The organism is Bacillus sp. I-2, assembly GCF_001974945.1.
GTDB classification, from domain to species: domain Bacteria; phylum Bacillota; class Bacilli; order Bacillales; family Bacillaceae; genus Bacillus; species Bacillus safensis.
In genome coordinates this window covers 230,686-288,356 of the sequence record NZ_LZRW01000011.1, presented here as the reverse complement: position 1 = coordinate 288,356, position 57,671 = coordinate 230,686, and the positions used below count along the sequence as shown (strand labels likewise).

The 57,671-nt window shown below is 41.9% G+C and carries 50 protein-coding genes (1 of these 50 running past the window's edge); all 50 read right to left on the bottom strand.

The annotated features are described in order from the left end of the window. Positions 1-70: 70 nt before the first annotated feature. Entirely contained in the window at positions 71-3,187 is a 3,117-nt protein-coding gene (locus BAE31_RS04905) for an MMPL family transporter (protein ID WP_076839595.1), read from the bottom strand. Positions 3,188-3,498: 311 nt separating this feature from the next. Then, complete coding sequence (gene bcbE, locus BAE31_RS04900; protein WP_249895846.1) at positions 3,499-4,728, bottom strand: bacillibactin exporter BcbE; 1,230 nt, start codon at positions 4,726-4,728, stop codon at positions 3,499-3,501. Between the two features lie 102 nt (positions 4,729-4,830). Next, a complete protein-coding gene (locus BAE31_RS04895) occupies positions 4,831-5,556 on the bottom strand; it encodes a GntR family transcriptional regulator (RefSeq protein WP_024424122.1) in 726 nt (241 codons plus the stop codon). Positions 5,557-5,720: 164 nt separating this feature from the next. Next, on the bottom strand, positions 5,721-8,096 hold the full coding sequence (locus BAE31_RS04890; protein ID WP_076839591.1) for an FtsK/SpoIIIE family DNA translocase: 2,376 nt from the start codon (positions 8,094-8,096) through the stop codon (positions 5,721-5,723). A 110-nt stretch (positions 8,097-8,206) separates the two neighbouring features. Beyond that, the gene (locus tag BAE31_RS04885; protein ID WP_008344712.1) at positions 8,207-8,443 is read right to left on the bottom strand and encodes a YlzJ-like family protein; all 237 of its coding nucleotides are present in this window, start codon (positions 8,441-8,443) and stop codon (positions 8,207-8,209) included. Further along, positions 8,440-9,168, bottom strand: coding sequence for a ClpP family protease (locus BAE31_RS04880; protein WP_024424124.1), 729 nt, complete (start codon positions 9,166-9,168; stop codon positions 8,440-8,442). The genes BAE31_RS04885 and BAE31_RS04880 overlap by 4 nt, the downstream gene beginning before the upstream one ends. A 119-nt stretch (positions 9,169-9,287) precedes the next feature. Further along, a complete protein-coding gene (rnjB, locus tag BAE31_RS04875) occupies positions 9,288-10,955 on the bottom strand; it encodes a ribonuclease J2 (RefSeq protein ID WP_056766486.1) in 1,668 nt (555 codons plus the stop codon). A 171-nt stretch (positions 10,956-11,126) separates the two neighbouring features. Then, positions 11,127-11,993 (bottom strand): 4-hydroxy-tetrahydrodipicolinate synthase, encoded by an 867-nt coding sequence (gene dapA, locus BAE31_RS04870; protein ID WP_024427012.1) that lies wholly within the window; start codon positions 11,991-11,993, stop codon positions 11,127-11,129. Positions 11,994-12,023: 30 nt separating this feature from the next. Continuing rightward, positions 12,024-13,238, bottom strand: a complete 1,215-nt coding sequence (gene dapG / locus BAE31_RS04865) for an aspartate kinase (protein WP_056766484.1) — start codon at positions 13,236-13,238, stop codon at positions 12,024-12,026. Between the two features lie 92 nt (positions 13,239-13,330). After that, positions 13,331-14,350, bottom strand: coding sequence for an aspartate-semialdehyde dehydrogenase (gene asd / locus BAE31_RS04860; RefSeq protein ID WP_024427010.1), 1,020 nt, complete (start codon positions 14,348-14,350; stop codon positions 13,331-13,333). Positions 14,351-14,489: 139 nt separating this feature from the next. After that, positions 14,490-15,083, bottom strand: coding sequence for a dipicolinate synthase subunit B (dpaB, locus tag BAE31_RS04855; RefSeq protein WP_024427009.1), 594 nt, complete (start codon positions 15,081-15,083; stop codon positions 14,490-14,492). Further along, positions 15,080-15,982 (bottom strand): dipicolinic acid synthetase subunit A, encoded by a 903-nt coding sequence (gene dpaA, locus BAE31_RS04850; RefSeq protein ID WP_041117424.1) that lies wholly within the window; start codon positions 15,980-15,982, stop codon positions 15,080-15,082. The genes dpaB and dpaA overlap by 4 nt, the downstream gene beginning before the upstream one ends. A 122-nt stretch (positions 15,983-16,104) precedes the next feature. Then, positions 16,105-16,377, bottom strand: coding sequence for a YlmC/YmxH family sporulation protein (locus tag BAE31_RS04845; RefSeq protein ID WP_024424130.1), 273 nt, complete (start codon positions 16,375-16,377; stop codon positions 16,105-16,107). 71 nt (positions 16,378-16,448) lie between these two features. Beyond that, positions 16,449-17,372 carry an aminoglycoside phosphotransferase family protein gene (locus BAE31_RS04840; RefSeq protein ID WP_076839589.1) on the bottom strand — a complete coding sequence of 308 codons (924 nt, stop codon included), beginning with the start codon at positions 17,370-17,372 and terminating at the stop codon, positions 16,449-16,451. Positions 17,373-17,445: 73 nt separating this feature from the next. Then, complete coding sequence (locus BAE31_RS04835; protein ID WP_025092599.1) at positions 17,446-18,675, bottom strand: M16 family metallopeptidase; 1,230 nt, start codon at positions 18,673-18,675, stop codon at positions 17,446-17,448. 33 nt (positions 18,676-18,708) lie between these two features. Further along, positions 18,709-19,662, bottom strand: a complete 954-nt coding sequence (locus tag BAE31_RS04830; RefSeq protein WP_044330553.1) for a polysaccharide deacetylase family protein — start codon at positions 19,660-19,662, stop codon at positions 18,709-18,711. A 124-nt stretch (positions 19,663-19,786) separates the two neighbouring features. Continuing rightward, positions 19,787-21,904, bottom strand: a complete 2,118-nt coding sequence (gene pnp / locus BAE31_RS04825; protein ID WP_024424134.1) for a polyribonucleotide nucleotidyltransferase — start codon at positions 21,902-21,904, stop codon at positions 19,787-19,789. Positions 21,905-22,085: 181 nt separating this feature from the next. Then, the gene (rpsO, locus tag BAE31_RS04820) at positions 22,086-22,355 is read right to left on the bottom strand and encodes a 30S ribosomal protein S15 (protein WP_008354438.1); all 270 of its coding nucleotides are present in this window, start codon (positions 22,353-22,355) and stop codon (positions 22,086-22,088) included. 140 nt (positions 22,356-22,495) lie between these two features. Continuing rightward, positions 22,496-23,461 carry a bifunctional riboflavin kinase/FAD synthetase gene (gene ribF, locus BAE31_RS04815; protein ID WP_034623584.1) on the bottom strand — a complete coding sequence of 322 codons (966 nt, stop codon included), beginning with the start codon at positions 23,459-23,461 and terminating at the stop codon, positions 22,496-22,498. A 17-nt stretch (positions 23,462-23,478) separates the two neighbouring features. Next, positions 23,479-24,408, bottom strand: a complete 930-nt coding sequence (truB, locus tag BAE31_RS04810) for a tRNA pseudouridine(55) synthase TruB (RefSeq protein ID WP_041109052.1) — start codon at positions 24,406-24,408, stop codon at positions 23,479-23,481. A gap of 68 nt (positions 24,409-24,476) precedes the next feature. Beyond that, positions 24,477-24,827, bottom strand: coding sequence for a 30S ribosome-binding factor RbfA (rbfA, locus tag BAE31_RS04805; RefSeq protein WP_007499525.1), 351 nt, complete (start codon positions 24,825-24,827; stop codon positions 24,477-24,479). A gap of 17 nt (positions 24,828-24,844) precedes the next feature. Then, entirely contained in the window at positions 24,845-25,123 is a 279-nt protein-coding gene (locus tag BAE31_RS04800; protein WP_041109050.1) for a DUF503 domain-containing protein, read from the bottom strand. Then, a complete protein-coding gene (gene infB / locus BAE31_RS04795; protein WP_076839587.1) occupies positions 25,120-27,240 on the bottom strand; it encodes a translation initiation factor IF-2 in 2,121 nt (706 codons plus the stop codon). Before infB ends, BAE31_RS04800 begins: the two co-directional genes overlap by 4 nt. A gap of 19 nt (positions 27,241-27,259) precedes the next feature. Continuing rightward, a complete protein-coding gene (locus BAE31_RS04790; protein ID WP_024424138.1) occupies positions 27,260-27,562 on the bottom strand; it encodes a YlxQ family RNA-binding protein in 303 nt (100 codons plus the stop codon). Then, complete coding sequence (gene rnpM / locus BAE31_RS04785; RefSeq protein WP_024424139.1) at positions 27,555-27,839, bottom strand: RNase P modulator RnpM; 285 nt, start codon at positions 27,837-27,839, stop codon at positions 27,555-27,557. The genes BAE31_RS04790 and rnpM overlap by 8 nt, the downstream gene beginning before the upstream one ends. Positions 27,840-27,854: 15 nt before the next feature. Continuing rightward, on the bottom strand, positions 27,855-28,970 hold the full coding sequence (gene nusA, locus BAE31_RS04780) for a transcription termination factor NusA (protein ID WP_024424140.1): 1,116 nt from the start codon (positions 28,968-28,970) through the stop codon (positions 27,855-27,857). A gap of 32 nt (positions 28,971-29,002) precedes the next feature. Beyond that, positions 29,003-29,476: a ribosome maturation factor RimP gene (gene rimP / locus BAE31_RS04775; RefSeq protein ID WP_003211398.1), complete on the bottom strand. Its 474-nt coding sequence runs from the start codon at positions 29,474-29,476 to the stop codon at positions 29,003-29,005. A 251-nt stretch (positions 29,477-29,727) separates the two neighbouring features. Beyond that, positions 29,728-30,861: a glycoside hydrolase 5 family protein gene (locus BAE31_RS04765; RefSeq protein ID WP_076839585.1), complete on the bottom strand. Its 1,134-nt coding sequence runs from the start codon at positions 30,859-30,861 to the stop codon at positions 29,728-29,730. Positions 30,862-30,885: 24 nt separating this feature from the next. Continuing rightward, complete coding sequence (locus BAE31_RS04760) at positions 30,886-32,115, bottom strand: endo-1,4-beta-xylanase (RefSeq protein WP_076839583.1); 1,230 nt, start codon at positions 32,113-32,115, stop codon at positions 30,886-30,888. An 80-nt stretch (positions 32,116-32,195) separates the two neighbouring features. Further along, positions 32,196-34,301: a glycoside hydrolase family 48 protein gene (locus tag BAE31_RS04755; protein ID WP_076839581.1), complete on the bottom strand. Its 2,106-nt coding sequence runs from the start codon at positions 34,299-34,301 to the stop codon at positions 32,196-32,198. A 32-nt stretch (positions 34,302-34,333) separates the two neighbouring features. Further along, positions 34,334-36,184: a glycoside hydrolase family 9 protein gene (locus BAE31_RS04750; protein ID WP_076839579.1), complete on the bottom strand. Its 1,851-nt coding sequence runs from the start codon at positions 36,182-36,184 to the stop codon at positions 34,334-34,336. Positions 36,185-36,609: 425 nt separating this feature from the next. Beyond that, positions 36,610-40,923 (bottom strand): PolC-type DNA polymerase III, encoded by a 4,314-nt coding sequence (locus BAE31_RS04745; RefSeq protein ID WP_076839578.1) that lies wholly within the window; start codon positions 40,921-40,923, stop codon positions 36,610-36,612. A gap of 73 nt (positions 40,924-40,996) precedes the next feature. Further along, positions 40,997-42,694 carry a proline--tRNA ligase gene (locus BAE31_RS04740; RefSeq protein ID WP_076839576.1) on the bottom strand — a complete coding sequence of 566 codons (1,698 nt, stop codon included), beginning with the start codon at positions 42,692-42,694 and terminating at the stop codon, positions 40,997-40,999. Positions 42,695-42,774: 80 nt separating this feature from the next. Next, on the bottom strand, positions 42,775-44,040 hold the full coding sequence (rseP, locus tag BAE31_RS04735) for an RIP metalloprotease RseP (protein ID WP_087975441.1): 1,266 nt from the start codon (positions 44,038-44,040) through the stop codon (positions 42,775-42,777). A 6-nt stretch (positions 44,041-44,046) separates the two neighbouring features. Beyond that, on the bottom strand, positions 44,047-45,198 hold the full coding sequence (gene dxr, locus BAE31_RS04730) for a 1-deoxy-D-xylulose-5-phosphate reductoisomerase (RefSeq protein WP_041109015.1): 1,152 nt from the start codon (positions 45,196-45,198) through the stop codon (positions 44,047-44,049). Positions 45,199-45,237: 39 nt separating this feature from the next. Further along, positions 45,238-46,032, bottom strand: a complete 795-nt coding sequence (locus BAE31_RS04725) for a phosphatidate cytidylyltransferase (protein WP_024424148.1) — start codon at positions 46,030-46,032, stop codon at positions 45,238-45,240. A 12-nt stretch (positions 46,033-46,044) separates the two neighbouring features. After that, a complete protein-coding gene (locus BAE31_RS04720; protein ID WP_024424149.1) occupies positions 46,045-46,827 on the bottom strand; it encodes an isoprenyl transferase in 783 nt (260 codons plus the stop codon). Positions 46,828-46,957: 130 nt separating this feature from the next. After that, complete coding sequence (frr, locus tag BAE31_RS04715) at positions 46,958-47,515, bottom strand: ribosome recycling factor (protein ID WP_024424150.1); 558 nt, start codon at positions 47,513-47,515, stop codon at positions 46,958-46,960. Between the two features lies 1 nt (position 47,516). Next, entirely contained in the window at positions 47,517-48,239 is a 723-nt protein-coding gene (pyrH, locus tag BAE31_RS04710; protein WP_008344767.1) for a UMP kinase, read from the bottom strand. Positions 48,240-48,373: 134 nt separating this feature from the next. After that, complete coding sequence (gene tsf / locus BAE31_RS04705) at positions 48,374-49,255, bottom strand: translation elongation factor Ts (RefSeq protein ID WP_024424151.1); 882 nt, start codon at positions 49,253-49,255, stop codon at positions 48,374-48,376. Between the two features lie 91 nt (positions 49,256-49,346). Then, the gene (gene rpsB / locus BAE31_RS04700) at positions 49,347-50,081 is read right to left on the bottom strand and encodes a 30S ribosomal protein S2 (RefSeq protein ID WP_024426991.1); all 735 of its coding nucleotides are present in this window, start codon (positions 50,079-50,081) and stop codon (positions 49,347-49,349) included. A gap of 155 nt (positions 50,082-50,236) precedes the next feature. Then, entirely contained in the window at positions 50,237-50,776 is a 540-nt protein-coding gene (locus BAE31_RS04695) for a Swarming motility protein SwrB (RefSeq protein WP_076839574.1), read from the bottom strand. 21 nt (positions 50,777-50,797) lie between these two features. Next, positions 50,798-51,565, bottom strand: a complete 768-nt coding sequence (locus BAE31_RS04690; RefSeq protein ID WP_024424154.1) for a FliA/WhiG family RNA polymerase sigma factor — start codon at positions 51,563-51,565, stop codon at positions 50,798-50,800. A gap of 24 nt (positions 51,566-51,589) precedes the next feature. Then, complete coding sequence (locus BAE31_RS04685; protein WP_024424155.1) at positions 51,590-52,090, bottom strand: chemotaxis protein CheD; 501 nt, start codon at positions 52,088-52,090, stop codon at positions 51,590-51,592. Beyond that, a complete protein-coding gene (locus BAE31_RS04680; RefSeq protein ID WP_024424156.1) occupies positions 52,090-52,716 on the bottom strand; it encodes a chemotaxis protein CheC in 627 nt (208 codons plus the stop codon). Before BAE31_RS04680 ends, BAE31_RS04685 begins: the two co-directional genes overlap by 1 nt. 12 nt (positions 52,717-52,728) lie before the next feature. Then, on the bottom strand, positions 52,729-53,190 hold the full coding sequence (locus BAE31_RS04675) for a chemotaxis protein CheW (RefSeq protein ID WP_024424157.1): 462 nt from the start codon (positions 53,188-53,190) through the stop codon (positions 52,729-52,731). Between the two features lie 24 nt (positions 53,191-53,214). Continuing rightward, on the bottom strand, positions 53,215-55,242 hold the full coding sequence (locus BAE31_RS04670) for a chemotaxis protein CheA (protein ID WP_041109011.1): 2,028 nt from the start codon (positions 55,240-55,242) through the stop codon (positions 53,215-53,217). Between the two features lie 5 nt (positions 55,243-55,247). Further along, positions 55,248-56,321, bottom strand: a complete 1,074-nt coding sequence (locus BAE31_RS04665) for a protein-glutamate methylesterase/protein-glutamine glutaminase (RefSeq protein ID WP_075623043.1) — start codon at positions 56,319-56,321, stop codon at positions 55,248-55,250. Then, positions 56,318-57,223 carry a MinD/ParA family protein gene (locus BAE31_RS04660; RefSeq protein WP_075623042.1) on the bottom strand — a complete coding sequence of 302 codons (906 nt, stop codon included), beginning with the start codon at positions 57,221-57,223 and terminating at the stop codon, positions 56,318-56,320. Before BAE31_RS04660 ends, BAE31_RS04665 begins: the two co-directional genes overlap by 4 nt. Further along, a protein-coding gene (gene flhF / locus BAE31_RS04655) for a flagellar biosynthesis GTPase FlhF (protein WP_076839572.1) crosses the window boundary here: on the bottom strand, positions 57,217-57,671 show its 3' portion. Its footprint extends 664 nt past the window's final position; the window shows 455 of its 1,119 coding nt (coding positions 665-1,119); its start codon lies beyond the right edge, outside the window; its stop codon occupies positions 57,217-57,219. The genes BAE31_RS04660 and flhF overlap by 7 nt, the downstream gene beginning before the upstream one ends.

The window sequence follows — 57,671 nt, the reverse complement described above, 5'->3', positions numbered from 1 at the left end:
AGACATTATATCAATCAGAGGAAAGGATAGGAAATAAAAACGCCTCTGCTCATAGCAGAGACGCCAGTCGTTATTTCATTCTAAACGGCCACCAATTCCATTTACCAAAAATACGAACCATGACCGGAATAAAGAGGGGCAATACAACAAAAGCATATAATAAAAGTCCAATGAGTACGACTGTTGCAATTTCAACAAGCGATAATACTCCTGATGGCAGCATAGCAGCGAACGTACCTGCTAAAATGGCCACTGCAGAAATAATAACAGAACCCATATTTCTCATCGCTGATATCATCGATGCTTGCACATGCTCTCCCTTCCATTCATTAAAACGATCCATGAGGAAGATAGAATAATCGATGCCGAGCGTCACAAGAATGACAAAGCTGAAAAATGGAACAGCCCAGCTGACACCATCGTAGCCAAAAAATGTTTTAAAGATCCATTCTGTTAACCCGATTGATGTAAAATACGTTAAAATCAGTGAAAGTGTTAAGTATATCGGCATGACGATTGACCGTAATAAAATAATTAAAATAATAAAAATACCAATTAACATGAAGATAACAGTTCGAATAAAGTCACCGTCAGACGTTTCTTTTAAGTCCACATTTAAGCTTGAGATACCAGATACACCGTATTTGGCATTTTTGAGTCCACTTACAGGTAAATATTGATCAAGGGTTTCCTCAATTTTCGCGACACCTTTCATCGCTTCATTGCTGTATGGATTCACATTTAAGATGACTTCAAAAGTCGTTAATTTCCGATCTGGAGACATATACGTATGAAAGATTTGCTTAAATTCTTGGCGTTTCAGCACTTCTTCTGGAATAAACCAGCCCGTTATTTCTTCATCTGGCGCTTGCTGAAGCTGCTTTAAGTAGCCGTCAGCCTCGGTGAAGCCGCTTTTGACCTGCTCAAGCCCTTCAATACTTTCACCTAATCCATCTGTTAACAACGTAAGTTTTGATGAAAGCTGGCTAAATCCTTTTTTGATGGCTTTTTGGCCGTCTGTCAGCTGATCTGCACCATCTTCAATTTTAGGCATTTCTTTAATCAATTGTTTTTGGCCCTCATTTGTTTGGTCAAGACCGTCATAAATTTGATCAAGCCCATCCATGAGTGCTTGCACTTGTCGTTTTACTTCTTTTTGCTTGCTTGATAAGGTTTGAATCACTTGATCTGCCTGCTCGATCTTTTGCTTAAAGTGAGAGGCTTCCTCTTCATATACACTCATTTGATCCCCTGCTTGATCAAGCATTCCTTTTGTTTCTTTGAATACTTTCTTGATTTCTTTATATTCTTCCATGTCTTTTACTTCTGGAAGACGATTTTCTAGTGCTTCAAATGATAGATTTTCATAGGATGCATTTACTTTCTTAATGGTTGTCATCAGCTGCTGATTCGATTTCGCATGGCGTTCTAGTGTTTTCACCACTTGCTCTAGCTCTTGAATCATCGTTTCGCTGCTGCGATATTCTTGCTCTAATTCTTTTTTCGCTTCTTTGATTTTACTTCGAATCGTGCCGACGCCTTCTTTACTGCGCCTCACCCCATCTTCTAAAGAGATAAGGGATTCCCTGACTTCTCCGATACCGCTTTTGATTGCTTTCGTTCCATCAATTAGCTTGTCAATGCCTTGAGCGGATTCTTCAATTTTTGGTTTTTGTTTGAGAAGGGCCAGATTTGTTTCTGTCAAGCCATCAGAAATTTTCCCGATTCCTTCATGTCCTTTGCCAAGTTCTCCTCCCAGCTCTTTCGCTTGAGAGGTGACATAAAGCTGGCTCAGCCCGTCTCCAACAGGGCGCGTGACACTACGGACTGTTTTGACTTCGTCAATGTCATTTAATTTACGGGTCAGTTTTTCAATGATCACAATCTTTTCTTGATTATCTAGCTTATTGTCACTTTCGACTAGCACATTCAGCGGCAGCGCTTCACCAAAGCCAAATTGCTCTGATATCGTATTAAATGCAGACACCGACTCATACTTATTCCCAATTTCATTTAAACTGTTATAAGACAGGGTGCCGTCGTACATCAGAATAGGAGGTACCGTAATAAGAGCGACTAACCCTAAGCTGATGAGCGGCCTTTTAAATGAAAAACGCCCAGCCCATTCCCACATTTTACTTTGCGGGTGCCGAATGTTTTCTCTTTTAGATGGCCAGAATAGAGATTTTCCGAAAACAGACATAAAAAAGGGAACGATGGTGACAAGGGCAATCAGCAGAATGCCTACTCCAACGGCAACACTAACGGCTGATTGATACAATTGGAATTTAGCAAAGCCAATACTTGAGAAGCCGACTAACACGGCTAAGCCGCTGAAAAATACCGTTTTCCCTGCACATCGATATGTGACGATAATCGACTCTTTGACATCACGGCCTTGACCGATCTCCTCTTTAAAACGGCTTAACAGCAGGATGCAATAATCCGTTCCGATACCGAACATAATGGCTACCATAAAAATCTGAGTAAAATTAGATAGAGGAAATTGTGTATATTCTACGAGAAAAGCCACAATACACCGGCTGACAGCGTAAGAAATGCCTATCGTAATGAGCGGAACAACAGGTGCCAATATCGATCTGAAAACAATGATTAAAATAAAGAAAATAAAAATCATCGTGATAAGTTCAGTTTTCTTCAGACCTTGTTGAGAGCTTTGAATGACATCTGAATCCACAAATTTTTGACCCGTTATTTCATATGAGACATGATAGGGCTTTAAAACTTCCTCAATTTGTTCTTTAATCTTCACAGCTTTTGTTTCGTAGTGGTCGAATTTGAATGGAACAAGAAGTGTACTTTTATCCTTTGATAAAAGTTGTTTTTGAATGTCCGGATCTACATGAAAATACGAAGTAATTCCGTCAATGTGGAGTTCTGGGGCATGTGTCATGAGTGCAGCTAAAGCCTTTTTTAATTCCTGCTCTTTCGCAGGGAACAGATGTTGTTCGGAGAATACAAGCACACCTGTATCTTTTTTCCCGTTCTTATCTGACAGCTTATCCAATAGGTGAAGTGCCTCAGCTGTTGGTGTCCCCTCCGGAACCTTTAATTGCCCTTTTTCTCTTGTTAATTCCTCTAAATCGGGCGCAGTAATAAACAGAATCACAGCTGTTATCATCCACACCACTAATACAATCCATCTTGCTTTAATTATTTGCAACATAGCTGCTTCAAGCTCCTTCTAGTTCTTCAATCAATTTGCTGTATTTGAGCGTGTCTGAAGTGCTGACTGCGTCTCCTTCAAATGGCAGGATGACCTATTCAATTGTCCTTTCGTGTTGTAGAACCACATCTCCATCATCAGCACGCGAGCTCAATTTCTGCCTAAAGAAAGACAGAAAATGAATGTTTTTGAACACCTCCGATTTGGGATAATTTAAAAGATATTACTATACCTTAGTTTAACTATCAAAATTTTACATGTCAATTTATAAAAAAGAAAAAAGATGGCAAAATGCCGTCTTTTTTCTATATTTAAACTGTTTTCAATTGTTCGCTCTCATCCTCTTCATCTGGCTGGATGAAAAAGAGGACCAAAAATAGTGAAATGAGACTGCAAATGGTCGAGAGAATAAAAACAATGGAGTCCCCTTTATCCATAAGATAGGCAAAAATCGGAGGTCCTAAAGCAACACCGATAAAACGCATACTGCTATAAAATGACGTAATGGTACCACACTGTTCTTTTTCAATTCCTTCTGTAATCAGCGCATCAAGTGCAGGCAGCACAATCCCGATGCCAACACCGCCAATGCTTAAACAAATAAACAAGACGTAAAAACTGTGATTCCACCATAAAAAAATATAAGAAAGTGATAACAAAGCCATACCTGCGATTAAAAAGATTCTCATTTTCCCTTTTTCTTTTCCAATCGTTTTTCCAGCAATGTAGGAACTGATAGATAGAAAAAGGAGCGGGATACTCAGCAGGAGCCCTTTTTTGACACCCTTTATTTGATAAGCCGCCTCTAGGTTATCAGATAAGTAAAAGAGCACACCAAAAAGAAGAAACATAATAAAACCGCCAATAGCAAAAATGGCATAAAGCCAGCGTCCCTCATGCTTAAAAATGGTCTTTGTTGATTTTAAAAATTCTTTAAATGTAGGCGGATCCTCCTCTTTTTTCGACGACTCTACCATGAACAGTACCATGAGAAAGCTGATGATCGAAAAGAACGGAATGAACCAAAACGGCACAAACCAAAACCATGAAGCAAGAAGTGCCCCAATAATAGGGCTTAGTACCTTACCTGCTGTATTAGAGGTTTCAATGGCGCCAAGTCCTGCACTGACCTCTTCATCATCATGAAACAAATCTCCAATAAACGGCATAACGACAGGTGCGGCTCCAGCTGAACCAATCCCTTGAAGGACCCTTCCAAACAGAATCCACATATAAGGTTCTTTCATGATCGTTGAGGCGACTGCTGCCACAGCTCCTCCAAGTCCGGCGATTAAAAGACACGGCAGCAGTACCTTTTTCCGCCCAATCCGGTCTGATAAGTAACCGGCGATTGGAATACATAAGATGGCTACAACCGAATATACCGTAATAATGAGAGAGACTTGAAAGGAAGTAATCGAGAGTTTCTTTTCTATCTCTGGCAATACTGGTATTAACATCGAGTTCCCTAGTGTCATGATTAGAGGGACTGATGATAATGCAATGATATTCTTTTTACTGACTGTTTTCTCGCCCAACATCATTCACCCAATTCTATATACTGTTACGTATTAGTGTGGCAAGTTTAACGAGTATTATGTATGGGCAAACAAAAAGCAGCCGCCTATGGAAGCGACTGCTTATTAAAATCGTTTGCGTATGACATGAAAGCTGAATTTATCCGCTCGAAAATAATTGAGGGAGTATAAGACCGGCTGATCATCCTGATCATAGTGCATTTGTTTCAGTAATAATAACGCCGTTTCAGGGTCACAATCTAGAATCGGTGAGACCTGATCGTGGTAGCCAATTGGTTCAATGTCAGCAACTGCATATTTAATCCCGCTGTGCGGTTCTCTTCCAAACAGCTCAAAAAGAGACTCTTCTTCATGTGTAAAAGAAGCGGGAAGATGTTTGACCGGAATTTTATCTAAACAATAAACAACTGGCTGCCCATCTGCCGTTCGAACACGTTCCATTGAAAAAATCCCATCAGATTTATCACACTGAAAACGAATGACATCATTCTCTGTTGGCTCCCCTTCTTGCGAGGATAAAAAGATGGTGCCAGGCGTCATATTGACCTGCTCAATCATTTTCGTGACACTTGTCAGCTGTTCTATGCCTGTCGAAAAAAGTGGTCTTGAATTGACGAAAGTCCCTACCCCATGCCTTCTAATTAAATACTTCTCTTCTTCTAATATACGAAGGGCCTCACGCAGTGTCGCTCTGCTCACACCTAAAAGTTTTGAGAGCTCAAACTCAGAAGGCAGCTTTTCTTTTTCGGCATATACACCTGTTTGAATATCTTCTTTAATACGGTCAATCACTTTCAAATATAAATGGCGATTGTCTGTTTTGGTCGACATGTTTTCCCTCCGTCTAATCAATGCAAATGATAAGATGAGAAATCTCTATTCCGAGATAAGTTGAACATAACTATATCATGTTTTTGCAAATAAATAAATAGTCTGACATCCAGTTAACATAATCATACTATCGTTTACTATTTTTCAGGAAAGCTCTCTTCAATTTATGAAGAGAGCTCGTCATATTGTTCTTTTGAGAGAAGAACTTCTCTCGGTTTACTTCCTTCATATGGGCCTACCACGCCTCGCTCTTCCATTGCGTCAATGAGACGTGCCGCCCGGGTATAACCGATGCGAAATCTTCTTTGCAGCATAGAAACAGAAGCCGTCTGCATGCCGATGATCAATTCAACTGCTTCATCATACAGATCATCTTCCACAGCCGCAAGCTGATCCTGCGTTTCTTCGCTCGGAATCATTTCCTCTTGGTATTGTGCTTTTTGCTGTGTAATCACGTGATCAACAACATGTTCCACTTCTTCATCTGATAAAAAGGCGCCTTGCACACGAACCGGCTTGTTTGCACCAACAGGTAAAAACAGCATGTCCCCTCTGCCCAGCAGCTTTTCTGCGCCTCCCATATCAAGGATCGTCCTTGAATCTGTTTGAGAGGATACGCTAAAGGCAATGCGGGACGGGATGTTGGCCTTAATGACACCTGTAATGACATCGACAGAAGGTCTTTGTGTGGCGATAATCAAATGAATTCCCGCAGCACGTGCCATTTGAGAAAGTCTTGTAATGGAATCTTCCACATCAGAGGAAGCGACCATCATTAAATCTGCAAGCTCGTCTACAATGACAACAATATAAGGAAGCTCTGGCTGTTTAGCATCTTCTGTTTGATTCATACGTTTAATGTAATCATTGTATCCTTCAATATTTCTTGTCCCCGTATGCGAAAACAATTCATACCGGCGTTCCATTTCGCTGACTACTTTTTTTAGTGCCTGCGAGGCTTTCTTAGGGTCAGTTACGACAGGAGCCAAAAGGTGCGGAATACCGTTATACACATTTAATTCAACCATTTTCGGATCAATCATCATCATTTTCACTTCATGAGGCTTCGCTCTCATGAGAATGCTTGTGATAATACCATTGATACACACACTTTTTCCGCTTCCAGTCGAACCTGCTACAAGCAAATGCGGCATTTTGTTCATTTCAGCAAGCACAGCTTCACCCGAGATATTACGGCCGAGTCCAATGAGGAGCTTGGCATTTGGACGGTCATTTTGCTTCGATTCTAATACCTCTTTTAGTGAAACCATAGCAATTTCTGCATTCGGAACTTCGATGCCGATGGCTGATTTACCAGGAATCGGCGCCTCAATTCGTATGTCCTTTGCTGCAAGGGCGAGGGCTAAATCATCACTTAGATTGACGATTTTACTGACCTTCACGCCGACATCTGGATATACTTCATATTTGGTCACAGCTGGACCTAAATGAACCTGTGTGACTTTTGCTTTCACACCAAAGCTTTGAAATGTTTTTTCAAGTTTTCTGGCATTTTCATAAATATTTTTCTTATCTGTTTGCTGACCTGAATGCTGGGGCTCTGCCAAAATATCAAGTGACGGCAATTCGTAATCTTTGTTTTCAAGTTCTGTAAATGTCATCGGCGGTGCCTCTTTTGGTTCATCGGCTGTATCTGATTGAACTGGTGCACTTTGCACAGAGTCCTGAAGAGGCGCTGTCTCTTTTGCCGCCTGCTTTTTTTGAACCGTCGGGGCGAGAATGTCATCTCTGTCTGCAAAGCTTGAAATAATCGGCTGGCTATTATCAGAAGACGGGGTTTCCTCTTCGATCAAGATCAGATCATCATCGTCTTCTTCTTCTTGGATGCGTGAACGTTTTTTCTTTTCACCTGTTTTCTGAGAGGACGCGCTCTTTTTCGCCTGCCTGATCCCTTTCATATCTTCAACAAACGCTTTCCACTGCTTCACCATAAATTGTGATAGAGGAATCGTCACTTTTTTCACCATTTCCTGAAGGGATCGGTTTGTAATCAGGACAATTCCAATCAGCATCAGAACAATCGCCATGATTTGCGAACCTGCTTGCGCAAATAAGAAATAAGAAGCAGCAAACAATACGGCACCGATCATGCCGCCCCCTAAATCAGGCGATCCTGTTTCACCTTTCATATCCATCAAGAAAAGCTCAAATGTATTTCTAATCACACTTTGAGAGCCAATGACGCCAGCAGATGAAAGATGCTGAAAGAGCTTCACATGTGACAAAAGCAAGATACTCGCAATGATGCAGTAGAGACCTGCTTTTCTTCTTGTTAAAATATCTGGGATTTGTTTTTTCCAGAAAATCGTCACACCAAAAAGAAATAATCCGATAAGGCAGAGAATGAACCATTCACCTGCAAAGAATCGGAATAGATGTACAAAGGTTTGTCCAACAACGCCCAGCTGTAAAATGGCAATGATCGCTATGGCAATACAGACTAACCCATTTAATTCATATTTCAGTTTTAGCTGTTTATTTTGTTTTTTTCTCGTTTTCCGTTTTCTCTTTTTAGCCATACTCATCACCTTACTACGAAAGAAAATATAACCTACCGAAAGATCAGAAAGAAAGCAGCCTGGTTTTGGCTGCATCTTGTTGTAAGTTTTCCCTTTATTATAGCATAGAATCATTCATATGAGTCGGTTTGATTGGTGCCTAAATGTAACTTCAATCGCTTGCCTGGTGCAAGCTCTTGATTGAGAAAATCCATTGGATTGGTACTCATGACTTGAACGATTTCTGCTTCATCTTCTTTCATTTCTACCATCACTGGCACACCCTGAATGTTTACCTGCTGGAGCTTGCGTTCTCCCTGTTCCTCAGCGTAAATGGCTTCATATGGCATAGGCGTATATAAAATCATTGGATCAGCCCCTCGTTTTGAGATGCCCTGTCTCCGATAAGTTCATTCAACTTTTTAATCGCTTGTCCTACACCGCCCACTTCATTCATGAGTCCGTATTCTGCTGCCTCATGACCAACGACATTTGTTCCGATGTCTCTTGTCAAATTGCCTTTTGAGAACATGAGCTCTTTAAACTTCTCTTCTGTAATGTTGGAGTGGCTTGTGACAAAGTTAATGACTCTTTCCTGCATTTTATCTAAGTATTCAAAGGTTTGCGGAACGCCAATCACAAGACCTGTTAATCGCACAGGATGAATGGTCATCGTAGCTGTTTCTGCAATATACGAATAGTCACACGATACAGCAATCGGGACACCTATCGAGTGGCCGCCGCCAAGCACAATCGAGACAGTTGGCTTTGATAAAGAAGCAAGCATTTCTGCAATCGCAAGTCCCGCTTCAACATCTCCTCCTACTGTATTTAAGATGATCAAAAGACCTTCTATTTTAGGGTTTTGTTCAACGGCTACAATTTGTGGAATAACATGTTCGTATTTGGTTGTTTTATTTTGCGGTGGAAGCTGCATATGGCCTTCAATTTGTCCAATAATGGTGAGGCAATGGATATTTGTATCTTGCGGCAGCTGCGGAACGGCTGTTTCACCAAGCTGCTGTATTTTGCTCATAATGCTGTCTTTTTCTTCTGGCTTTCGCTCAGGCTGCTGTTCATTCTTTTCGTCCATTTGTCTCCATCCTTTCCTCAAACTCTTCTCCTATTATGAACAAATAGGGCATATTCCATCCGCATTCCTCATGCCACATCAAAAAAGCCCAAAGAGCTTATGCTCCTTGGGCTTTATCATCACACTTCCATAATAATTGGAATGATCATCGGCTTACGTTTTGTTTTTTCATATAGGAATTGATTTAGCACATCGCGCATGGATTGTTTCAATGTTGACCATTCAACAACTGAGTTCTCCGTTTGCTCTTTGACAATCTCTTTGACCATTTCTGTTGCTTTCACAATAAGCTCTTCGGATTCTCTTACATAGACAAATCCTCTTGTGATGATTTCAGGTCCAGAAATTAATTGTTTCTTTTGTTTATCGAGCGTAATGACAACAATCAAGATGCCGTCTTGAGACAAAAGGCGTCTATCGCGTAACACGATGTTTCCGATATCACCAACGCCAAGACCATCGATCAAAATGTTTCCTTGGTGAACTTTTTCACCGATTTTGACGTTCTGTCCTCTAAACTCAACAACATCTCCTTTATCAATCAAGAAAATGTCACTGCGTTTCATACCTACTTCTTCAGCAATACGAGAATGTGCTTTTTGCATACGATATTCGCCATTCACCGGAATTAAATACTTCGGTTTTAGTAAGTTCAGCATTAGCTTTAACTCTTCTTGGCAGCCATGTCCAGATACATGCACACGTTTTTGCGCAAAAATGACTTGTGCTCCGCTTCTTGTAAGGAAATCCACTGTTTTAGAGTATGTGAGTTCTTGTCCAGGAAGAGGTGTAGATGCAATCACAACCGTGTCATCTTTTTCAATATGAAGCTGTTTGTGATTTTGCTTCGCCATTTTTGTTAAAGCAGCAAGCGGCTCTCCGTGGCTTCCAGCGGTCAGGATGACCACGTCGTTTTTCGCCATTTTCTTCACTTCTTGAACGGGTACAAATAATTCTTCGTCTGCTGTAACATAACCAAGCTTGATCGCCAGCTGAAGGGTTGTCATCATATTCTTCCCTGCAACGGCAAGCTTACGGCCATTTTGATTTGTTGCATTAATGATCTGCTGCACGCGGTTAATATTAGATGAAGACACAGCAACAATCACACGATTTTCAGCATTGTACATCGCATTTGAGATTTCGTCTTGGACGAGCGCCTCAGAAGGTGTATAGCCTGGTTTTTCAGCATTTGCACTGTCTGAAAGTAGTGCTAAAACGCCATTGTTTCCAATTTTCGCAATCTCTCCGATGTCACAGGCTTGGTTAAGCGCTGGGGTTTGATCAAATTTAAAATCACCTGTGCATACGATTGAACCAAGAGAGGTTTTGAAGCTGATCCCAACTGAATCAGGAATGCTGTGATTCGTTCTAAAGAACGATACTTTTGTTGTTTCAAAAGTAATAACTGATTTTGCATGTACCTCACGCAAATCAGCTTTTTGATTGAAGCCATACTGCTTTAATTTTTCTCGAAGTAACGCAAGGGTCAGCTTCGTTCCGTAGACTGGTACAGACAATTTGCTCAAGCAATGGAATACGCCTCCGATTGCTTCATCATGTCCGTGGGTAAGAAAAATTGCTTTCACCCGATCAGCACGCTCTGTTAAATAAGAGATATCAGGAATGACGACGTCAATGCCCAGCATTTCATTTTCTGGATGCATTAAACCTGCATCTACTACATATATGTCCGAATCAATCTCAATGACATATAGGTTTTTTCCGATTTCTCCAACGCCTCCGAGTGCAATAATTCTTACGTTCTCTGTATTTTTCTTTTTCAAAATTCTTATCCTCCTAGTCTCAAGCCCGTCCATCATCGCTTAATGCTATTATAACTGAATCTAATTTTAGAAAACAAGATGAAGTCACATTTTAAGAAAGTGTTTATGTATAAAAAACGGTCATACTCAGGGACATCTGAGAATGACCGCTTACGAAATCTTTTGTTTTGATCAGCTGTTTAAAACGCTGCTTAAATCCAGTCTCTCTTCTTCTGACAAAGGCAAAAGCGGCAGACGAACAGATCCAACGTCTAGTCCTTTCAGCTGAAGGGCTGTTTTGACAGGTGTTGGATTTGGCGCTGAGAAAAGCTGTTTCATGATTGGAAGCAGCTTTTGATGGATCAATGCTGCATTCGCTGTCTGGCCTGAAGCATAGCTTTTCAACATTTGCTGCATATCCAGTCCTACGATATGAGACGCAACCGAGACAACTCCTTTTGCACCAACAGATACAGCTGGAAGTGTTAAGCTGTCGTCCCCTGAATATACGTCGAAATCTTCTGGCGTCTCTGCAATGATTTTTGTCATAGCATCAAGATCGCCGCTTGCTTCTTTAATGGCAACAATGTTAGGTATTTGCGCAAGCTTAATCGTTGTTTCTGGTGCTAATGAAGCTGCCGTTCTTCCTGGTACATTGTAAAGCATGACAGGAAGAGATGTAGACTCGGCAATGGCTTTAAAGTGTGCATACATGCCTTCCTGTGATGGCTTGTTGTAATAAGGTACGACAAGCATCACTGCATCAACGCCCGCTTCTTCTGCTTTTTTCGTTAGTTTGATAGACGCATTTGTATTATTACTGCCTGTTCCTGCAATGATTTTACAACGACCATTTGCTAATTTGACCGATTGCTGAAAAAGAGCGACTTTTTCTTCATTCGATAAAGTTGGCGATTCGCCTGTTGTCCCTGCAACGACTAAGGAGTCACTGCCGTTTTTTAATAAGTAATCAATGAGAATTGATAGCTTTTGGAAATCGATGTTGCCCTTTTTATCAAAAGGTGTAATCATAGCTGTTGCGATATTTCCGAAATTCATTTTTTTCACCTCATCATGATTCAATCACATTTATCTTGAAAGTTCAAACACTTCATGCAGGGCATTGACAGCCGCTCTCATGTTTTCTTCGTTCACTAACACCCAAATGGTCGTATGACTGTCAGCCGATTGTAAAATCGGAATGTTTTGCTCGGATAGAGCCGTTACAATTTTCGATGTGACACCTGGTACACCCATAATGCCTGCGCCAACAGCTGATACTTTTGCACAATTTGTTGTCACAATTGGTGTATAGCCAAGATCTTTTAGGATCGACGTTGCCTTTTCAGTCATTGCACCTGTCACTGTATACACAATTTCACTCGGTGTGATGTTGAAGAAGTCGACACTGATTTGTGCGTTTGCCATTGCTTTGAAGACCTCTGTTTGTACGCTGTACTGTCCTTCTTTTGCAGGGACTTTGATTTGCGTCACATCATTGACATGTGCAATACCCGTAATGAGGCGGTCGTACACATCATGGCTCATTTTATCTGAGTAGTGTGATGTAACGAGTGTGCCCTCATCATCAGAGTATGTTGAACGGACCCTCATTGGTACTTTTGCCTGCATCGCAATTTCGACAGCTCGCGGGTGAATGACTTTTGCCCCTTGATATGCGAGGTTGCAAATTTCCGTATATGTCACGACTCTCAGCGGTTTTGCATTTTCAACAATACGGGGATCTGCTGTCATAACGCCTTCTACATCTGTAAAAATATCAATAAAGTCTGCCTGCAATGCAGCGCCTAAAGCAGCTGCGGACGTATCACTGCCACCTCGTCCGATTGTTGTCACGTCTCCATTTTTCGCAGCTCCCTGGAACCCAGCGACAACGACAACATCATGTTCAAACAGTGCTGCTTCCAGACGTTCGCATTTCATGTCAATTATTTTCGCACTTGTATGCTCCTTATCTGTCACAAAGCCCGCCTGAGCTCCAGTCATCGCTACAGCCTTTAGACCGTTTTCATTCAGCATACTTGAAAACACAACAGCTGAGATATTCTCTCCGCAGGAAACAAGCAAGTCTTTTTCTCTGTTTGTCATATGCTGCGCGCTGCCGTAAAGCAGACCAAGCAACGTATCTGTCGCATAAGGATCACCTTTTCGTCCCATTGCAGAAACGACAACAACCGACTTATAGCCTTTCTCTTTTGCAGATAAGATATGTGCAAGTGCCCTTTTTCTACCTTGATCATCTTTGACAGATGTACCGCCAAATTTTTGGACAATTATTTTCACTGTTTTCACTCCAAGTTCATTCTGACGTAACAGAAGAGAGCAGGCGAAAGATGCCTAACTCTCTTCTGTTCGTCCTCATCATCCATTGAATGTTAAACTAATTTTAATGCTTTTAAGCTTTCTGCAATTTGAACTGAGTTCCATGCAGCGCCTTTAAGCAGGTTATCAGATACAATCCACATATGGAACCCGTTTGGACGGTCCAAATCTTTCCGAATGCGGCCGACAAATACGTCGTTTTTCCCAACAGCATCTGCAGGCATTGGATAAATTTGCTGAGACGGATCATCTTGCAGCGTAATTCCTGGTGCATCTTTTAGAATTGATTTGAGATCTTCCACTGTTGCATCATTGGATTCTAGTTCGACGTAGACAGATTCTGAATGACCTGTTTCAATTGGAAGTCTCACACATGTTGCCGCTACTTCCAGCTCAGGCATATGCATGATTTTTTTCGTTTCGTTGATCATTTTCATTTCTTCGAATGTATAACCGTTGTCTTGGAATTTATCAATTTGCGGGATTGCATTAAATGCAATTTGATAAGGCATGACTTCTGGTGTTACATCTTCTTTATTTAAAATGGCTTGTGATTGACTGTATAGTTCGTCAATGGCTTCATGTCCCGCACCTGATACTGCTTGATACGTAGAGACAATGACTTTTTTCATTCCATACGCCTGACGAAGCGGTTCTAATGCCGCTACCATTTGAATCGTTGAACAGTTAGGGTTTGCAATGATCCCTTGATGATCATGCAAATCTTTTTCGTTTACCTCTGGTACGACAAGAGGGATGTTTTCGTCCATACGAAAAGCACTTGTGTTGTCAACAACAATCGCACCTCGTTTGACTGCTTCAGGAGCCAGCGCTTTAGAAACATTTCCTCCAGCACTGAATAATGCAATGTTCACTCCTTCAAAGCTTTCAGGTGTTGCTTCCTGAACAGTGTACTCTTGACCTCTGAATGTCACTTTTGTTCCAGCAGAACGTTTTGAGGATAGTAGAGTAAGTGTATCCATTTCAAAATCTCTGTCAGCTAGTGTTTTTAACATTTGTTGACCGACAGCTCCAGTCGCTCCAACTACAGCTACATGCAATCCTCTTCCCATCAGTAAAACTCCTTCCGACCCATCCATAATTCTTTTCTTTCGGATGGCCATCCTATGACTTTTTACATTTTATTTTACCATAGAAAAGCAAGGCTTGAAGCATCTTTTTTGAATCTTTCATGATTTTCTAGTGAATCTATTATTCGTTTGGTCCAATTAAAATTGGTTGAATTTGTCTATGCTGGAGTGCCTCTTCTACTGTTTGAGATAGCAGATCCATGTTCGCGACCATAGAGGTCGGTTTTTTGAATGGATCATCCTGACCAAACGGAATAAAGAAAATATTTTTTGTTGACATGAGCCTCATCAGATTTGTACCATTTAAACCTAACGCATCATTTGTTGAGATACCTAAAACGACAGGTCGATGATTCCGTATAGTTGCTTTAGCAGCCATTAAAACAGGACTGTCTGTCATGGCATTTGCAAATTTCGCCATCGAGTTTCCAGTTAAAGGAGCAATGACCATACAATCAAGCGGCAGCTTAGGCCCGAGCGGCTCTGCTTTCACGATTGAGTCAATCGCTTGAAATCCAGTCAGCTTCTCAATCCGCTCGATCCACTCGGCTCCATCTCCAAATCTCGTATTCGTGCTCTGCACCGTGTACGACACCACTGGACGCACCTCTGCCCCTTCTTTTACAAGCGCTTCGATTTGCGGAAAAACAGCCTCATACGTACAGTGGGAACCTGTTAAACCAAAGCCGATTCTTTTCCCTTTTAATGTTGTCATGATTCCATCCCCCTTTTTTCCTCCGCAAGTTCACATAAAAGCCCGGAAAGCACTTTTGCAATGATTTGTCCTGCTGTCTTTGGTGCAACAATCCCCGGGAGTCCTGGTGCAAGAAGTGCCTTCACTCCGTGCTTTTGTGCAAAGTCAAAGTCTGTTCCGCCTGGGCGTGAGGCGATATCCAAAATGAGTGTCTTTGGTGTCATGCTGACGATGACAGATGAATCTAATACAAGACTTGGAATGGTATTGATGATAATATCAACATCCGTTACTTCCTCTTTTAACTGGTCCATTGAAAATGGATGAAGCCCCATCTCAAATGCCCGCGCTAAATGTGCTGTGTCTGCCGCCCCTACTTTTACGTCTGCCCCTAGTGCCCGAAATGTGCGGGCAATGGTGAGTCCTGTTCTTCCAAGTCCGAGAACAGCGACATGAGACCCGTGAATCGTATAGTCCGTTTGCTGAATGGCCATCATGATAATTCCTTCAACTGTTGGAATAGAGTTATATATGGCAATATCATCTCGCTCAAACAGCTTCACAAGCTTCCGGTTCACCTGCTTTGCCAGATTGTCTAAGTACGTATTTGAAATACCTGAGTACAAGATACAATGGGCAGGGGTTCTTTCTAAATATTTAGCTTCCAGCAAGACCTGCTCGTTTGAAAAAACGGTAGCAACAGCGCCTTCATCCGTTGTCCCAGATACTGGAAGGATCATACTGTCTACTTGTTCGAATGGAAGTTCAGACATTTTCAGCTTTTCAGCACCGATAAATCCATGATCCAGCTGGTCAAATCCAACCAAAAATACTTTGGCATGCTGCTGTGACAACTTGCGAATAATTTCAAGCTGCCTTGCATCTCCCCCGATCACCGCAACCGTTAAACCGCTCAACATACTGACCGTTCACCTTCTTTATTTAAAAAAGTCTGTAATATTTTCTGAATCTCCCTTTCAGCATATGAGGAGAGGATTCAGCCTGTGAACGAATCAGAGAGAGAAAAGAAAAAGAGCACCCATTATTGCGGGTGCTCTTTTTCTCCGTGCGGCTGAAGTTCTTCAGGCACATCGAGAATGATCATATCTGATCCTATTTTTTGAATGTGATTCCACGGGACGCGGATGTCATTTCCTTGTTTTCGAAAGCCAAACCACTTCACGGAAGGTATAATGAGTGCTGTAATTTGACCGTCCTGTTCATTGATTTCAAGGTCGGTTTGTCCAAGCACGCCAAGCCGCTCCGCTCTTTTAATATCGACGATCTCTTTTCCTGACAGTTCACTCAGCCTCAAAATCGCATCACTTCCCTTCCGTATCATATATGCAGCAAAAGGAAGAAATAGACCGTCCTGCTCTTTTCAAGTTATGTATAATGTGAGTTGGTATACCAAACAGGCTTAAGTTGATGAAAGCAATTATGATCTTTTAGCATTCTCTCCACTCGTTTCACCATGTCTTTTACATGTCCCGGATCATAGGAAAGCGTCCAGATGATAGATGAAAAGCAGCTCATTGCTGTATAGATGGAAAAAAGAAGCCAAAAATCGTTTGTGGACTGCATACTCACGTATTGATCCAGTTGTCCAGCTGAAAACGGAATGCTGCTTTCTCGACTAAATAAGGACAATTTATAAAAGTCATGAACCGGGTCGCCCCAGTCGGATTGATCGAAATCAATCACACCGGCATATTGATTATCTTGTATGATGATATTCCCTAAATGAAAATCATCATGCTGGAACTGGTTAGGCCTCTCTTTTACCGCATCAACATTCGACTTGATAAAATCTAATACAAACTGATCATTGGAAAACGTCACGCCACTTGATTGATAGACATGTACATACCGTTCATGTTTTGCCATGACTTTCTCATCCCACGGACGAACATGAGAAGGTGCACGGCATGTATGCATCAAACTTAGCTCTCTCGCTGCCCGCCTCCCGATTTCATACTGCTCTTCATTTGTAAGTAGATGGATGGAGTCTCTAGCATTCTCGCCTTCGATAAAGGAGAAAATACGATAGGTACAGTTTAGTTCAGCACTCATTCCAATCTCAATCACTTCAGAACAAAGAATCCCTCGATCTTTTAACTTCCGCTGAAATGATGCTTTTCTTTTATAACGCGAATACGTTTGAATGTCTGATAACTTAAGCACCAGCTTTTCACTAGATGATATTGTAACCAAAAAGGTACGATCTCCCGAAAAACCAGATGTCATGGCTTGGAAAGAAATAGCTTGTGTCAGAAGTGGAGAGAGCTGTTTCAGCTTTTCATGTTCCATGAAAGCAGAACCCCTTTCTTCTTTACCTTACAATAAAACGGCAGACTTTTTTGAGTCTGCCGTGTTGTTTACATTATGATGGCTGATCACCCGTCGGACTAATAAGCGAGAGCGCATAATCTTCTGTAAAGATTCGTTTAGATAAGTTATTCACGCCGTCTAATGTGACGCTGTTGATTTCATCAATAATTTCATCGAGTGTCCGATGTTTGCCAAGGAGCAGTTCATTTTTACCGTTTCGGCTCATTTTGCTGTTTGTGCTTTCAAGGCTGAGCATAAGGTTGCCTTTCATTTGCTCCTTAGAGTTCTCTAGTTCTTTCTGCGTGATTCCCTCACGTTTTAAGACGTCTAATGTTTGTAAGATGGTCTCAGAGAGCAGGTTTAGCTGCTTCGCTCCAGTTCCGCCATAAATCGTCAGCATTCCATTATCTGCAAATGAACTGTGATAGCTGAAGACGGAATACGCAAGTCCTTTGTCCTCTCTTACATCTTGGAATAATCGGCTACTCATGCTTCCGCCAAGAACATTATTTAAGACGATTAAGTCATAGATGCCCTTATCTCCAGCTGGAAGGCCATTAAAGCCCAAGCATAGGTGCGCTTGTTCCGTTTCCTTTTTGCGTGTGAGCTTGTCATAATGAAATGCTGGAGCTTCTACAGGCTGCTTTTTCCCTTTTCCTTCATAAGAGCCGAATAACTTTTCAACCTCACGAATAAAGGTCTCATCTACGTTCCCTGCAACAGAGATCACGACGCGGTCCGGGGTATAGAATTCATCCATGTATTTTCTAAGTGAGTCTCCGTTAAAGGTAGAGAGTGTTTCCTCTGTTCCTAAAATTGGATATCCTAATGAATGATCACCATAAATGGCTTTGCTTAATAAATCATGAACGATGTCATCAGGAGTATCCTCATACATTTTAATTTCTTCATACACCACATTTTTTTCTTTTTTCAGCTCTTCTTCATCAAAAGCTGAGTGAAAGAACATGTCGCTTAATACATCGAGGGCGTAGCCAGCATGTGAATCAAGCACCTTCGCATAGTAGCAAGTGTATTCTTTTGATGTAAAGGCATTCACCTGACCACCAATGCGGTCAAAGGATTCTGCGATATCACGTGCAGATCTTGTCTTTGTCCCTTTAAAGAACATATGCTCTAAAAAGTGTGAGATTCCATTAATTTCAGGTGTCTCATGTCTAGAGCCTGTTCCAATCCAGACGCCAATTGCGACAGACCTTACAGTGGGATTGTTTTCGAGTACAATTCTTACTCCGTTTTGGCATGTATACGTTTTGACCAAGTTTTGCTCCTCCTATTCAACAAACAGATCGCATCACGGATGTCTTTTTTCACTTAGGAGGTCAGAAACCGTCCCTAATTCATATCCTCTTTCTTTAATTTGAGTGATAAGTGCGTCAAGACTTTTCGCTGTTGCATCTGTTGGATGCATTAATATCATCGCCCCATTGTGAATTTTCCCAAGCACCCGCTTTTGTAAAATAGCCGGGGATGGTTTTTGCCAGTCGATGGTGTCTACTGTCCACATAATGGTTTCCATGCCTTCTTGTTTGGCAAGCTTGACTGTTTCTTCTTTAAAGCTGCCGCTTGGAGGCGCAAACCATTTTGGTTTCTTCCCAAGGGATTCTTCAATTTGGCGATTTGTTTTCGTTATCTGCTCTAATGCTCGTTCTCTTGTCAGTGTGCGCATATCTGGGTGATTGTATGAATGATTTCCAATTTCATGACCATCTGCCACGATTTTTTTAGCAAGCTCTGTGCTTTTTTTCACCCATTTGCCTTCTAAGAAAAAGGTCGCCTTGACTTGATGCTTTTCCAGCGTCTTTAACATGTTGATTAAATGCTCGTCACCCCAAGCTACATTGATGAGGAATGCATTCATTTTTTTATCTGGATGTCCCTTATAAATGGGCTCTGCACCAAGCTCATGTAAATGAATAGATGGTTTTGTTTCATTGAAAACAAGCAGCTTTTCATCGAATGACCCCTGTTTTTTCATTTTTTCATAAGAGGCATCGATATCAACTGTCTGTCCATTTAAGCCAGGCATCTTTTTCCACACTTTATCAATCTTAGCATTTTGCGCCTTTACTTCATAGTCAGAAGACTTCGATTCAATCTCCTGATATAAAATATCTTTTGACACAGATGCAACCTCGGCATGCTCTTTCATTGATTCAATATATGTAACAGCAGCCGGCTGCTTCATCGTTTGATATGATACGAGCAGTAAAAATACAAACACAATGAATGGTAACGTTTTTTTCAATGGTTGTCCCTCCCCTTTACCACAAATTATGATGGGGAGAAACAAGCTAGAACTATTGTTAGCGCAAGAAAAGAAAGAAGCCTGGCACGGATACCTGGCTTCTAACACATTTTATTTGATCTCATTAAGACTGCTTTTCTTCTTTTTCCTTTTCTTCACGTAAAACAGCTTTCCGAGAAAGGTTCACACGGCCTTGTTTATCGATTTCAGTGACTTTGACAAGTAATTCATCGCCAAGTTTCACGACATCTTCTACTTTGCCCACACGCTCAAGCGCAAGCTCAGAAATATGAACAAGTCCATCTTTTCCACTGAAGATTTCAAGGAAGGCACCGAATTTTTCAATGCGTTTGACTTTACCTAAGTAAAGCTGTCCTACTTCAACTTCTCTCACAAGATCTTCAATGATTTTCTTCGCTTTTTGGTTCATATCTTCTTCAGTAGAAGAAATAAAGATTGTACCATCTTGTTCAATATCGATTTTCACACCGGTATCTTCAATGATTTTATTGATTTGTTTACCGCTTGGTCCAATGACATCGCGAATTTTATCCGGATTGATTGTCATCGTTAAGATTTTAGGTGCATAACGAGACAATTCTCCTCTAGAAGCAGGAATCGTTGACAGCATGCTGTCTAAGATTTCCATTCTTCCTTTTTTCGCTTGTTGAAGAGCCTCTTCTAAGATGTCTTTTGACAAGCCATCGATTTTGATGTCCATTTGAAGGGCTGTGACACCTTTTGATGTACCTGCAACTTTAAAGTCCATATCTCCAAGTGCATCTTCCATTCCTTGAATGTCTGTCAGCACTGTGTAGTATTCACCAGATTTCACCAGTCCCATTGCAATCCCTGCAACTGGTGCTTTAATTGGAACACCGGCATCCATCATCGCAAGTGTGCTTGCGCAAATACTTGCTTGTGAAGTAGATCCGTTAGATTCTAATACCTCTGAAACGAGGCGAACCGTATAAGGGAAATCTTTTTCGGATGGAATGACTGGTTCTAGTGCACGTTCACCTAGTGCACCATGTCCGATCTCACGACGGCCTGGACCGCGCATTGGACCTGTCTCACCAACACTGAATTGCGGGAAGTTGTAATGGTGCATGAAGCGTTTTGATTCTTCAACACCTAGACCATCAAGAATTTGCACATCGCCAAGTGCACCTAATGTACAAATACTGAGCGCCTGTGTTTGTCCTCTTGTAAATAGGCCTGAACCGTGCGTTCTTGGCAGAAGTCCTACTTCTGAAGAAAGTGGACGGATTTGATCTACGCCGCGTCCATCTGGACGTACTTTCTCTTCAGTGATCAGACGGCGAACTTCGTTTTTGACAAGCTTGTTTAATACATCTTTCGCTTGTTTAATGGTTGCTTCGTCACGTTCTTCTGCTTCAAACTTCTCAACTACAGCTTTTTTCACAGCACTGATTGCATCCTCACGCGCATGCTTCTCATGTACTTGAATCGCTTTCAGCAGGTCAGCTTCAGCAAGTGCTTTTACTTCATCTGCTAACGTTTGATCTACTTCATATAAAGGAATATCAATTTTTTCTTTACCGACTGCCTTCACAATTTCTTCTTGGAATTCGATTAAGCGTTTGATCTCTTGGTGACCGTACATGATCGCTTCAAGCATTGTTTCTTCCGGTACTTCATCAGCACCAGCTTCTACCATGTTGATCGCATCTTTTGTTCCGGCAACCACAAGATTGATGTCACTTTGTTCAAGCTGCTCCACATTTGGGTTAATGATCAGCTTTCCATCCACTCGTCCTACTGTAACGCCGGCGATTGGTCCCTCAAATGGAATGTCAGACACACATAAAGCTAAAGATGAGCCAAACATTGCAGCCATTTCAGATGAACAATCTTGATCCACACTCATGACGATACTAATGACTTGTACTTCGTTTCTAAATCCATCTGCAAACAGCGGACGAATTGGTCTGTCAATTAAGCGGCTCGCAAGGATCGCCTTTTCACTTGGACGGCCTTCTCTTTTAATGAAGCCGCCAGGAATTTTACCTACTGCGTATAGTCTTTCTTCGTAGTTCACAGTGAGCGGGAAGAAATCAAGTGGTTTTGGTTCTTTAGAAGCTGTTGCTGAGCTAAGCACAGCCGTATCTCCGTAGCGTACGAGGACCGCTCCGTTTGCTTGCTTTGCAAGCTGGCCAGTTTCAACTGTCAGTTGACGTCCAGCCCAGTCTATGGTGAAGACATGTTTCTCTTGTCCCATTCTGAGATAAACTCCTCTCTTATCGTAAAATTTTAGTTAGTTCTTATTATGAACAAAATGATTTTCACATATCAATGTGAAAGCTGTATGTAGAAGGGTATTTGCCATTCTTTCAACATTTTAACCATAAAATATTAGTGATTATACGATAAAAAAGCGGGAATCCTCCCGCTTTTTACGATTATCGACGTAAGCCTAGTTTGTTAATTAACTCACGGTAACGAGTTACGTCTTTATTACGTAGATACGTAAGAAGATTACGACGTCTACCTACCATTTTCAAAAGACCGCGACGTGAGTGGTGATCTTTCTTATGAGTACGTAAATGCTCGTTCAAGTTGTTAATTGATTCTGTTAGGACAGCGATCTGAACTTCTGGAGATCCAGTATCAGATTCGTGTGTTTTGAACTCATTAATTAATTGCGTTTTACGCTCTTGAGTAATAGCCATCCTGTTTCACCTCCAAGTCATGTTAGCCCCATCTACCTCGCAGCCGTCGGTGAAGTCGGCCTGCCAAGTAAGTGGTTTTAAAGCTACAGGAATTATCATACTAAAAATATGCTGAATTTGCAAATGGTAGAGCAGTTTTTCTATGATTTTTTTGTTTGCTTATGCTGATCTTGAAAAAACTGAATCGCTTCTTCTTTATCTTGACTGATTTGAGCCGTCAGCTCCTGGATTCCGTTAAATTTTCGTTCACTTCGAATGCGCTTGAACCATTGTAATTTAATCGGCTGGCCATATATTTCTTCGTTAAAATCAAAGAGGTTTACTTCAATGGCAGGCTGATCAGGACGTTTTTCATAAAATGTTGGTTTATAGCCAACGTTACAAACACCGTCATATACTTTACCTTTTACTTCTGCTCTTACTGCATATACCCCTGTTGGCGGAATAATGTATTCAGCAGATAAGCCGACATTAGCTGTCGGAAACCCGATCGTCCGTCCGCGTTTGTCTCCATGGATGACAATGCCGCGAAGCTGATAAGGTTTTCCTAAAAGCTCGCTCACATATTCAACATCCCCATTTTTTAATGCGGAACGGATGAGAGTGGAGCTGACTTTTCGGTCTTGATTGGACAGCTTAGGTACGATGGTTGCATTGATACGGCCTTTTCCGTATTCATCGAACGTTTCCATTGTGCCTGCACCAAAGCGGCCAAACGTAAAATCAAACCCCGCTACTGCGTGCTTCACATTCAGTTCATCCAAATATTGATCCACAAACTCTTGAGGAGATAGAGCTGCAAAGCTCTCGCTGAATTGTACGATGTATAAATAGTCAGCGCCCAGCTGTTCGATAAAATCAATTTTATCCTCAAGCGGTGTAATTAAGTCTTTTGGTTCCCGTGCCTTTTGCAAAACATGTGATGGATGCGGATGAAAGGTCATGACTGCTAAGGCCAATCCTTCTTTTTCCGCAATGCTTTTCGCTTCATCAATGACTTTTTGATGCCCGAGGTGAACACCGTCAAAGTACCCTAAAGCCATGACAGACGGGACTTGATCCTTTTGATTCAATGTATGTGGGTGTGAAATATGTATAGTCTTCACGAGATGTCACCTTTTCTTTAAGATTGCTTGTCCTGACATAAGATCTTCGCCGGCTTCATCAGGTTCTGTTTGGTCGGGTGCTTCATATATATCGCCAGACAACGGCCTGAAGGAGCAAAAACAGCGACACGATCCGCCTCTGCGAAATGAGCAAATTCATCAGGCATTGGCAGGACTGCACCGTTTTCCACTTTACTTGCTAATGTATCATTTATCTCCCATTTCGGCAAATGATTGAGCGCACGCTCGATCGGGACAAGGTGCTCATCTACAGTTCCTTCCTCGCTTATATCTCGCAGCTCATCCAGCGTGATACATTCATCAAGTGTAAAATCACCAGACCCTGTACGAATGAGATGTGACATGTGGGCTGGAAACCCTAGTTTCTTCCCGATATCAACCGCTAAGGTCCTCACATATGTTCCCTTTGAGCATAGAACGGTAAACCTAAATGACACGCTACCATCCTCATATGTGACAGGTGTAGTCCGCTCGATCCGGTGAATAGTAATTTCTCGGCTCGGCCGCTCAATTTCAATGCCTTCTCTTGCATATTCATAGAGCTTTTTCCCGCCAATTTTCACAGCAGAAAACATGGGAGGAATTTGTTCAATGGTTCCTTCAAACTGCTTCAGCGCCGCATCAATTTCTTTTTCTGAGATCGGTTTTTCCACCTTTTTTTCTTCTACGATCTCACCTGTTTGGTCTTCTGTTGTTGTAGAAAAGCCAATCGTGATCTCCGCATCATACGTTTTCGATTTATCTGTTAAGTATTCTACAATCTTCGTTGCTCTTCCGATACAAATAGGCAGAACACCTGAAACCTCTGGGTCGAGGGTGCCTGTATGGCCGACTTTTTTTGTGTGCAAAATTTTTCTTACTTTAAACACACAGTCGTGTGAGGTCATGCCTCTTTCTTTATGTAATAAAAGAACACCATTTATCATCTGCGTTCTCTCCTTTCATAAACGATGAAAAAGGACAGACGATCATCGCCTATCCTTATTTCAACATCTTATTCGTGATCTTTTGTGTTTAATTCAGCAATCAGGCTTTCAATTCGATTTCCGTAATCTACAGATTCGTCGAATTCAAAATGCAGTTCTGGTGTTTTGCGAAGTCTGATTCGATTGCCAATTTCAGAGCGGATGTACCCTTTAGCCTTTGCAAGACCTTTTAAGGTTTCCTCTCTTTTCTTCTCGTCGCCAAGAACAGAAATGTAGACTTTGGCAATTTGCAAATCACCGGATACTTCGACATCAGTTACAGTCAAAAAGCCGATTCTTGGATCTTTTAGCTTTCTGCCTAGAATGTCGCCCAATTCTTTTTTCATTTGCTCACCCACACGGGTTGCTCTCATACTCATGATCTTATCACCTCTAATTAAAGCCACTCAGTTTTCGTGATCGTTCGTTCAATTTCAGGAAAAGAATCGATAAAGCTTAATACACGCTGAAGCTCCTTTTCCACTTGAACCCGAGAGGAGGAAATTACGGCTATTCCAATTGATGTACGCTGCCATGTATCCTGGTAATCCATTTCAGCAATGGTTACATTGAATTTATGACGCGTTCTTGTCAATATACGCTGAAGAACCGCACGTTTTTCCTTCAGTGAGGATGCATCATAGATCATGCACTCACATTCGGTATAACCGATCATTTTCTTTCGATTTCTTGCATAACGAATGATTCCATGACATCACCTTCACGGATATCATTGTATTTCTTAATGGTAATACCACATTCATAGCCTTGTGAAACTTCTTTCACATCATCTTTAAATCGTTTTAACACGTCAACTTCGCCTTCAAAAATAACGACGCCGTCACGGATTAAGCGGATTCCGCTATCTCTTGTAATCGTTCCTTCAGTTACATAGCCGCCAGCAATTGTACCGATTTTAGATACTTTGAACGTTTGACGAACTTCAACTTGACCGATGACTTTTTCTTCATATTCAGGGTCAAGCATTCCTTTCATCGCAGCTTCAATTTCATCGATGACTTTATAGATAATGCGGTGCAAGCGGATATCAACGTTCTCAGTCTCAGCTGTGCTCTTCGCATTTCCATCAGGACGTACGTTAAAGCCAATCACGATGGCATTAGAAGCACTTGCTAAAATGATGTCTGATTCTGTAATCGCTCCAACACCCGTATGGATGATTTTCACTTTTACGCCTTCGACTTCAATTTTTTGAAGAGCTGCTGTTAATGCTTCAGCAGAGCCTTGTACGTCTGCTTTCACAATCAAGTTGATATCTTTTACGTCACCTTGTTTGATTTGCTCAAATAGGTCGTCTAGAGATAATTTTGCTTTATCTGAACGCTGTTCGTCCAGCTGCTTAGAAGCACGCGCCTCACCGACTTGACGAGCTGTTTTTTCATCTTTGAATACGAGGAACTGATCCCCTGCATTCGGTACATCGTTTAAACCAGTGATTTCAACAGGTGTAGATGGTCCTGCTGTTTTCACGCGGCGGCCGATGTCATTGACCATTGCACGTACACGGCCAAATGTATTTCCGACAACGATTGGGTCACCTACATGAAGTGTACCTGTTTGAACAAGAAGGGTTGCAACAGAACCTCTTCCTTTATCAAGCTCAGCCTCGATGACAGTCCCTTTTGCCGCACGATTAGGGTTGGCTTTCAGTTCTGCTACTTCGCTGACAAGAAGGATCATTTCGATCAATTCGTCAATGCCTTCACCTGTTTTCGCAGATAGTGGAACGAAAATGGTTTCGCCGCCCCAAGCTTCTGGTACAAGACCATGCTCAGTTAATTCCTGCATCACGCGGTCAGGGTTCGCTGTTGGTTTGTCAATTTTGTTGACAGCGACAATGATTGGCACTTCTGCCGCTTTCGCATGGTTAATCGCTTCAATTGTTTGCGGCATGACACCATCATCTGCTGCAACAACCAGAATGGTCGTATCCGTTACTTCGGCACCACGTGCACGCATCGTTGTAAATGCTGCGTGTCCAGGTGTATCAAGGAACGTAATTTTTTTGCCGTTTTCTTCAATTTGGTATGCACCGATATGCTGCGTGATTCCACCTGCTTCGCCTTCGACGACTTTTGTCTTACGAATGCTGTCAAGAAGAGTTGTTTTCCCGTGGTCAACGTGTCCCATGATCGTTACAACTGGAGGGCGTACTTGCATATCTTCTTCTTTATCTTCAACTTCATACTTTTCAAGTTCAGTTTCTTCTAAAATGATGACTTCCTCAACTGGAACACCATATTCAGAAGCGATTAATTCAACTGTATCTTTATCAAGTTCTTGGTTGATCGTTGCCATGACACCAAGCATCATCAGCTTTTTAATGATTTCAGCTGATTCTTTTCCAAGCTCATCAGCCAGCTGGCCGACAGTCATTGAATTTGTAAATTCAATTTTTTCAGGAAGCTCTTTTTTAGGCTTCACAGGTCTAGCTTGCTGATGCTGCGGTTTGTTATTTCCACCGCGTTTATTTTTGTTTTTATTTTGGTTGTTGTTTTTTTTGTTTTTATTAAATTGATTATTCTGCACGTCATTCTTCTTTCTATCATTGTTTTTGTTAGATGATTGTTTTTTTTGTTCTGCGGGTTTCTCGTTAGCTGTCTCTTTTGCTTTGGCTTTTTTATAGATAGCGTCTAGCTTTTTCACAGTGTCGTCTTCAAGCGTCGCCATGTGGTTGTTCACTTCCACGTTCATATCCTTAAGCGCTGCTATAATATCTTTACTTGAAACATCTATGGCTTTTGCGTATTCATATACTCTCACTTTAGCCATTCGTTCACCCCCAAATAAATTAATCGAGCAAGCTTATGAGCTTCTTAGCGAAGCCTTGGTCAGTGACAGCGACAACTACGCGAGCTTCTTTCCCAATAGAACGTCCGAGAACGGAACGGTCTTCAACTTTTCTAACCGGAACATTATAAAATTTGCATTTGTCAGATACCTTTTTCTCTGTGTTAGATGAGGCATCTGCTGCAAGAAGAACCAGCTTAGCACGCGCATGTCTAATTTCTTTGATCACCAGATCTTCTCCTGACACGACTTTACGAGCTCGATTTGCTAGACCAAGCAAAGGATACCATTCAGATTCATTCATTAGGTTTTTTCACCTTTTCAGCTAGTTCTAGTAATTCTTCAAATATGTGTTCGTCAATCTGTGTCTGAAATTGCTGCTGTAAACTGCGTTTGTTCTTTGCCGCAAGAATGGTTTCTTTATCGAGAGAAAGGTAAGCTCCGCGTCCGTTCATTTTTCCGGTAGCGTCAACAGACACTTCTCCTTCTTTAGAACGAACAACACGGATCAGTTCTTTCTTTGGTTTCATTTCTCCCGTCACGACGCATTTTCTAAGCGGGATTTTTTTTCGGCTTTTCACCTTTAATATCACCTCTTATTCGTCAGATTCCTCAGCTACTGGTTCAGCCTCTAAGAAAAGAGATTCAGAGTCTTCAGTTCTTGGGAAAATACCGAGTTCCCTTGCATCTGTTTCGCTTTTAATGTCGATTTTCCAGCTAGTCAGCTTCGCTGCAAGGCGGGCATTTTGACCTCTTTTACCAATTGCTAATGACAGCTGATAATCAGGGACAATGACTGTTGTCGCCTTGTCTTCTTCATTCACAATGACATCAAGTACTTTTGATGGACTGAGCGCATTGGCAACAAATTCAACCGGGTCATTAGACCAATGGACAATGTCAATTTTTTCGCCTTTTAGCTCATTGACAATTGCTTGTACACGCTGACCTTTTGGTCCAACACAGGAGCCAACTGGATCAACATCAGGATCATCTGTACGAACAGATATTTTAGAACGGTCCCCAGCTTCTCTAGCAACCGATTTAAGCTCTACAGTACCATCATAAATTTCTGGTACTTCAATTTCAAATAAACGCTTTAAAAGACCTGGATGTGTTCTAGACACATAAATTTGTGGTCCTTTTGTTGTTTTTTCTACTTTTGTAATGAACACTTTAATGCGGTCATGTGGTTTGTATTCTTCATTTGGCATTTGTTCATTGACAGGAAGAAGGGCTTCGATTTTGCCAAGTGACACGTAAATAAATTTACTGTCAATCCGCTGAACGATTCCCGTCATAATGTCTTCCTCGCGGTCGATGAACTCAGTGTAGATCACACCACGCTCTGCTTCTCTCACTCGCTGCGTCACAACTTGTTTCGCTGTCTGAGCTGCAATGCGTCCGAAGTCTTTTGGTGTGACTTCAATCTCAACGACGTCACCAACCATGTAATTCGGGTTAATATTGGCTGCATCATCTACTGAGATTTCAAGGCGAGAATCATACACTTCATCTACAACATCTTTTCTTGCGAACACGCGAATCGTTCCCGTTTCGCGGTTTAAATCAACACGAACATTTTGTGCTTGATTAAAATTACGCTTATATGCAGAAATGAGTGCAGCTTCTATCGCTTCAATTATAATTTCTTTACTAATACCCTTCTCTTTCTCAAGAACAGTCAGGGCATCTAACAACTCACTACTCATTTTTATGGTTCCCCCTTATATCAATGAAAAGGTTAATTGAACGAAACTGCTAATCTTGCGTTAGCTATTTTCTCGTATGGAATATTGATCTCTTTCTTTCTTGTCTTGATCTTCACTGTCACTGTTGCAATCTCACCATCAAAGCTTGTAAGCTCACCTTCAAATGCTTTTTCACCATCAATTGGTTCATATGTTTTCATGAAAACATTTTTTCCAAGTGCTTTTTCAAAATCAGCTTTTTTCTTTAATGGGCGCTCCGCTCCAGGAGAGGACACTTCAAGAAAGTAGTTTTGGCTAATCGGATCTGCCTCATCAAGCTTTTCGCTCAAGGCTTCGCTCACTTTGGCACACTCTTCGATATCGACACCTTTATCAGAGTCAATAAACACGCGAAGGAACCAGTTTTGACCCTCTTTGACAAATTCAACATCAACGAGTTCAAGCTGTAAGCCATCTAAAATTGGCTGCACCATTTCGCTTACGACATCCACTACTTTTTTGCTCATTCTCTTCCTCCTTGTGCTTTCGATAAACGCTCTTATCAATCATTCTGCATAAAAACCCTGCTTTATGTGAGCAGGGGGAGCAGAAAACGGATGAATAATGTCGAGACAAAAATTGCCTGTTCAATACAAAAGAGCGGGTTTCCCCACTCTTGTCTCGGTAATCGTTAGCATTTCCATAAAAACTATACCATATCCAATTTTTTTATGCAAATGAAGTTCCTTATTCAGCAGGCATTCGTCATCGGTTCTTTTCATTCATTCTTTTCATTCATTCTTTTCGCATGTTCACTGATAAGTGCTGCCTCCCTGCTTCCTTTTATAATGCGGAAACCGTCATAATCCGGATAGAGCGAATCATCGTCCTGAATGCTTGTTAAAATCCAAAATTGACTGCCAGCCCCTCCGAGCCGCTCAACCGCTGACAGCCAGCTTTGATATACGTCAGGACGAGCTGATTGATTTTGATAGCCAAACTCTTCTAGCACAACTGGCTTTCCGATTGACTTCCCGCGGGTGATATGGTCTTCGATCCATTTCACTCCCCAGGCAGCAGACTTGTTCCAGTGATCTGGGTACAGATGATAGGTTCCATAATCGATATTAGGAAGAGATGTTAAACGGTCCCAATCGACGCCTTCTCCTCCACCGTAAAACCAATCTTCATGTCCTGGTATGCGAAAGAATCCTTCATCTCCTACTGCAACAAGATGGTGACGATCCAGCGATTTGATCCATGTACTCATTTCATCTGCCCATTTGACTAGTACATTTCCCGTTGGATCTGACTGCATCCGCGGCTCGTTGGCTAATTCCCAAGTCATAATAGCTGGATCGTCTTTATATTGAACACCTGTAAACGTATTGGTTCTTTCTAATACATAGCGCACATAATTTTTGTAAGCTTTTTGAATACGAGGATCTATATAGAAGGCATCATGCGATCCTGCCCCGAACCACTTCACATATTGATTCATCCCGCCAAAGTCATCCCAATTGTTCACTAGTGGGATCACAAGCTTTATTCCTTCCTGTCCTGCTTTATAAATCGCATAATCTAGTTTTTGAAAACCAGATTCTTCATAGACGCCTGGACTAGATTGTAAGACTGAGTTCTCTTGAGGGGCCCCGTCGTGAAAGCCCCAAATCCGTATGACCTTTAAATTCATTGCTTTCATATCATCGAACACAGCATCTACCATTTTTTTAGATTTGTAATGGAAATAGTAATTATTTGTGCCGGCGAAGTAAAATGGTTGATTATTCAGCGTAAATTGTGTACCAGACGTCTGCACATAAGCGGCGGCCTTCATCGTAAGCGAAAACCAGCCAGACCATATAGCGGCTATAAGTATGAAGCAAGACACTCTTTGAGCCCACTTTTTCATTTACATTCTCCTCACAATCTATCTCTATCCTTCTTGAGGCAGGATCACGTCTAGTTGAAAAGGTGTTTGTTCATTTGAATCAAGTTCAATCGTCTGCTGTTTCAACATTTTACTTTCTTTACCGATTCGAATCTTATATGTTCCGTGAAATGCTGGACATTTCACATTGCCATTAGCATCTGTTTTTTCAACTCTTTGGGTCGTCCACTCATTTAGAAGCTTTTCATAACGTCGTCCTGCTTCATTTAAAGACCAATCATAATTCACGATGGCTGCATGTTCACCTCTCCAATGGGCACCTGCCCAAAATCCCCACATCAGCACTCCTTTTACGGCTGGATGACTAAATGCGACGCGATATAAAGCTTCCAGGTTATCCGCTCTTCTATTAGGGTCAGGGTGAACAGAATCGTACTCTGTGACCCATATTGGAAGACCAAGCTCAGCAAGGACATCGAGCCTCTCTTTGACAATGACTGGATCAACTCGTTCTTCAAAATGGCCTTGAACCCCAATCGCCTCAATAGGCGCGCCTAACTGACGCAGTTCATTGATATGCGCTTTATAGGCATGGTGTTCACCATAAGAGATCACATTATAATCATTCACAAACAATAGTGCTTGAGGATCAATTTTTTTCGTTTCTTCATACATCCACTTCCAAATATTTTTCCCAAAGCGATCTTTAAAAAATGAACCATGCATCATTTCATTGTTTACATCCCAATGACGAAATCTTCCCTTAAAATGATTGCCTGCATGCTCAAGCCGGTTTTTCATGGCTTCATATACTTCGTGATTCGGCAGTGACCTCAGCCAGCTTGGATTCGCATCCTCTACCTCCCAAAATAAAGCGTGCCCCCTCACTGGAAGCTGATGTCGATCTGCAAAATTCAGCATCGCATCTGCTTTTTCGTAGGTGATTTTCCCTCTTTCTGGCTCATTCGCATACCATTTTGCTTCATTTTCAAAAACAGCCCAATTAAAATGCTTCACGAAAAAATCAGCATATTGTTGATTAAATAACACTTGATCATTCATCGCTGAACCAAAGGCGAATTCATGTCTGATTTGCTTTATTTCAACCTCTAGACCTGCTATTGGCTTTTTTTCGCCGTTTGTCACGTTGATCACAAGATCTCTTTGTCTATGCTCTGAAATTCGATCATCCGCCTCTTTTTTCCACATCAGATTTTCCTGCCCATTTTCGCCTCTACTGAATGAATGATGAAGAAAGCTTCTTTCTTTGACCATGTAAATCACCCTTATCTTCATTGGATTGATATTACCTATTCAAACTGCCGGCTAGAAGCCGGCAGCTTGATTTTGACCTCTTAGTTGATCAGACGATGGTATTCAGCATAGGCAGTGGCCATATCCACTTGAGACCAGAAGCGGTGATAAGTGAAAACTGGTGCGCCATTCTCCCATTTGCCTGTAGCTTCATTAAATGAAGACTGATATTTACTTTCGAGTGAAGACCACGCTGGATCTTGTTTAATCTTCGGACGAAGATCAGCAAAACTCGTATAGACTCCATTCCCTCCTCGCTGCGGGTCAGAAGGAACGGTGCTGGCTCCAGGAATCTGATTTCCTTGACCAAATGTCCCGTTCCATCCATTTGGGAAATACACTTCTTTTCTAAAGAAACGGTCATAGTCTTCTCTATCTTCCTCTGTCACTATGCCGACGCCATCATTGTAATTCCATGCAACCTCTAGGAGCTGCGCGGCTGCATCTTTCGCTCTTGCACCAAGCGCTGTATAATCACCTGTTTCCAGCTTTGTGGCTGCAGCAAAGAATATCAAAGCTTTGGCTAGACTTCCTAATACGCCCGTATCCTGAGTCGGATCTTTAGTTACAGCTGTTAAATTTGGATTTCCTGTTGCAGACTGGAACCCATTCCAAGTATCAGGCTGTCCGCTCCAAGCAATATTTCCAGGAAGCCAAAACTCTCCAGGCGCACTTGTTGTAGCAACCGAAACATTCGTTCCTCCTAAAATTCTTTGTCCTTGCTCATCTAAGAAATAACCCTCTTCATCTGACACAGGACGGCTGCCGATAAAAATGTAATCTAAGACATAGCTGACCCATTTTGTTATGACAGATTTGGCCATTTGGACATTTTCAGATGTTTTGTCGCCATCTTTTACAAAAATATAATAAAGCTCTGCTACGCGCTCCATTGGCCATGCCTGCATTCCAAACCAGTTATTTGAAGGCGGGTCAAGGTAAACAGGTGCATCTTCATATGCCATATCATAAAAAGTACTTCTTCCTGCTGGATAAGCGCTATAGTCTCCATTCCAGCTATTGGTTGCGCCTCCTGCTATGGCTCCTTCTTTCGATTGAAGCCATACATAAAATTCAAGCTGTCTCTTTAATGTTTTTTCCCAATCGCTTGCCCCTGTTGCTGAAGATGGCTTTAAGCCTCCTTTATCAGAGGATAAAGCATAAGCGGCGACAGGATTTTGATATCCTTGATGACAATGGCTCGCTCCGATACGCCATGACCAGTTTGCATACTCCCCAAGTCCTCCGCCCCAAGAGGTATACCATGCCATTAAGTAATGACAGGCACCCTTTCCGTTTCCAGGATACGGATTCCCCTGCTTCCCGCTTCCAATCGTTTGAAAATATTTATCGTACATGCCGTAACGGAGGAAATCCCCCATTTTTTTCGCTTTATCAAGATAAGCTGACCGATTATAGCCGAGCTCCTTTGCCCAATACATCGCTTGTATCGCGCGCGCATCAGCATCCGTTGCATTCGTATAGCGCCACTGAGCAGCTGGAGCTTGATTTTCTTTTGTGAACAAGCTCATAAAGCCTTCATTCGGTTTACCAAAAGATTTATCGTCCTGTGATGGATGAGGGATGGACTCCCATACAGATTCCTGTGGACCACGCTGGAATGTGTTCACATAGGCGGCTTTATGTGATGGGTTGAGCAAGTTGCCATAGCCATACCAGTTATCTACGTCAAGGAGCCAGTGCATTAAATACGTTTCATTCGTCCCATAGGTTGATTTCAATTCACTATCAATTGGATCTTGACCAGCAGGACGAGCACCGGTCAGCTGGCTTGGGTATTGATCCGGAAATGGTTTCTCTGCTGCGTATGTGGCTGGGCTGGACGGATTGTAAGCGTTCATATGCGGCTGCTCATCATGTCCATCTTCATTGACTGGGATGATGTACTTCTCCATATTGTCCCAAGCTGCCTCTAATTTGCTCCAGTCCCCTGTGTAATGTCCGTACAGCACCTCAAGCCACAGCCAATAGCTATATGCTTCTGAAGTTGTCATATGCCCGTAATCAGGTGCTTCGCAAATGAGTGTCTCGATTGAATGATACGGAATTCCTTCTGGTGAAAAATATCCATTCGCATCGCTTTTAATTTGATGATAAAGCGTTAAAAACCGTTCTTTGTTTGACAAGTCCTTCACCCTTTCAATAAAATCGTTGATTTTTATTTGTCTGGAAGTGTGCCAAATACTAAAACATCATCGTCAAAGACAGGAATCTTTGTTGTTTTTTGCATATTGGATGTTAATCCTTGATAGGAATAATCATTTGAGGCATCCCATATATTCGATCCATTTGGAGCAGATAATCGAAATTGTATTTCCTTCTTATGCTCAGATTCTCCTCTAGGAGAAATAGCTACGCCCGTAAAATCGATTTCTGCAAAATAGACGCGGCTTGATGCGTCATATACTTTTAAAGGTGATAAGGAAGCGCCTTCATTGTAGGCTGCTGTCACTTGAATATCCTTTTCAGTGAATCCCTTTGCAAAGACCTCACTCAGATTGACGTAATATCTAAAGGATAGTGTTTGACTGCTTCTTGCCGGCCAGCCGGACCTGTTGTACAGCACTGCTTTCACTTGAGTAGATGTTGTATCGTTATGCATCACAGCTGCCTCTACAAAAAATTCATCCTCCACCTGTTCTTTAGGCGGGAAATTTGGCAGCTTTGATTGCCCTTGACCAAACAGCTGCACCATTTTGGCGATATTTCCAGTAAAGGCGGCATTATAATCGGTCGCCACCTCGTTTGATATATAATCAGAGATGTCATCATCATATTGATCCTGTGCATTAGGCCCCCCTACAAGCGCTCCATAAAGAGTGTGCCGGTGAGATGGAGGATTTGTCAGCTGGTTAGACCACGAGCCATGTGCAGTACGGTGGTGCGGGTGCTTCGGCGGATTCTGACCAAACCCAACGACGTAGCTTCTATTCAGCGGATTATCACCCAGCATATAGTGAGTTTGCTTAATCGCAAACGATTGGTATCGATTTTTCTTTTCTTGATCAGATACCCAATCAGCATAGACAAAGGCTAAAAATGCTGCATTGGCGGCATAACGAAGTGAACCCCATTGATCCAGCCATGCCAAACCGCCAGGCGTATAGGTGATTCTTTCTACTTTTCCATTTTGAACAAGACCTGTGGTCCAGTAATCAAGATTGCGCTCTGTCGATTCTATAAATCTGTTTTCTTTCGTGATTCTTGCTAGTAAGATTTGTGAGGCAAAAAAAGTATTGTCCCATGACATGGTAAACGTATAATCCCAATCCTTCGGCCATTCCTCTACCGCTTTTAATGCTTGGTTTAAATAGGTTTCTTCATTTGTCGCCAAGTATAGCCAGATTCCGCCCCAAATAAGTTCGTCAACATAGCCGCTCCAGGAGTTGTAAAATGGCTGCGCATTGGTGACACAATCTGTATATTTGCCGCGATACCTGTCAGCAAATGCATATAGCTGTTTGGCGTGCGTCAAAAGCTTTGCTGCATAGGACGCATCTGTTTCTTTAAAAATGATAGAACCTGCTGCTAAAGCCGCCGCAGTTTGTGCAGCTACTTCTGTGCCAGGACAATGTTCATCAATTTTAAAAGCTGGCCGGTTCATCGGCATCACTTCTGCTGGTCCCCACCAAGCATGATCGGCGTTTCCATCACCTACTTGCGCCCAAAATTCATTCGGTCCTGTATGTGCTTTCAAGAAATAATCCGTTGCCCACTTGATTTGATCTAGTATCTCATCAAGCAGCTCCGCCTCTTCATAAGCTTCTCGGTATTCATATACTGTCCACGCAAGCACGGCTGCTGAATAAGCCATCGGAAGTCCAAATTTCACATGATCTCCTGCATCATACCAGCCGCCAGTTAAGTCATGCCCAACATCCTTCCCGTCCTCTAGTCCAGAATCTCCCCGCCAGTTAAGACGATTGTTTTCCGGAAGCCGGCCTGACCGCTGCGCTTCATAAAAAAGCATGGATTTTTGTAAAACCTCTACATAGTTGTAAGATGCCATTTCTCTATTGCTCACCCCTTCTTTTTAGTGAAACATTAATCAATAGACGCGACCGCCTCCTTTCTCTCCTTCGTTTCGTGATCTGTACAGTTTTGAAAAGAATCAAATATGTTTCAAAAATAAGCATAGTAAACAGCAATCAGCTTTACGCTCATCGAAGGTTTTCTCTTGATTCTCCTTCTGACTGTACCCAGAATGATCATATGTCGCTTGAGAACATTTCAGACGGCGAAATTCTCTTTTGAGCTCTATTTGGGTAGAAAGAATGACATACAATCTCTTCTCTTAAAACATCACGCTAAATCAAGATATATGAATGAATAAGAAAATAATTCCAATTGATAAGAAATCTTTATTAGTTAACATAATAAAATTATTGTATATAGAGAAAAGAACGCCCTTTTAGGGCGCTCTTATTTATCACATTAAAATAAAGAAAGCTGGTTTTGATCAGGAAGTGCTTCTAAACAGCCTTGACGATCTAAATATTCAAGGATGGTCTTCGACACTTTTCCGCGTTTTTGTAAATCTTCTTTTGAGAGGAATTCCCCATCTTGCCGCGCGCGGACAATATTTAATGCAACGTTTGTACCGAGGCCAGGGATCGAGTTGAATGGCGGTATTAATCCGTCTCCATCAATGATAAACTCTGTTGCACTTGAGCGGTAAAGGTCAACTTTTTTGAAGTGGTAGCCTCTTTCACACATTTCAAGGGCAAGCTCTAGTACAGTTAATAGGTTCTTTTCTTTCGGTGATGCATCTAAACCTTTTGAATTAATATCGTCCATAACGGCTCGAATCGCATTCGATCCTTTTGTCATTGTTTCAATATCAAAGTCATCCGCACGAACGGTAAAGTAAGCCGCATAGTACAGGAGTGCATGATGCACCTTAAAATAAGCAATACGAACAGCCATTAACACATAAGCAGCCGCGTGGGCTTTAGGGAACATGTATTTAATTTTTTTACAAGAATCAATATACCAGTTTGGTACATTATTATTCTTCATTTCTTCTTCCCATTCAGGAGGAAGTCCTTTTCCTTTACGAACAGATTCCATAATTTTAAAGGCAAGTGACGGCTCTAAGCCTTGATAGATGAGATAGACCATAATATCATCACGGCACCCAATTACTTCACTTAGTTCACACGTTTTATTGTGAATGAGCTCTTGCGCATTTCCGAGCCAAACATCCGTACCGTGTGATAGTCCAGAAATCTGAACAAGCTCTGAGAAGGTCGTTGGTTTTGTATCCTCTAGCATTTGCCGAACAAATCTTGTCCCAAATTCCGGGATACCGAGTGTACCTGTTTTACAGCCAATTTGCTCTTCTGTGACACCTAGTGGCTCTGTCCCTTGGAAAATCTTCATGACTTCAGGGTCATCTGTTGGAATCGTTTTTGGATCGATTCCGCTTAAATCTTGAAGCATACGAATGACCGTTGGATCATCGTGCCCAAGAATATCCAGCTTGAGCAAGTTATCGTGGATCGAATGGAAATCAAAATGTGTCGTCTTCCAATCGGAACCTGTCGCATCTGCTGGGTATTGAATAGGTGAGAAATCGTAAATGTCCATATAATCAGGCACAACGATAATTCCGCCTGGATGCTGGCCTGTTGTCCGTTTTACTCCTGTACAGCCTTGTACAAGCCGGTCGATTTCAGCGCCTCTCATATGAAGGTTATGATCTCCTGCATAGCCTTTTACGTAACCATATGCTGTTTTTTCTGCAACGGTACCAATTGTACCTGCTCGGTATACATAATCTTCACCGAACAACTCTTTCGTATAGTTATGTGCGATCGGCTGATATTCGCCTGAGAAGTTCAAGTCAATATCAGGGACTTTGTCTCCTTTAAAACCTAAGAACGTTTCAAACGGAATATCATGTCCATCTTTTTTATACGGCGCTCCACATTCTGGACAGTCCTTATCAGGAAGGTCAAAGCCTGAACCAACAGATCCATCATTAAAGAACTCAGAGTGCTTACAGCTTGGGCATACATAATGAGGTGCAAGTGGATTTACTTCAGTAATCTCTGTTAATGTCGCAACAAGAGATGAGCCGACAGATCCCCTTGAACCAACGAGATATCCATCATCAAGTGATTTTTTTACGAGCTTATGAGAGATTAAGTAAATAACGGCGAAGCCATGACCGATAATACTTTTTAATTCTTTCTCGATGCGGTCTTCTACGATTTTCGGCAGGTCATCCCCGTAGATGCTGCGCGCCATTTGATAGCTCATTTCCCGTATTTCTTCATCTGCACCTTCAATTTTTGGTGTGTAAAGATCATCTTTGATAGGTTTAATGCTTTCGACCATCTCAGATACTTTTTGCGTATTTGTTACGACGATCTCTTTCGCTTTTTCGTCTCCTAGGAAGGAGAAGGCTTCGAGCATTTCATCTGTCGTTCTAAAATGAACTTTTGGCAGTTCATGGCGGTTCAGCGGATTCGCTCCACCCTGTGATGAAATTAAGATTTTACGATAAATTTTGTCCTCTGGATGCAGGTAATGTACATTTCCAGTCGCCACAACTGGTTTATTCAGCTTTTCGCCAAGCTTGACAATGTTTGTGATAATTTCTTTTAACGCACGTTCATCTCGAACAAGCTCTAGCTGCAGCAGGTGCTGATACACTTCCGGCGGATGTACCTCTAAATAGTCATAAAATGCTGCAATATCTTCCACCTCATCAGGTGACTTTTGCATCATTCCTTCAAATACCTCACCCTTATCACAAGCAGACCCAACAATTAAACCTTCTCGATATTTCTCAAGCTGAGAGCGCGGAATACGCGGGACCCGGTAGAAATAATGAATATGAGAAAGTGAAACAAGCTTAAATAAATTCTTAAGACCTGTCTCATTTTGAGCAATCAAAGTCGCATGGTAAGGACGTGAGCGCTGGTAAGCATTCGACTGCCCCATGTTTTCATTCAATTGATCGTGATAGGCAATCTCTTTTTCAGCCGCATCTTTTAGCATCTTCAGCATGAGATAGCCTGTCGCCTCTGCATCATAAATCGCCCGGTGATGCTGCGTCAGTTCAATATCGAACTTTTTACAAAGGGTGTTCAGCCGGTGATTTTTAAATTCTGGGTAAAGGAACCGGCCAAGTTCAAGTGTATCAATGACAGGGTTTGACGCTTTATCTGTTTTTAACAGGCGTTTATACGCTGCATTTAAAAAGCCCATATCAAAGCTCGCATTGTGCGCAACAAGGATATCTTGTCCAATCCATTCTTTGAAATCCCGTACGACGTCGACGACATCTGGTGCATCTCTCACCATATCATCGGTGATACCTGTTAATTCGATGGTTGTCGCTGATAACGGGTGATGGGGATTTGCAAATGCCTCAAAGCGGTCAATGATTTCCCCGCCTTTTATTTTCACTGCTGCAAGCTCAATAATTGTGTCATAAACAGCTGAAAGTCCAGTTGTCTCGACGTCGAATACGACATACGTCGCATCCTCTAACAAGCGGTGCTCTGGGTTATATGCAATCGGTACCCCGTCGTCTACTAAGTTGATTTCCACACCGTACATCATTTTGATGCCATGCTTTTTACTTGCTGCATACGCATCTGGGAAGGATTGTACAACGGCATGATCTGTCAGGGCAATTGCTTCATGCCCCCATTTTTTTGCTTGTTCAACAAGTCTGCCAATGCCAGTGACAGCATCCATTTGGCTCATAGGGGAATGTAAATGAAGCTCCACACGCTTTTCACCCTCAGGTGCTGTATCTTCTTTCAGCTGCGGTTTCATTTCATTGACATCATTGGCGATCATGACAAGATCTCTGACAAACGTATCATTTTGAATGCTCCCTCTTGCTTTCACCCACATGCCTTTTTTCAATGATTTCATCAGCTGAGCATCTTCTTTTTCTCTTGCAAACATTTTGATCAAAATACTGTTTGTATAATCTGTGATCTTAAAGATACAAAGCGTTCTCCCGCTTTTCAGCTCCCGCGTTTCTGCATCGAATACGTAGCCTTGAACGGTGATTCTTCTCTCCTCGTCCATGATACTATCAAGCGTACGAATTTCTTCATTGTCTTTGATTTGATAGCCAATCATCAGAGGGCCTGACGGAGCTTCATTCTGCTCCTCACTTTCTTTCTTCTCCATCTCAGTGAGGGCTTGCATGGCTCTTTCTTGATCTTCAGCAAGCTTTTGTTCTCTGAACTTCTGAATCTCTTGATCTGATACAAAAATTTCTGTATCGAATTGCAGCTCTGGAAAGCCCACTTGTTTAAATGCGGCCTGGAGCATCGGGCTGTACTTCTTCTTAATAGCGAGTGCCTCTGTTTCGCTTTTCGTTTTAATGATGATTTTATGTCCAGACAGCGATGGTTTTTGCTGCTGAAGCAAGCTGATGATTGGGGGAGAAATTCCTTGAAGTTCTTCCACACAATGTGACCAGTACGATTGCACGAGTTCTTCAGATATGTGCGGATCACTCACTTCAATCGTACAAGTGATTTGTGCAATATGTGAAAATGCATTTGTCAGCCTGCTGAGAAACATGGTGTATACTTTGTAAGGCAAAAGCGCCTTAAATTTAAAAAGGAAATGCCATGTTTTCGTCGCCTTGTGCACGGTCAATTTGACGATTTCCCCTTCTTCAAAGTAACGACTGAGGTCATCATCTGTCATTTGAATTTGATTGAGTAATATATGAAATTGCCGCCGTGTGATCGGTAATTGTTCATCCAAGACAGGACCCTCCTTTTGTCAATCAGAAAGGTACCTCTTTTCTACAGGAGGTACCTTCATTTTTTTGTTCGCTTTATGCTTGGCGTATAAATGAAATCAGATCATCAACAGATACTTCATGTGATTCACCTGATTTTCTAAACTTCACTTCTACTATACCTTCTTCTGAACGTTTTCCGCAGCTAATACGAATTGGCAGTCCAATTAAATCACTGTCTGCAAATTTCACTCCTGCACGCTCCTGGCGGTCATCAAAAAGTACATCAAAGCCTTCATCTTCTAAGCGCTCGTACAACGTTTCCGCCAGTTCTTTCTGCGTGTCGTTTTTCATATTTAATGCAAGGAGGTGAAGGTCATATGGTGCCACTGTTTCCGGCCAAATGATTCCTTTCTCATCGTGATGCTGTTCAACAATCGCTGACAGCGTTCTAGAGATACCGATGCCATAGCAGCCCATAATCATTGGCTGCGCACGTCCATTCTCATCAAGGTAAGTTGCATCCATTGACTCAGAATAACGAGTGCCGAGTTTAAAGACTTGTCCTACTTCAATCCCTTTTGCAAACTGGATTGTGCCTTCCCCATCTGGAGAAACATCTCCTTCTTGAATCAAGCGAAGATCTGTAAATTCTTTTACTGACACGTCACGTGCAGGATTGACATTGACATAATGATAATCCGCTTCGTTTGCACCAGCGACTGCATTTGTCATTCCCTTCACAGCAAGGTCCGCATAAATATCGACTTCTGCTTCCAGTTTAACAGGTCCAACAAATCCAGGCTCAGTTCCAATGACTTTCAGCACTTCTTCGCGTGAAGCAAGCTCGACAAGCTGTGCTCCTACCAAGTTTTTCACTTTCACATCATTTACTTCATGATCGCCTCTAGTAAGAATGAGAACATACGCATCATCTGCTTTAAACAAAACAGATTTAATGCAAGCAGAAGGGTCAACTTCTAAAAATCCAGCCACATCTTGAATGGTTTTCACTTGCGGCGTGTGGACTTTTTCAAGCTCTTTGAAGTCCGCAGGATTTGCTTCTTCTCCGTGATATACAGCCTCAGCCATTTCAATGTTTGCAGCATATGAGGAAGTATCAGAATAAGCGATGGTATCCTCTCCGACTTCTGAGAGCGCCATGAACTCATGCGTATCTTTTCCTCCCATTGCCCCAGAATCTGCAATGACCGGTCTAAAATTGAGACCCACTTTTGAGAACACATTAGAGTAAGCCGTAAACATTTTGTTGTATGTCTCATCAAGGCTTTCTGGTGAAGAATGGAATGAGTATGCATCCTTCATAATAAATTCACGTCCGCGCAGCAGTCCAAAGCGCGGTCTCTGTTCATCACGGAATTTTGATTGAATTTGATATAAAGTTAAAGGAAGCTTCTTATACGATTTCACTTCGCTGCGTACTAGTGATGTGATCACTTCTTCGTGGGTTGGGCCAAGCGCAAATTCGCGGCCATGGCGATCCTTCATACGCATCAGTTCTGGACCGTATGTATACCATCTTCCTGACTCTTGCCACATTTCCGCCTGCTGCAGCACTGGCATTAACAGCTCAGCTGCGCCTGCCTTTTCCATTTCCTTGCGGACGATCGATTGAATATGCTGAATGACTTTATGCGCAAGCGGCAGATAATGATAGATTCCACTTGTATTTTGTCTAATAAACCCAGCTCTTACTAAGAGTTGATGACTTTTTGCCTCAGCATCTGCCGGCACCTCTCGAAGAGTTGGAATAAAAGTCAGGGATTGTCTCATGTCGTTACACCTCATTTATGAAATAGGACTTCTCACAAAAACTCTTGTTTCCCGGAATGAGAAACAAGAGAGAATGGTTTTTATAAAAATAACCGCTGAATGTCATTCCACGTTACCACTAACATTAACAGCATGAGGAAAGCAACACCGATAAAGACAACAAGTGCTTCCTTCTCACGATTAATAGGTTTACCGCGAATGGCTTCAACAAATAAGAATAGTAAACGTCCTCCGTCTAATGCAGGAATCGGTAACAAATTCACGATGCCTAGGTTGATGCTGAGGAACGCCGCAAACTGCATTAATGTTAACACACCTTGTTTGGCTACTTCTCCTGTCATGTCATAAATTCCAACAGGACCTGCTAACATGTCTAGTGAAAATTGTCCTGTGACAATTTTTTGCAAGTTCGTTAAGATCAGACCTGCCGTTGAAATGACAGTTGTTCCAGAAGATGAAATAACTTTCAAAAATCCATTTTCCGTTGGCGGATATGATCCGAAACGGCCAATGCTTTTCCCATCTGCTTTTACAGCTTCAGGTACAACCTGCACAGTGCTTTCTTTGCCGTCTCGGTCAATGACGACATTCATTTTTTTCTCAGGGTTCTTTTGAACTGTTTGAACGACGTCTGTCCAAGAATTCATTTTCTCGCCGTTAATGGACACGATGTGATCTCCCTGCATGAGTCCAGCCTCAGCCGCCCGGCCGTCTTTCGTCAGCTTACCGAGTACAGGATCATCAACGGTTACCCCTTGAATAAAACCTAAAGCAACCAAAATCACATACGCCAGGATAAAGTTCATAATCGGTCCAGCTGCGATGGCTTTAATTCGCTGCCAAACTGTTTTTGAACCAAATTGACGATTGTATGGTGCGATTTGAATTTCTTCACCATCTGCAATATAGAAGCTTGTTTGACTGACATTGTAGCCAGTCAGAATATCTTCATTTCCAGCTTCATATCCCGAGATTCTCATAGCATGATCTAAATCAATTTGCTCAACTTCGATGACAAGTGCATCAGGATATTTTTCTTTATCATTTAAAATGATCTTTTCTACTTCATTTTGCTCATTGAATAAGAGCCCCACTGTATGACCTGGTTTAATTTCGATAACTTCAGGGTCCTCTCCAGCCATTTTAACAAATCCGCCAATAGGGAGAAGTCTAATGGTATAAACGGTTTCTTTTCGTTTAAAGGAGAAAATCTTCGGCCCAAAACCAATTGCGAACTCGCGGCATAAAATCCCCGCGCGCTGCGCCATAATTAAATGGCCAAGCTCGTGGAAAAAAACGAGCGTTCCAAAAATAATAATAAACGCAATCACTGTATTCACGAACATACCACCTTATGTGAGGATTGATTGAACAAAGTCTCGTGTATCTTTGTCCACTTCATGGATATCTTGCAAACTAGGCGTTGAAATCACATGATGTCTGATTAGTGCCTTTTCAATCAATTCTTCAATTTGCAGGAACGTTACTTTGCCTTTCAGAAATGCATCGACTGCCATTTCATTTGCTGCATTAAGTACAGCAGGCATTGTCCCTCCTATTTTACCTGATTCATAAGCAAAATGTAAGCAGCGATACCTGTCAAAATCCGCTTTTTGGAAATTCAATTGTCCAATCTCCCAAAGGTTCAATGATTTCGCTTCTTGTAACGGCGCCCTGTCAGGGTATGTGAGTGCATATTGAATAGGCACTCTCATGTCTGGTGTCCCTAACTGAGCCATGACGCTTTTGTCGTGAAATTCCACCATCGAATGGATAATGCTCTCTTTATGTAGCAGCACATCAATTTGTTCATAAGGGATATCAAACAACCAATGTGCCTCGATCACCTCGAGCCCTTTATTCATCATCGTCGCTGAATCAATGGTGATTTTCGCTCCCATCGACCAGTTCGGGTGGTTCAGCGCTTCTTCAACCGTAACACCTTCAAGTTCAGTTCGTTTTTTATCTCGGAAACTACCACCTGAAGCTGTCACGATTAAGCGTTCAATATTTTTAGCTTGTTCACCTTGCAGGCATTGAAAAATAGCGGAATGCTCACTATCGACAGGAAGTAAAGGTACATCATATGTTTTAGCGTACTCTTTTACTATATGACCAGCTGTCACAAGTGTTTCCTTATTTGCGAGAGCAATCGTCTTTTTTTGTTCAATGGCCTTTAATGTTGGAACAAGTCCAACACTTCCTACAAGTGCATTGACCACTACGTCCACTGCATCATAGGTCGCTGCCTCGATGTTGGCTTCATCACCAGCAGCCAGCTTCACATCGTATGCAAATGAATGATTTTTTAGCATGTGATAGGTTTCTTCGTCTACACATCCGACGAATTCAGGCTGAAAGCGCTCAATGATCGGAATCGCCTTTGCTATATTTCTGCCAAATGTCATGGCTTTCAGCTTAAACTTGTCCGGGTGCTGCCTGATCACATCTAACGTTTGTTCTCCAATTGATCCTGTTGCGCCTAATAGCGAAATATATTTCAAATTGCCACTCCTTCTCTCGTTCAATAAGTTTCTATGAGGTTAGCTGGCAAACGTTGCGAGCAGTAAGTATAAAAACGGCAGAACGAATAAAAAGCTGTCAAACCTGTCCAAAATCCCGCCATGGCCAGGGAGAATTGTCCCTGAATCCTTCACGTGATAATGACGCTTTAAAGCAGATTCCACAAGGTCGCCAAGCTGTCCAAAGATACTGAGTAAAAGAGTAATAAACATCACAAGCAGATATGATGGCAAAAATCCTGTAACCGCCTGAAACACAAGTGACAACACGACCGCTGTGACGATTCCGCCGATAAATCCTTCTACTGTTTTGTTTGGGCTGATTTCTGGCCAAAGCTTTCGTTTCCCCATAGATTTCCCAATAAAATAGGCTCCTGAGTCAGTAGACCAAATAATCACTGCTGCGAAGAAGATCGCACTCATGCCATATAAGCCTCTAATTTGGATAAAATAATAGAAACTAACGCCAATATATAATGTGGCTAATACAACAAAAGCAACCTCATCGAATGTGAAAGAGTTTTTGCTCAAAACTGTATAAGTTAAAAGTATTAAGACTGCAAATAAAGCAATCTGCATTTTTGATGCGTCCACGTTTGGGAAGAAGCTGTTGTCTCCGCCCATTAAAAGCCAAAGCAATATTAAGCTGACAATACCAGGAAAGCTGAAAATCGAGATCTTTTTCATTCTTAAAAGCTCAAAGAGAGCGACACTTCCCATTAAATAAATCAGCAGGGTAAATGGCATCTGTCCATATATAACTGCAAGCAAAAAGACTGCAGCTGCCAAAACACCCGTCAAAATTCTTTGTTTCATCTGCACCACCCTCTAAATTCCACCGAACCTCCGGCCGCGGCGCTGGTACTCTCCGATAGCGCCTATAAGGTGCTCATCAGAAAAGTCAGGCCAAAGCACATCCGTAAAGACAAACTCGCTGTACGCAATTTGCCAAAGCATAAAGTTGCTTAATCTAATTTCTCCACTCGTGCGAATGAGCAAATCCGGATCTTGAAGAGATTCTGTCATTAAATAAGCTGAAAACATCTCTTCTGTGATGTCTTCTGCTCGAAGCTTACCTTCTTTGACCTTTTCAGAAATTTGTCTGCATGCGGAGACGATTTCTGTGCGCCCTCCATAGTTTAGCGCAAAATTCAAAACGAGCCCGTCGTTATTCGCCGTACTCTTTACTGCGTTCTCTACCGCTTTTTTCGTATGCTGCGGGAGGCCGTCTGGATCACCTGTTAAACGCACACGGACATTCTCCTCGATGAGTTCAGGCAGGTAGATGTTTAAAAATTCTTCAGGAAGTTTCATTAAAAAGTCTACTTCTAGTTTTGGACGTTTCCAATTTTCTGTAGAGAAAGCATACAAAGTCAGCACTTTGACATTCAGCTCATTTGCAAGCTTTGTCATGCGCTTGACGACTTTCATTCCTTCATGATGACCTGCTACCCGTGGAAGAGCACGTTTTTTCGCCCATCTTCCGTTCCCATCCATGATAATGGCGATATGTTCAGGAATTTCTCCATTTAATATGTCTTCTTTTGTTAGGCTTTCTAAGTTGGAAGCTGCTGTTTGCTGATTCTTCCAATTTTTGAGTATATTGAGCATGAGATTCCTCCATCACCCAAAAAGGTTGCGTTCCCGCTAAATAATATAGTCATCAACAGTATTAACAAAAAAACCCCCTGTAAACATGAAGAGGGTCTTTTCACTATTATCTATTGTACATAGTTTTTTCTTAAACTTCCATGATTTCTTTTTCTTTATCTTTCGTCACGTCATCAATTTTAGCAACATATTCATCTGTCAATTTTTGAACATCCTCTGTCGATGATCTTAATTCATCTTCAGTGATCTCCCCATTTTTCTCAAGCTTTTTCAAATCATCGTTTGCATCACGACGCACGTTACGAACAGCTACTTTTGCTTCTTCTGAGTATTTTTTTACGACTTTCACAAGCTCTTTACGTCTTTCTTCTGTCAGCGCAGGAATCGCAATGCGGATCACATTTCCGTCACTTGTTGGCGTGATGCCAAGATCAGACTTTTGGATCGCTTTTTCGATATCACCGATTGCTGTTTTATCGTAAGGTGTGATAATCAGCATACGTGCTTCTGGCACTGTGATCGACGCAATTTGGTTAAGCGGTGTTTGTGCACCGTAATAATCCACTGTCACTTTATCAAGCAGTGAAGCATTTGCACGGCCAGCACGAACAGTTGCAAGCTCACGTCCGTATGCTTGTACGGCTTTTTCCATTTTTTCTTTCGTTTGGTTCAACACTTCTTTTGACACGTTATTTCCCCCTCACGATCGTTCCGATTGATTCGCCGTTTACGGCACGTTTAATATTTCCTTCTTCCATAATGGAGAAGACGATTAATGGAATGTCATTGTCCATACATAATGAGGACGCAGTAGAATCCATTACAGCAAGCCCTTCTTTAAGTACATCAAGATATGAAAGCTTATCATATTTTACTGCATCCGCATCTGTACGAGGATCAGCACTGTAGACACCATCTACATTATTTTTCGCCATTAAAATGACATCTGCTTCAATTTCTGCTGCTCGAAGTGCTGCCGTAGTATCTGTAGAGAAATAAGGGTTTCCTGTTCCAGCAGCAAAAATGACGACACGTTTCTTCTCAAGATGACGGATCGCTTTTCTTCTTATGTATGGCTCTGCAACCTGTCTCATTTCAATAGAGGTTTGCACTCTAGACTGAATGCCAAGCGTTTCTAGGCTGTCCTGTAACGCCAGTGAGTTCATCACTGTTGCCAGCATCCCCATGTAGTCTGCTGTTGCACGGTCCATTCCTAGATCACTGCCTGTCTTCCCGCGCCAAAGGTTTCCTCCGCCTACAACGACTGCAACTTCAACATCAAGCTCTGCAATTTCTTTTACTTGCTTTGCAATTGATTGAATGACAGTTGGGTTAATTCCATTTCCAGCATCACCCGCTAGTGCTTCGCCACTTAGCTTCAGTACAATGCGATTATATTTCGGTTTGCTCATGATAACCTCCAAGTGTATACTATACCGTCTCTTATTATGCGTAAGAAACTGCCTTTTGTAAATCAATATCCTCTAAAAAATAGGGAACACAGTGCTTGTGCTCCCTAAAAAAGCCCCAGAGAGCTTTTCAAACATTATTTTTTCACTTGGCTCATAACTTCTTCAGCAAAGTTGTCTTGACGTTTTTCGATACCTTCGCCCACTTCATAGCGAACATAAGTTTGAACAGTTGCGTTTTTCGCAGCTACAACTTGTTTCACTTTTTCATCTGGGTTTTTAACGAACGCTTGGTCAAGTAAGCAAATTTCTTCGAAGAATTTGTTTAGACGGCCTTCAACCATTTTAGCTACGATGTTTTCAGGCTTTCCTTCTTGAAGCGCTTGCTGTGTTAGTACTTCACGCTCACGGTTTGCTTCTTCTTCTGACACTTGGTCACGAGAAATGTATTTAGGGTTTACAGCTGCAACGTGCATTGCGATGTCTCTTGCAAGCTCTTCGTCAGTTGTTCCATTAAGAACAGCTAACACACCGATACGTCCGCCCATGTGCAGGTAAGAACCGAATGCAGCATTATCTTCTTTTGTGATGACAGAGAAACGGCGTAGAGTGATTTTCTCTCCGATTTTCGCAATTGCAGATGTGATATGCTCTTCGACTGTTGAACCGTTTTCCATTTTAGAAGCATGAGCTTCTTCAAGTGTTGCAGGTTTAGCAGCAAGCAAATGATCAGCAAGTTCGTTAAGAAGTGCTTGGAATCCTTCGTTTTTCGCAACGAAATCAGTCTCAGAGTTCACTTCTAGGATCACGCCTGTGTTGCCGTCAGTTTTGATAAGAGTTAATCCTTCTGCCGCAATACGGTCTGCTTTTTTCGCAGCTTTTGCGATTCCTTTTTCTCTTAGAAGGTCGATTGCTTTCTCGATGTCACCATCAGTTTCTGTTAACGCTTTTTTACAGTCCATCATACCTGCACCAGTTTTTTGACGCAGTTCTTTAACTAATTGAGCAGTAATTGCCATTTTACATTTCCTCCTTCTATGTTAAAACACGGATTACTAGGTGAAAAAAAGGTGATAAAAGGCATTTCCCTCTTATCACCTTTTGAATAGGTTACGCAGTTGTTGTTTCAGTTTCTGTCGTTTCTTCTACAACAGCTTCTTCTTCGCCTTGTTTAGACTCAAGAATCGCATCTGCCATTTTAGCAGTTAGAAGTTTTACAGCACGGATTGCATCATCGTTTGCAGGGATCACAACATCAATTTCGTCTGGATCACAGTTTGTGTCAACGATACCGATGATTGGGATATTCAATTTACGAGCTTCTGCAACTGCAATACGCTCTTTACGAGGGTCGATAATGAAAAGTGCATCCGGAAGACTCTTCATGTCTTTGATTCCGCCTAGGAATTTTTCAAGACGCTCTAATTCTTTTTTCAGTTGAACGACTTCTTTCTTAGGAAGAACTTCGAATGTACCGTTTTCTTGCATTTTTTCAATATCTTTTAAACGTTTAATACGTTTTTGGATTGTTTCAAAGTTTGTTAAAGTTCCACCAAGCCAGCGTTGGTTCACATAGAACATACCAGAACGGATTGCTTCTTCTTTCACTGAATCTTGTGCTTGCTTTTTCGTACCAACGAATAGGATTTTTCCTCCGTCAGCAGCAAGGTTTTTCGTGAAGTTGTAAGCTTCCTCTACTTTTTTCACCGTTTTTTGAAGGTCGATGATGTAGATACCGTTACGCTCTGTAAAGATGTAACGCTTCATTTTTGGGTTCCAACGGCGAGTTTGGTGACCGAAGTGAACACCAGCTTCTAGCAATTGTTTCATAGAAATAACTGACATTTTGTTGCCTCCTAATATAATGGTTTTTTTTCCTCCGCTTAAGTCATGTTCACATAAAACTGCGCCACGGCAGCACCTTTATACGAATCATTAAGCGTGTGTATTTAACACCAAGAAATAATATAACACATGATGGACTGACAATCAAGAATCCTTTACAGCTTTCCGCTAAATTTTAATAAAAGCTCGATTTCTGTCTTGCCAGTTTTCATTTCTTTCGCTATTTCTTCTAGTGACCGCCCTTCATCATATAGGGTCTTCACTTGGTCCTCGAATGTTTCTTCTATTTCACTTTTAGAAGGCAGAGAAGCCTCTGTTTCAAGTTGTGGAACGGGGTCGTTTACCTTCTCTTCCTGCACCTCAACTTCGCTAAGGAGAGCCGGCAGGTGCTCTGGTACGGGATCTTCACTTTCGACCGATTGCTGGGATTCAATTGGTGGTTGTGGCTGCTTTGGTGTCTGAAGATCCGATTTCAGCTCTTCAGCAGAAAAATCAGGGGAAGCGGCTGCCACTTTTGATAGTTTGTCATTCTCTTCTTTGACCTCCATCAAAAATGCAGCCAGGGTATTTTCCGTTTCTTCTAGAAGTTCTCGCTGCTTTTGTTCTGTTGCCTTCAGCGAATTCATTCTCGTATATAAAATAATCACAAAATAAATAAGTGCAGCATGAAGCATGAAGCTAATCAGCCATAACATATTTTTTCACTCACTAACTCTTTAAGATTGAATGGCTTTATCAAGCAGATGCTTAAGCTTGAACAAGGCCTTTGAATGAATTTGCGAAATGCGCGAGGTAGATAAATTGAGCACTTGACCGATTTCCGTTAATGTCAGTTCTTCTTTATAGAAAAGACTGATCACAAGCTTTTCTTTTTCTGAAAGCTCTGTGATTTTTTCAGAAAGCTGTTCAATTAATTCATCTTTCAGCATTTTCTCTTCTGGAGTCACAGACTTCTCGTCGCGAATCATGACTTGGACGTTCTCTCCGTCTTCTTGATCATGCAGCTTCTCATCGATTGAGAGCAGATTTGCAAAGAATCCTTCATTCATCGTTGTGACGACATCCTGTTCACTCATGCCGAGTTCCTCAGCCACCTCTGTCGGCGTCACATTACGCAAATAACGCTGTTCAAGCTTTTCAATAGCCGCTTCTACTTTTTTTGTTTTTTCTCTTGATGTACGAGGCAGCCAGTCCTCTTTACGAAGACCGTCGATAATGGCCCCGCGGATTCTGAAGGATGCATATGTATCAAACTTCAGATCTCTTCCGGGATCAAATTTTTCAAGGGCATCATATAAACCGAGCATCCCTAGACTGATCAAGTCTTCTTTATGCACTGACTTCGGGAGACCGATGGAAATTCTTCCAACATGATATGTGACGAGCGGCATATAGCGGCGCATAAGATCATCTCCAGCAGCTGGGTCTTTCCACTCTTTCCATCTAGCCCATAGCGCCTGATCTTCGTAATTTAAGGATTGCATCTTTATCCCCCTATACTTCCTTAGTTATATCTTCATAATGCCTTGCTTCACAGTACGGATCTCAAGCTCTGCCGTAAGCGGATCGAATTCAATCGTACGGCCACTGTTTCCGCCTGTATCCTCACTAATAATCGGGATATGATGAAGAGACAGATGTTCTTTTACAGCTGAAACGTTTCTAGGTCCAATTCTCATTAGATCATTGGTTGACTTAAACTTAAACATTTCCGCCCCGCCGGCAAGTTTTGCCTTTAGCGCATGTTTGCGTGCGCCTGCTTTTAAGAGCAGATCAATTGTATGCTTGACACCTGTATCTGCATATTTAGCCAAATTCTCCACCGCCCCTTTTGAAAGAGAGGAATCTGGAAGCATAACATGGACAAGGCCTGCCAGCTTTTTGTCTTGATCAAACAAGACAAGCCCTACGCAGGAACCAAGACCGGATGTCCGAATACGGTCCGGTGATTTAACAAGCTGAACATCCGCAATACCAACCTTTACAACTGCCGGAATTTGCACGTTCATTATAGGTTACCTAATGCTTTGAATAGTTTTTCAAACGATTCAAAGTCTGGTAATAGAAACATATTTCCTTTCAGCTCTTGCTTATTTTGATCATCAAAAATAGATGTATCAATCACAATCGCCTGATCGCCAAGAGGACTGAATTGCATCAACCCTTCACTAATGACAGCCCCGAACATATCGAGCGTGACATCTGGAACACTTGGGTAAAGCTGCAATTTGGTTAAATCGGCAAGCGCTGATAAATAAGAGCCTGCTAAAATATTTCCAAGTTCATGAAGTGCTGACGTCCCCATCTCATGTTCATGAATCGTATCAATATCAAATGCCGGATCCTGGACAAGCTCTCTTACAAATTGCTCTGCTTGCTCAAACGGCATAATGAAAAAGATTGAGCCGGTTAAATCCCCTTCCATTCGCAGGAAAATGCTTGCAACAGGAAGGTCTGCACCGCCAAAGAAATCCATTAAATCTTCAAACGAGAGAACCTTGACAAAAGGAACAGCCATATCTATTTTGCGATCCAATAGGTTGGCAAGAGCAGACGCTGCGTGGCCTGCCCCGATATTCCCAACCTCTCCTAAAATATCTAGCTGTTCATCTTTAATTTCGTTGAAAATGCTCATTTCACATCCCCCTTAATGAACAGGTGCACCTTGAACGCTCTTGTCGAGGACAGCACCGGCATGAATGATATTGAAAAGACGCTGATCATGCTTAATGATACCTGTCACCCATGACTGTCCTTCTTTTTCAGCTGATTCAGGAGAAGATTCTACTTCTTCCTGATGGACGGTTATGACATCATTTGCTTCATCAACAATCCAGCCGACTTCAATGTCACCAACTTGTACAATGATCATTCTTGTTTCATCTGTAATTTCGTTGTCAGTAGAGCCAAGTCTGACTCTCAGGTCAATGACAGGTGTCACGACACCGCGTAAATTAATAACACCGCATATATAAGGGGCAACGCCAGGAACTCTTGTCGGCTGCTGCCATTTTTCAATGGACTTTACTTCTGATACTGAAATGGCGTATTCTTTTTTGTTTACGATAAACACAATCATCTTTTCGCCAGTTTTGATATCTGTACTCATTTCAGACCGCTCCTCTATTGTTTTTTACTTGATCAGTGCATTACAGTCAACGATGAGTGCAACTTGACCGTCACCTAGGATCGTTGCGCCGGATATCGCAAATACGTTTGGCAGATAATCTCCTAGTGATTTCAATACAACCTCTTGCTGACCAATAAATGAATCGACCACAAATGCTGTCAGCTTGTCTCCTTTACGAACAACAATGATGTGCAGCTCTTCCTCTAATTCATTCGCATTTGGTACGTTGAATTGTTTCTTCAAGTACACGACCGGTACGATAAATCCGCGGAAATCAATCACTTCACGATCATGCGTTTGCAGGATGTCACTTTTCTTAATGACAGCCGTTTCAATAATAGAAGAAATCGGAATCGCAAATGTTTCCTCTTCTAGTTTTACAAGAAGAACGGAAATAATCGATAATGTAAGCGGAAGCTGGATCGAAAATAGTGAACCCTGTCCTTCTGTTGAGTTAATGCTTACAGATCCGCCAAGTGATTCCAGCTTGTTTTTCACAACGTCAAGACCTACACCGCGGCCTGAGATGTCAGAAATCGTATCAGCTGTAGAGAATCCTGCTGCAAAGATCAATGAATCAATTTGATGATCTTCAAGTGTTTCTGCTTCTCTTTCTGTGATAACCCCGCGCTCTAATGCTTTTTCAAGCACCTTTTTACGGTTAATTCCGCCACCATCATCTTCTACTTCAATGAAGACATGGTTTCCGCTATGGTACGCTTTTAATAGAACCGTACCTTTTTCCGGCTTGCCTTTTTTCACACGTTCTTCTGGTGATTCAATCCCGTGATCTAGACTGTTTCTGAGTAAGTGCAAGAGCGGATCACCAATCTCGTCGATCACTGTTCGATCAAGCTCCGTCTCAGCACCCTCAATAATCAGCTCAATTTTCTTATTAAGCTCTTTCGTCAATTGACGAATCATACGCGGGAATCTGTTAAAGACAGTTTCCACAGGTACCATTCTCATGTTCAGGATGATTGATTGCAGGTCTCCAGAAATACGAGTCATTCTTTCGACTGTGTCTGTGAGTTCGTTATTTTCTAGTTCTTTCGCAATCTGTTCTAAACGGCCTCTATCAATCACAAGTTCTTCAAAAAGATTCATAAGAGAATCAAGACGGTCGATGTTGACACGAATTGTTTTCGTTCCGCCGGCAGCTGCACCGTTATTGCCATTTGCTTTTGGCGCATCATTTGCTGGCGCTTTCGCAGCAGGAACCGATACTTCTTCTTTTTTCTGTTCAGGCTGCGCCTCTTGCTTTTCAGCCGGAGCTGCTTCTTCAAATGCGGAGACTTCAGAGATCTCAACCTTCTCAACCTCTGAGATCGCCGTGACGATTTTCTGCACTTCGTCCATCGGCTGTTTAGAAAGATAAGAAATGCTGAATTCAGATTCAAAATCTTCTGATTCTAACAGTTCTGCATTTGGAACAGTTTTGACAACCTCGCCTGCTTCATTTAATCTTTCAAAAATCATATAGACACGAACGGCTTTTAGTAAGCACGCTTCGCTTAATGTCACGTTAAGTTCATAGCATTTAAAGCCTTGCTCTCTCGCTTCATCAAGAACCGTTCGTTCAAATTCGTTATAATCTAAGTCATTAGCAGCAGCTGATGCATCTGCTGTTTCAACGCTAGAAGCTGCCTCAGCATGGCTTCCTGTCACATCTAGCTTTTTACTAATCTCTGTGACATCACGTTTCCCGTCTCCTCCTTCTGCAATCGATTGAACCATTGCTTCAAGATGATCGAGTGCTTCGAACATCGTATCCATTGACTCAGGAGTGACAATCATTTGTTCATTACGGATAGCATCAAACATGTTTTCTAAATGATGCGTTAAGTGAGCCATATCATCAAAGCCCATCGTTGCACTCATGCCTTTCAATGTATGAGCCGCTCTGAATATATCATTCACTAGCTGCAAGTCGGTTGGGTTCTTTTCTAAATCAAGAAGTTTTTCATTACAAGTTTGTAAGTGTTCTCTGCTTTCATCTAAAAAGATATCTAAGTATTGGTTTACATCCAACGTGTTCACGCCCTCTCTTTTTTCATGGAGCTTATAATTGCATGTGCGATGTCATCCACATGCCTTGTTTCATGTGCAAGGCCTGCTTTAATGACTGATTTAGGCATTCCGAAAACAACACATGATTCTTCTTTTTCTGCAATGACTTTCGTATGACCGCTTGCGACCATTTTTTTGACACCTTCAGTACCGTCACTGCCCATACCTGTCATAATGACAGCGATTTTCTCGTAACCCTTTATGCTGCTGATGGATTCAAATAAATAGTTAACAGATGGCTTGTGCCGGCTTTCCGTGTCTTCAGGGGACAGCCTGATAACAAGTGACCCCCCTTGGTCATGAAGTGACATATTCATTCCACCAGGAGCTATGTAAGCCACTCCATTTTTCGCGATGTCTCCATCTTGCGCTTCTTTAATCGTAATTTGTGATAAATGATCTAACCTAGTAGCAAGTGATGCCGTGAATCCTGCTGGCATATGCTGCACAATCAATATAGGTGCCTCGATGTCCTTAGGCAGCTTCGTTACGACTCGTTGAAGTGCCCTTGGTCCTCCTGTAGATGTTCCGATAGTAATAATCTTTCGGAGTGAGCTGCCTTTTAATGGTTGCAGCCGGGGTGAAGCCACTGGACTTGGCGGCTTTATCACCGGTTTAGGAGACACCTTCTCTTCAGTGCGTTTCCTTGACAGTCCTGCTGCAAGTACCCGCTCTACAATTTGCCCCCTCACTTTGTGCAAATCGAGCGAAATACTTCCCGAAGGCTTTGTCACAAAGTCAAAAGCACCGAGTTCTAAGCAATGGATGGTTAAATCTTTTCCTTGCTTTGTCTGGCTTGACACCATAATCACGGCAAGGTCGTGTTCAGCCAGAATTTGTTTTAATGCTTCTGTCCCATTTAAAACAGGCATTTCCACATCTAACGTGACAACATCTGGATTCAGTTCCTTGATCCGTTTTAAGGCATCTTCCCCATTTCGCGCCGTTCCGACGACTTCTATTTCTTGCTCGGCACTTAGAAAATCACTAATGAGCTTTCTCATAAAGGCCGAGTCATCTACTACTAGCACTCTAATCATGAGTCCACCTTCCTCCTTTTAAAAAAAGAGGACAACTTATCTATAAACGTATGCTGTTCTCTCCGTGCCTCTCTTATCTGCTGATGATATAGTGTTTCTGCCAGCATCTTAATCGTTTTACTCAGCCTTGAATGAGGCTGCTTCATATAAAATGGAATTTGTTCTGATACTGCTTTAGGAACCGCAGGATCTTCAGGCACAGCGCCAGCAAATACAAGTTTTCTGTGAAGAAAAGATGTGACCACTCCTGCTAATTTCCGGTAGGTTTCAGACCCTTCTGACGGGGTTTTGCACCGGTTAACAATGATTTGAACAGACCGTTCAAACTGATGAATGGCTAAGTGTTTGATCGCGCTGTAGGCATCCATGATGGATGTTGGCTCTGGCGTAGTCACAACGACCACTTCTCCTGCTGATAAGACAAAAGGCAGCTGATCTTTTGACAAGCCGGCTCCCATATCAAAGAAGATACAATCGAAGTCCTGCATTATTCTTTCCATCTCTTCCAAAAAGAACGACCATTGATCTTTATCTAAAGAAAACAGCTGTTCAAGCCCGCTTCCGCCAGAAATGTAATATAGGTTGTCCGTTCCTTTTGTCATGGCTGCTTGGAAGGATTTTTTTCTAACGAGAACATCTAATATAGAACTAGTCGATGTTTTCCCTAGTAAAATATCAATATTCCCCATCCCAAAATCAAGATCGATCACTAACACTCTTCTCTCTGTACTTGCAATAGACAGTGCCATATTCAGGGTCAAATTCGATTTACCTACCCCGCCTTTACCGCTCATGACGGCAATGGTTTTTGCCTGTCCGCTACCGTTAAGAGGAGCCGGTGTGATGATTTGACTCTGCTGAACTAGTTTTCTTAATCCTTCTGCTTGGTCGGGCTTCATGATTGTAAAACCATCCTTGTAAGTTCAAGAGGCGAGCCTTCAAGAATATCCTCAGGCACATTTTGACCATTTGTTAAAAAACCAAGTTTGATTTGAGAGTCAGCAATGATTTGAAAAATGGTTCCCATCGTGTCCGTTTCATCTACTTTTGTAAAAATGAATTGATTGATTGGAACGTGCTCAAAGCGTTTGACCATGGCTTTCATGTCTTGATACTTCGATGTGGCACTCATCACGAGAAAACTTTGAATGCTCTCATCGAATGGAATAATGTCGGTCAGCTCTTTGATATACGCTTCTTCTTTAAAGTTACGACCTGCTGTATCGATGAAGATATGATCATACTCTTTAAAGGTCTCTTGGGCTTTTACATAATCCTCTCTTGAATAACAAACCTCAAGCGGTGCATTCAGCAGTTCAGCATATGTTTTCAGCTGTTCGATCGCTGCTA

Bases quoted from the DNA above. Each gene is read 5' to 3' on its own strand.
- BAE31_RS04905 (WP_076839595.1), bottom strand. From the start codon at position 3,187: ATGTTGCAAATAATTAAAGCAAGATGGATTGTATTAGTGGTGTGGATG.
- bcbE (WP_249895846.1), bottom strand. From the start codon at position 4,728: ATGTTGGGCGAGAAAACAGTCAGTAAAAAGAATATCATTGCATTATCA.
- BAE31_RS04895 (WP_024424122.1), bottom strand. From the start codon at position 5,556: ATGTCGACCAAAACAGACAATCGCCATTTATATTTGAAAGTGATTGAC.
- BAE31_RS04890 (WP_076839591.1), bottom strand. From the start codon at position 8,096: ATGGCTAAAAAGAGAAAACGGAAAACGAGAAAAAAACAAAATAAACAG.
- BAE31_RS04885 (WP_008344712.1), bottom strand. From the start codon at position 8,443: ATGATTTTATATACGCCTATGCCATATGAAGCCATTTACGCTGAGGAA.
- BAE31_RS04880 (WP_024424124.1), bottom strand. From the start codon at position 9,168: ATGGACGAAAAGAATGAACAGCAGCCTGAGCGAAAGCCAGAAGAAAAA.
- dapA (WP_024427012.1), bottom strand. From the start codon at position 11,993: ATGAATTTCGGAAATATCGCAACAGCTATGATTACACCTTTTGATAAA.
- asd (WP_024427010.1), bottom strand. From the start codon at position 14,350: ATGGGAAGAGGATTGCATGTAGCTGTAGTTGGAGCGACTGGAGCTGTC.
- dpaB (WP_024427009.1), bottom strand. From the start codon at position 15,083: ATGACAACATTAAAAGGGAAAAGAATCGGCTTTGGTTTAACAGGTTCC.
- dpaA (WP_041117424.1), bottom strand. From the start codon at position 15,982: ATGTTGAGCGGTTTAACGGTTGCGGTGATCGGGGGAGATGCAAGGCAG.
- BAE31_RS04840 (WP_076839589.1), bottom strand. From the start codon at position 17,372: ATGGAACATGAAAAGCTGAAACAGCTCTCTCCACTTCTGACACAAGCT.
- pnp (WP_024424134.1), bottom strand. From the start codon at position 21,904: ATGGGACAAGAGAAACATGTCTTCACCATAGACTGGGCTGGACGTCAA.
- rpsO (WP_008354438.1), bottom strand. From the start codon at position 22,355: ATGGCTATTACTCAAGAGCGTAAAACGCAATTAATTAATGAGTTCAAA.
- truB (WP_041109052.1), bottom strand. From the start codon at position 24,408: ATGATAAATGGTGTTCTTTTATTACATAAAGAAAGAGGCATGACCTCA.
- rbfA (WP_007499525.1), bottom strand. From the start codon at position 24,827: ATGAGTATGAGAGCAACCCGTGTGGGTGAGCAAATGAAAAAAGAATTG.
- BAE31_RS04800 (WP_041109050.1), bottom strand. From the start codon at position 25,123: ATGATCGGTTATACCGAATGTGAGTGCATGATCTATGATGCATCCTCA.
- infB (WP_076839587.1), bottom strand. From the start codon at position 27,240: ATGGCTAAAGTGAGAGTATATGAATACGCAAAAGCCATAGATGTTTCA.
- BAE31_RS04790 (WP_024424138.1), bottom strand. From the start codon at position 27,562: ATGAATGAATCTGAATGGTATCCTTTGCTTGGTCTAGCAAATCGAGCT.
- nusA (WP_024424140.1), bottom strand. From the start codon at position 28,970: ATGAGTAGTGAGTTGTTAGATGCCCTGACTGTTCTTGAGAAAGAGAAG.
- rimP (WP_003211398.1), bottom strand. From the start codon at position 29,476: ATGAGCAAAAAAGTAGTGGATGTCGTAAGCGAAATGGTGCAGCCAATT.
- BAE31_RS04765 (WP_076839585.1), bottom strand. From the start codon at position 30,861: ATGAAAAAGTGGGCTCAAAGAGTGTCTTGCTTCATACTTATAGCCGCT.
- BAE31_RS04760 (WP_076839583.1), bottom strand. From the start codon at position 32,115: ATGGTCAAAGAAAGAAGCTTTCTTCATCATTCATTCAGTAGAGGCGAA.
- BAE31_RS04750 (WP_076839579.1), bottom strand. From the start codon at position 36,184: ATGGCATCTTACAACTATGTAGAGGTTTTACAAAAATCCATGCTTTTT.
- BAE31_RS04740 (WP_076839576.1), bottom strand. From the start codon at position 42,694: ATGAGACAATCCCTGACTTTTATTCCAACTCTTCGAGAGGTGCCGGCA.
- rseP (WP_087975441.1), bottom strand. From the start codon at position 44,040: ATGTTCGTGAATACAGTGATTGCGTTTATTATTATTTTTGGAACGCTC.
- BAE31_RS04725 (WP_024424148.1), bottom strand. From the start codon at position 46,032: ATGAAACAAAGAATTTTGACGGGTGTTTTGGCAGCTGCAGTCTTTTTG.
- BAE31_RS04720 (WP_024424149.1), bottom strand. From the start codon at position 46,827: ATGCTCAATATACTCAAAAATTGGAAGAATCAGCAAACAGCAGCTTCC.
- pyrH (WP_008344767.1), bottom strand. From the start codon at position 48,239: ATGAGCAAACCGAAATATAATCGCATTGTACTGAAGCTAAGTGGCGAA.
- tsf (WP_024424151.1), bottom strand. From the start codon at position 49,255: ATGGCAATTACTGCTCAATTAGTTAAAGAACTGCGTCAAAAAACTGGT.
- rpsB (WP_024426991.1), bottom strand. From the start codon at position 50,081: ATGTCAGTTATTTCTATGAAACAATTGCTAGAAGCTGGTGTTCACTTC.
- BAE31_RS04695 (WP_076839574.1), bottom strand. From the start codon at position 50,776: ATGTTATGGCTGATTAGCTTCATGCTTCATGCTGCACTTATTTATTTT.
- BAE31_RS04690 (WP_024424154.1), bottom strand. From the start codon at position 51,565: ATGCAATCCTTAAATTACGAAGATCAGGCGCTATGGGCTAGATGGAAA.
- BAE31_RS04685 (WP_024424155.1), bottom strand. From the start codon at position 52,090: ATGAACGTGCAAATTCCGGCAGTTGTAAAGGTTGGTATTGCGGATGTT.
- BAE31_RS04680 (WP_024424156.1), bottom strand. From the start codon at position 52,716: ATGAGCATTTTCAACGAAATTAAAGATGAACAGCTAGATATTTTAGGA.
- BAE31_RS04675 (WP_024424157.1), bottom strand. From the start codon at position 53,190: ATGAGTACAGATATCAAAACTGGCGAAAAGATGATTGTGTTTATCGTA.
- BAE31_RS04665 (WP_075623043.1), bottom strand. From the start codon at position 56,321: ATGATTAGAGTGCTAGTAGTAGATGACTCGGCCTTTATGAGAAAGCTC.